At 70.5% G+C, this 56306-nt stretch carries 55 protein-coding genes (2 of these 55 only partly in view); 26 read left to right on the forward strand and 29 right to left on the reverse strand.

The window, feature by feature from the left end:
* Both H9Y04_RS24795 and H9Y04_RS24800 read left to right on the forward strand, forming a co-directional pair.
* Positions 1 to 307, forward strand: the end of a protein-coding gene (locus tag H9Y04_RS24795) for an acyl-CoA carboxylase subunit beta (protein ID WP_438818147.1). 1250 nt of this gene lie to the left of the window's left edge; the window shows 307 of its 1557 coding nt (coding positions 1251-1557); its start codon lies off the left edge, out of view; its stop codon occupies positions 305 to 307.
* A 56-nt stretch (positions 308 to 363) separates the two neighbouring features.
* Complete coding sequence (locus H9Y04_RS24800) at positions 364 to 573, forward strand: hypothetical protein (RefSeq protein ID WP_187816227.1); 210 nt, start codon at positions 364 to 366, stop codon at positions 571 to 573.
* Here the strand turns inward: H9Y04_RS24800 and H9Y04_RS24805 are convergent.
* Positions 525 to 983: a DUF11 domain-containing protein gene (locus H9Y04_RS24805; protein ID WP_187816228.1), complete on the reverse strand. Its 459-nt coding sequence runs from the start codon at positions 981 to 983 to the stop codon at positions 525 to 527. The two genes, H9Y04_RS24800 and H9Y04_RS24805, sit on opposite strands and share 49 nt — an antisense overlap.
* A gap of 280 nt (positions 984 to 1263) precedes the next feature.
* Here H9Y04_RS24805 and H9Y04_RS24810 point away from each other — a divergent pair, with 280 nt between their 5' ends.
* From H9Y04_RS24810 to H9Y04_RS24820, 3 genes are all read left to right on the forward strand, one after another.
* A complete protein-coding gene (locus tag H9Y04_RS24810) occupies positions 1264 to 3222 on the forward strand; it encodes an acyl-CoA dehydrogenase family protein (protein ID WP_187816229.1) in 1959 nt (652 codons plus the stop codon).
* A gap of 236 nt (positions 3223 to 3458) precedes the next feature.
* Positions 3459 to 3848, forward strand: coding sequence for a phage holin family protein (locus H9Y04_RS24815; protein ID WP_187816230.1), 390 nt, complete (start codon positions 3459 to 3461; stop codon positions 3846 to 3848).
* A 191-nt stretch (positions 3849 to 4039) separates the two neighbouring features.
* On the forward strand, positions 4040 to 4537 hold the full coding sequence (locus H9Y04_RS24820) for a cupin domain-containing protein (RefSeq protein ID WP_187816231.1): 498 nt from the start codon (positions 4040 to 4042) through the stop codon (positions 4535 to 4537).
* 38 nt (positions 4538 to 4575) lie between these two features.
* Here H9Y04_RS24820 and H9Y04_RS24825 read toward each other — a convergent pair whose 3' ends face one another.
* On the reverse strand, positions 4576 to 5037 hold the full coding sequence (locus H9Y04_RS24825) for a protease complex subunit PrcB family protein (protein ID WP_187816232.1): 462 nt from the start codon (positions 5035 to 5037) through the stop codon (positions 4576 to 4578).
* Positions 5038 to 5224: 187 nt separating this feature from the next.
* On the opposite strand from H9Y04_RS24825, the gene H9Y04_RS24830 reads away from it, so the two are divergent.
* A complete protein-coding gene (locus H9Y04_RS24830) occupies positions 5225 to 6487 on the forward strand; it encodes an amidohydrolase (RefSeq protein WP_214661598.1) in 1263 nt (420 codons plus the stop codon).
* A gap of 185 nt (positions 6488 to 6672) precedes the next feature.
* Here H9Y04_RS24830 and H9Y04_RS24835 read toward each other — a convergent pair whose 3' ends face one another.
* The 3 genes from H9Y04_RS24835 to H9Y04_RS24845 form a co-directional block, all read right to left on the reverse strand.
* Entirely contained in the window at positions 6673 to 6996 is a 324-nt protein-coding gene (locus tag H9Y04_RS24835) for a hypothetical protein (protein ID WP_187816234.1), read from the reverse strand.
* Positions 6997 to 7258: 262 nt separating this feature from the next.
* Entirely contained in the window at positions 7259 to 8047 is a 789-nt protein-coding gene (locus H9Y04_RS24840) for a M15 family metallopeptidase (protein WP_308801086.1), read from the reverse strand.
* Between the two features lie 35 nt (positions 8048 to 8082).
* A complete protein-coding gene (locus tag H9Y04_RS24845; RefSeq protein ID WP_236071357.1) occupies positions 8083 to 9579 on the reverse strand; it encodes an MBL fold metallo-hydrolase RNA specificity domain-containing protein in 1497 nt (498 codons plus the stop codon).
* 329 nt (positions 9580 to 9908) lie between these two features.
* On the opposite strand from H9Y04_RS24845, the gene H9Y04_RS24850 reads away from it, so the two are divergent.
* The gene (locus H9Y04_RS24850) at positions 9909 to 10358 is read left to right on the forward strand and encodes a Crp/Fnr family transcriptional regulator (RefSeq protein ID WP_187816235.1); all 450 of its coding nucleotides are present in this window, start codon (positions 9909 to 9911) and stop codon (positions 10356 to 10358) included.
* Here H9Y04_RS24850 and H9Y04_RS24855 read toward each other — a convergent pair.
* Together H9Y04_RS24855 and H9Y04_RS24860 are read right to left on the reverse strand one after the other, a co-directional pair.
* Complete coding sequence (locus H9Y04_RS24855) at positions 10331 to 12103, reverse strand: SulP family inorganic anion transporter (protein WP_187816236.1); 1773 nt, start codon at positions 12101 to 12103, stop codon at positions 10331 to 10333. The two genes, H9Y04_RS24850 and H9Y04_RS24855, sit on opposite strands and share 28 nt — an antisense overlap.
* 79 nt (positions 12104 to 12182) lie before the next feature.
* Positions 12183 to 12599 carry a hypothetical protein gene (locus H9Y04_RS24860; RefSeq protein WP_187816237.1) on the reverse strand — a complete coding sequence of 139 codons (417 nt, stop codon included), beginning with the start codon at positions 12597 to 12599 and terminating at the stop codon, positions 12183 to 12185.
* Between the two features lie 363 nt (positions 12600 to 12962).
* Here H9Y04_RS24860 and sqr point away from each other — a divergent pair, with 363 nt between their 5' ends.
* The 5 genes from sqr (at position 12963) to H9Y04_RS24885 (ending at position 18451) form a co-directional block, all read left to right on the forward strand.
* Positions 12963 to 14204 (forward strand): type III sulfide quinone reductase, selenoprotein subtype, encoded by a 1242-nt coding sequence (gene sqr, locus H9Y04_RS24865; RefSeq protein WP_187816238.1) that lies wholly within the window; start codon positions 12963 to 12965, stop codon positions 14202 to 14204.
* Positions 14205 to 14222: 18 nt separating this feature from the next.
* Entirely contained in the window at positions 14223 to 14540 is a 318-nt protein-coding gene (locus H9Y04_RS24870) for a TusE/DsrC/DsvC family sulfur relay protein (protein WP_187816239.1), read from the forward strand.
* 15 nt (positions 14541 to 14555) lie between these two features.
* Positions 14556 to 15104 (forward strand): DsrE/DsrF/DrsH-like family protein, encoded by a 549-nt coding sequence (locus H9Y04_RS24875; RefSeq protein ID WP_187816240.1) that lies wholly within the window; start codon positions 14556 to 14558, stop codon positions 15102 to 15104.
* A 61-nt stretch (positions 15105 to 15165) separates the two neighbouring features.
* Positions 15166 to 17859, forward strand: coding sequence for a pyruvate, phosphate dikinase (ppdK, locus tag H9Y04_RS24880; RefSeq protein WP_187816241.1), 2694 nt, complete (start codon positions 15166 to 15168; stop codon positions 17857 to 17859).
* 67 nt (positions 17860 to 17926) lie between these two features.
* Complete coding sequence (locus tag H9Y04_RS24885) at positions 17927 to 18451, forward strand: P-loop nucleotide/nucleoside kinase family protein (protein WP_187816242.1); 525 nt, start codon at positions 17927 to 17929, stop codon at positions 18449 to 18451.
* A gap of 70 nt (positions 18452 to 18521) precedes the next feature.
* On the opposite strand, the gene H9Y04_RS24890 is transcribed toward H9Y04_RS24885, so the two are convergent.
* Positions 18522 to 19361, reverse strand: coding sequence for an SDR family oxidoreductase (locus H9Y04_RS24890; protein WP_187816243.1), 840 nt, complete (start codon positions 19359 to 19361; stop codon positions 18522 to 18524).
* A 92-nt stretch (positions 19362 to 19453) separates the two neighbouring features.
* Between H9Y04_RS24890 and H9Y04_RS24895 the strand changes: the two genes are divergently transcribed.
* From H9Y04_RS24895 to H9Y04_RS24935, 9 genes are all read left to right on the forward strand, one after another.
* Positions 19454 to 20014: a uridine kinase family protein gene (locus H9Y04_RS24895; RefSeq protein ID WP_187816244.1), complete on the forward strand. Its 561-nt coding sequence runs from the start codon at positions 19454 to 19456 to the stop codon at positions 20012 to 20014.
* Between the two features lie 142 nt (positions 20015 to 20156).
* The gene (locus H9Y04_RS24900; RefSeq protein WP_187816245.1) at positions 20157 to 20354 is read left to right on the forward strand and encodes a DUF6011 domain-containing protein; all 198 of its coding nucleotides are present in this window, start codon (positions 20157 to 20159) and stop codon (positions 20352 to 20354) included.
* Between the two features lie 146 nt (positions 20355 to 20500).
* Complete coding sequence (locus H9Y04_RS24905) at positions 20501 to 21643, forward strand: MFS transporter (protein ID WP_187816478.1); 1143 nt, start codon at positions 20501 to 20503, stop codon at positions 21641 to 21643.
* A gap of 238 nt (positions 21644 to 21881) precedes the next feature.
* Positions 21882 to 22715, forward strand: coding sequence for a PIG-L family deacetylase (locus H9Y04_RS24910; RefSeq protein WP_187816246.1), 834 nt, complete (start codon positions 21882 to 21884; stop codon positions 22713 to 22715).
* 115 nt (positions 22716 to 22830) lie between these two features.
* The gene (locus H9Y04_RS24915; protein ID WP_236071360.1) at positions 22831 to 23496 is read left to right on the forward strand and encodes a helix-turn-helix transcriptional regulator; all 666 of its coding nucleotides are present in this window, start codon (positions 22831 to 22833) and stop codon (positions 23494 to 23496) included.
* A 47-nt stretch (positions 23497 to 23543) separates the two neighbouring features.
* On the forward strand, positions 23544 to 24083 hold the full coding sequence (locus H9Y04_RS24920; protein WP_187816247.1) for a DUF3291 domain-containing protein: 540 nt from the start codon (positions 23544 to 23546) through the stop codon (positions 24081 to 24083).
* A gap of 257 nt (positions 24084 to 24340) precedes the next feature.
* Positions 24341 to 26353 carry an ATP-binding protein gene (locus H9Y04_RS24925; RefSeq protein ID WP_368858441.1) on the forward strand — a complete coding sequence of 671 codons (2013 nt, stop codon included), beginning with the start codon at positions 24341 to 24343 and terminating at the stop codon, positions 26351 to 26353.
* Positions 26354 to 26689: 336 nt separating this feature from the next.
* Positions 26690 to 27871, forward strand: coding sequence for a ThiF family adenylyltransferase (locus tag H9Y04_RS24930; RefSeq protein ID WP_308801087.1), 1182 nt, complete (start codon positions 26690 to 26692; stop codon positions 27869 to 27871).
* On the forward strand, positions 27868 to 28518 hold the full coding sequence (locus H9Y04_RS24935; protein ID WP_187816249.1) for a GNAT family N-acetyltransferase: 651 nt from the start codon (positions 27868 to 27870) through the stop codon (positions 28516 to 28518). The genes H9Y04_RS24930 and H9Y04_RS24935 overlap by 4 nt, the downstream gene beginning before the upstream one ends.
* A gap of 118 nt (positions 28519 to 28636) precedes the next feature.
* Here H9Y04_RS24935 and H9Y04_RS24940 read toward each other — a convergent pair whose 3' ends face one another.
* The 6 genes from H9Y04_RS24940 to H9Y04_RS24965 form a co-directional block, all read right to left on the reverse strand.
* A complete protein-coding gene (locus H9Y04_RS24940) occupies positions 28637 to 30076 on the reverse strand; it encodes an alpha-L-fucosidase (RefSeq protein ID WP_187816250.1) in 1440 nt (479 codons plus the stop codon).
* Positions 30077 to 30330: 254 nt separating this feature from the next.
* On the reverse strand, positions 30331 to 31143 hold the full coding sequence (locus H9Y04_RS24945) for a DUF11 domain-containing protein (protein WP_187816251.1): 813 nt from the start codon (positions 31141 to 31143) through the stop codon (positions 30331 to 30333).
* Positions 31144 to 31446: 303 nt separating this feature from the next.
* Entirely contained in the window at positions 31447 to 31908 is a 462-nt protein-coding gene (locus H9Y04_RS24950) for a barstar family protein (RefSeq protein WP_236071362.1), read from the reverse strand.
* Between the two features lie 209 nt (positions 31909 to 32117).
* Positions 32118 to 32582 (reverse strand): peroxiredoxin, encoded by a 465-nt coding sequence (locus H9Y04_RS24955; protein ID WP_214661585.1) that lies wholly within the window; start codon positions 32580 to 32582, stop codon positions 32118 to 32120.
* A 43-nt stretch (positions 32583 to 32625) separates the two neighbouring features.
* The gene (locus tag H9Y04_RS24960; protein ID WP_187816252.1) at positions 32626 to 33003 is read right to left on the reverse strand and encodes a hypothetical protein; all 378 of its coding nucleotides are present in this window, start codon (positions 33001 to 33003) and stop codon (positions 32626 to 32628) included.
* Positions 33004 to 33142: 139 nt separating this feature from the next.
* Entirely contained in the window at positions 33143 to 33520 is a 378-nt protein-coding gene (locus tag H9Y04_RS24965; RefSeq protein WP_187816253.1) for a hypothetical protein, read from the reverse strand.
* An 83-nt stretch (positions 33521 to 33603) separates the two neighbouring features.
* Here H9Y04_RS24965 and H9Y04_RS24970 point away from each other — a divergent pair, with 83 nt between their 5' ends.
* The gene (locus tag H9Y04_RS24970) at positions 33604 to 34437 is read left to right on the forward strand and encodes a hypothetical protein (protein ID WP_236071364.1); all 834 of its coding nucleotides are present in this window, start codon (positions 33604 to 33606) and stop codon (positions 34435 to 34437) included.
* Positions 34438 to 34648: 211 nt separating this feature from the next.
* The gene (locus H9Y04_RS24975; RefSeq protein WP_187816254.1) at positions 34649 to 35890 is read left to right on the forward strand and encodes an acyl-CoA dehydrogenase family protein; all 1242 of its coding nucleotides are present in this window, start codon (positions 34649 to 34651) and stop codon (positions 35888 to 35890) included.
* 9 nt (positions 35891 to 35899) lie between these two features.
* On the opposite strand, the gene H9Y04_RS24980 is transcribed toward H9Y04_RS24975, so the two are convergent.
* From H9Y04_RS24980 to H9Y04_RS25000, 5 genes are all read right to left on the reverse strand, one after another.
* Positions 35900 to 37681, reverse strand: a complete 1782-nt coding sequence (locus tag H9Y04_RS24980) for a SpoIIE family protein phosphatase (protein WP_308801088.1) — start codon at positions 37679 to 37681, stop codon at positions 35900 to 35902.
* Between the two features lie 206 nt (positions 37682 to 37887).
* Complete coding sequence (locus H9Y04_RS24985; protein WP_187816255.1) at positions 37888 to 38781, reverse strand: MOSC domain-containing protein; 894 nt, start codon at positions 38779 to 38781, stop codon at positions 37888 to 37890.
* Positions 38782 to 38851: 70 nt separating this feature from the next.
* A complete protein-coding gene (locus H9Y04_RS24990) occupies positions 38852 to 39601 on the reverse strand; it encodes a GAF and ANTAR domain-containing protein (RefSeq protein WP_187816256.1) in 750 nt (249 codons plus the stop codon).
* A 570-nt stretch (positions 39602 to 40171) separates the two neighbouring features.
* Positions 40172 to 41941: a 3-oxosteroid 1-dehydrogenase gene (gene kstD, locus H9Y04_RS24995; RefSeq protein ID WP_187816257.1), complete on the reverse strand. Its 1770-nt coding sequence runs from the start codon at positions 41939 to 41941 to the stop codon at positions 40172 to 40174.
* A gap of 195 nt (positions 41942 to 42136) precedes the next feature.
* Positions 42137 to 43018, reverse strand: coding sequence for a helix-turn-helix domain-containing protein (locus H9Y04_RS25000; protein ID WP_187816258.1), 882 nt, complete (start codon positions 43016 to 43018; stop codon positions 42137 to 42139).
* A 102-nt stretch (positions 43019 to 43120) separates the two neighbouring features.
* Here H9Y04_RS25000 and H9Y04_RS25005 point away from each other — a divergent pair, with 102 nt between their 5' ends.
* Entirely contained in the window at positions 43121 to 44644 is a 1524-nt protein-coding gene (locus tag H9Y04_RS25005; RefSeq protein ID WP_187816259.1) for an MFS transporter, read from the forward strand.
* Between the two features lie 177 nt (positions 44645 to 44821).
* Here H9Y04_RS25005 and H9Y04_RS25010 read toward each other — a convergent pair whose 3' ends face one another.
* From H9Y04_RS25010 to H9Y04_RS25050, 9 genes are all read right to left on the reverse strand, one after another.
* Positions 44822 to 45163, reverse strand: a complete 342-nt coding sequence (locus H9Y04_RS25010) for a MerR family transcriptional regulator (RefSeq protein WP_187816260.1) — start codon at positions 45161 to 45163, stop codon at positions 44822 to 44824.
* A gap of 720 nt (positions 45164 to 45883) precedes the next feature.
* Positions 45884 to 47140, reverse strand: coding sequence for a 3-phosphoshikimate 1-carboxyvinyltransferase (gene aroA, locus H9Y04_RS25015; RefSeq protein WP_187816484.1), 1257 nt, complete (start codon positions 47138 to 47140; stop codon positions 45884 to 45886).
* 123 nt (positions 47141 to 47263) lie between these two features.
* Complete coding sequence (locus tag H9Y04_RS25020) at positions 47264 to 48466, reverse strand: cytochrome P450 family protein (RefSeq protein ID WP_187816485.1); 1203 nt, start codon at positions 48464 to 48466, stop codon at positions 47264 to 47266.
* 47 nt (positions 48467 to 48513) lie between these two features.
* Positions 48514 to 49857: a cytochrome P450 gene (locus H9Y04_RS25025; RefSeq protein WP_236071366.1), complete on the reverse strand. Its 1344-nt coding sequence runs from the start codon at positions 49855 to 49857 to the stop codon at positions 48514 to 48516.
* Positions 49854 to 50384, reverse strand: coding sequence for a GTP-binding protein (locus H9Y04_RS25030; RefSeq protein WP_308801103.1), 531 nt, complete (start codon positions 50382 to 50384; stop codon positions 49854 to 49856). The genes H9Y04_RS25025 and H9Y04_RS25030 overlap by 4 nt, the downstream gene beginning before the upstream one ends.
* 121 nt (positions 50385 to 50505) lie before the next feature.
* Positions 50506 to 50862 (reverse strand): DUF742 domain-containing protein, encoded by a 357-nt coding sequence (locus H9Y04_RS25035; protein WP_187816262.1) that lies wholly within the window; start codon positions 50860 to 50862, stop codon positions 50506 to 50508.
* Positions 50859 to 51305: a roadblock/LC7 domain-containing protein gene (locus H9Y04_RS25040; RefSeq protein WP_187816263.1), complete on the reverse strand. Its 447-nt coding sequence runs from the start codon at positions 51303 to 51305 to the stop codon at positions 50859 to 50861. The genes H9Y04_RS25035 and H9Y04_RS25040 overlap by 4 nt, the downstream gene beginning before the upstream one ends.
* On the reverse strand, positions 51302 to 53050 hold the full coding sequence (locus H9Y04_RS25045; protein ID WP_438818148.1) for an ATP-binding protein: 1749 nt from the start codon (positions 53048 to 53050) through the stop codon (positions 51302 to 51304). The genes H9Y04_RS25040 and H9Y04_RS25045 overlap by 4 nt, the downstream gene beginning before the upstream one ends.
* 288 nt (positions 53051 to 53338) lie before the next feature.
* Entirely contained in the window at positions 53339 to 54109 is a 771-nt protein-coding gene (locus H9Y04_RS25050) for a phosphotransferase family protein (protein ID WP_187816264.1), read from the reverse strand.
* A gap of 219 nt (positions 54110 to 54328) precedes the next feature.
* Here H9Y04_RS25050 and H9Y04_RS25055 point away from each other — a divergent pair, with 219 nt between their 5' ends.
* Positions 54329 to 55168, forward strand: coding sequence for a tat (twin-arginine translocation) pathway signal sequence (locus H9Y04_RS25055; RefSeq protein WP_187816265.1), 840 nt, complete (start codon positions 54329 to 54331; stop codon positions 55166 to 55168).
* 49 nt (positions 55169 to 55217) lie between these two features.
* Complete coding sequence (locus tag H9Y04_RS25060; RefSeq protein WP_236071368.1) at positions 55218 to 55685, forward strand: DUF4190 domain-containing protein; 468 nt, start codon at positions 55218 to 55220, stop codon at positions 55683 to 55685.
* Positions 55686 to 55802: 117 nt separating this feature from the next.
* Here the strand turns inward: H9Y04_RS25060 and H9Y04_RS25065 are convergent, their stop codons facing one another.
* Positions 55803 to 56306, reverse strand: partial view of a putative immunity protein gene (locus H9Y04_RS25065; protein ID WP_187816266.1) — the 3' portion only. It continues 42 nt past the right edge of the window; 504 of the gene's 546 nt are visible here — the last part of the coding sequence; the start codon falls outside the window, past its right edge; its stop codon occupies positions 55803 to 55805.

Below are 56306 nucleotides of genomic sequence, written 5' to 3' on the forward strand. Positions count from 1 at the left end.
TATCGGGAGCGACCTCTCCCTGGCCTGGCCCACCAACGAAGTGGCCGTGATGGGCCCGGAAGCCGCGGCGGAGATCGTCTTCCGGAGCGCGATCGAAGCGGCCGACGACACCGCGGCGGCCCACGCCCACTACGCACAGGAGTACCGCGACCGCCTGATGCACCCGCTGCACACGGCAGAACTCGGCTACGTCGACGACGTCATCGACCCCCGCGACACGCGCCGGATCCTGGCCGAATCCCTGACCACCCTGCGCAGCAAGCGCGCCCAGGTCAGCAACCGCAAGCACAGCATCAGTCCGCTGTGACCATCGCGACGAATCCCTGCGCCCCCACGGACGCAGGTGACTCCGAAGGACCCCCGATGACCAGCATCAACATCCTCAGCGCCCGTCTGCGTGCCGAGCTGACGATCCTCACCCCGAACTCCACCCCCGAGGACCGCGAGGCCATCATCAACGCCCTGTGCCGGCACCTGCTCAACTCCCGTCCCGCGCCCCCGCCACGTCTCCTCCCGACCGTGGGCTACCAGCCGCCCACCGCCTGGACCGGTCCGTCAGCACAGGCGGGTTGAGGGGATCGCCAAGCCGGCGTGGTCGGCTGCCCGACCCCCGTCACCGTTCCGCTGATCGCGGCCTTGCGCGCCTCCGGCGGCAGCTTGACCACCAGTGTTCCGTCGTGATGTCCGCCTGCGGCCAGGGTGCCCAGGTTGCAGGTGACTCCCCTGTTCGTAGGCGGTGAGCACATGTCCCCCACCGACAGGATCTCGGCGCCGACGGGCTCAAGGGTGTGCCGGACCACGACGTTGCCGGCCGCTGCCTTACCCGTGTTGGTGACCGTCCAGGCCCAGGTCACCTCGGAGATGTCCTCCGAGAGCTCAGGCGCCGAGTAGACCAACGTGAACGACGGAGAGTCCGCGGCCGCGGGCACAGGGACAGCGAGAATCGCCCCGGACAGCAGGAAAGCGAATGTGGTTCTGCGCACGATGTCTCCAGGTCACGACAGCCTCGTCGCCCCTATGAGCGACGCTTTGCCAACGTTCCGGCCGCACCCGGGATGCGCTTGCTCACCCGATCGGCCGCCCGTCCTCAACGAGGGGATCCCCGGCCGCCCCCAGGCCGCCGGGGCCGGAACGGTGCGGGAGCTCGCCGACCCCGGTGACAGCGCGGCCACCTGCCGCGCCCGGGATGAAACGGCTCACCCGGGCGGACCGATCATCGGCCCGGTGTGCTTCGAGCGTCGTGGGGTCGGGTAGCCGGGCCTCATGGTCAACGACAGTGAAGCGCCGGCGAACGGGTATGTGCAGCCCTCCATCGACGTCAAGGCGCTTGCCGCGCTCCTCGACGGCGCATACGGCGAGATCCGTGATCTGGTCCGCGCGAATCTGACGCAACACGCGGAGGTGCTCGAGGACGCCGAGCGGCTCGGCTTGGACGCGTTCCGTGACCGGGTGCGCGATGTCGTCGTGGAGATGGCGGCAACCGGGCAGACCGGGATGGGTTTTCCTCAGGCCTACGGGGGTGGCGGGGATGTCGGGGCCTCGATCGCCGCATTCGAGACGCTGGCCTTCGGGGATCTGTCGGTGCTGGTGAAGACGGGTGTGCAGTTCGGGCTGTTCGGCGGGGCGATCCTGCATCTGGGCACCGAGCGGCATCACGAGGCCTATCTGCCGCGCCTGATCACCGGCGAGCTGATGGGGTGCTTCGCGATGACGGAGACCGGGCACGGCTCCGACGTACAGGCGCTGCGCACCCAGGCCCGCTACGACCCGGACAGCGCGGAGTTCGTGATCACCACGGACGGGGAAGCGGCGCGCAAGGACTACATCGGCAACGCCGCCCGGCATGCCGAGCTCGCTGTGGTGTTCGCGCAGCTCGAGGTCGGCGGCCGGCAGGAGGGCGTGCACGCGTTCGTGGTGCCGATCCGTATCGACGGGGCGCCGGCGCCGGGCGTACGGATCGAGGACGACGGGCGCAAGATGGGCCTCAACGGCGTGGACAACGGACGGATCTGGTTCGACCAGGTGCGCGTGCCGCGCGAAGCGCTGCTCAACCGGTTCGCCGACGTCACCGCCGACGGCACGTACCGCAGCGAGATCGAGAATCCGGGCCGGCGCTTCTTCACGATGCTCGGCACGCTGGTGCAGGGCCGGGTGAGCGTCGCCGGCGCGGCCGTCAACGCGAGCAAGGTCGCGCTGACGATCGCCGTCAAATATGCCTCCCGGCGGCGGCAGTTCACGGCCGCAGCGGACGGCGAGGAACAGCTGCTGCTCGACTACGGCACGCACCAGCGCCGACTGCTGCCGCTGCTCGCGCGGACGTACGCGCTGCACTTCGCCCAGGACGTCGTACGCACCCAGTTGCACGAGGTCTTCTCCCGCCCGCAGGCGGACGACCTCGCCCGCCGCGAACTGGAGTCGCGGGCGGCCGGCCTCAAAGCGCTCGGGACCTGGCATGCCACCCGGACCATTCAGGAATGCCGCGAAGCGTGCGGCGGCGCCGGGTATCTGGCGATCAACAGGTTCGCCGCGCTGAAGGCCGACAGCGACGTCTTCACGACCTTCGAGGGCGACAACCATGTGCTGCTGCAGCTGGTGACGAAGGGCCTGCTCACCCATCACGCCAGCGAGTTCGAGAACCTGGACCAGCGCGGCATGGTCCGCTACGTCACCGCTCTCGCCCTCGACACGATCATCGAGAAGGCCTCGGTGCACAAACTCCTGGAACGGGTGCGGGACCTGCTGCCCGGCGGCGATCAGTGGGACCAGGAGGCCGGGCTGCTGGATTCGGAGTACCAGCTCGCCATGCTCCGCTTCCGCGAGGAGCACATGCTCGCCGGTCTCGCGCGTCGTCTCAAGCGAGGCATGGACCAGGGCGGGCAGCCCGGCGCCGTCTTCTCCCAGGTCCAGGATCACGTGATCGCGGTGGCGTCCGCGCACGTCGAACGGCTGGTCCTCGAAGCGTTCGTCGAGCGGATGCGTCAGCTCCCGGACGGGGACGAGAAGGTGGCCCTGGGACTGCTGTGCGACCTGTTCGCCCTGTCCACCATCGAGAACGACCGCGCCTGGTTCATGGAACACGGCCGCCTCACCGCCCAACGCTCCAAAGCCATCCACCGCGAAGTGAACGACCTGTGCCGCAAAGTCCGGGCCATCGCAGTGGACCTCGTGGACGCCTGGACCATCCCGGCACCCATGCTGCGCTCACCCGACCTGCTGGGGTGAGGGGCGATCGGCAGTTCCCGGTGCAGGCGCGTACGGCGGATCCGGTGCGGGCTTGCAGGCTTGCAGGCTTGCAGGCGCCGATGCTTCCCGTCGGCAGCCGCACGCTGCGGTAACGCCCCCGCTCAGCACCAACGCAGCACAACAAGACCCCCGAACCCGGGAATTGGCACCTCCTGTTCACTTCGATCCCGTCAGCCCTTCCACACCCTCGCCCCACTCGTGGCAGAGTCCCGCTTATGGCTGACATAAGCGGACGACGCAAGCTGGGCGCTCTCATAGGTGTATGTATCGCCGGGGCCGTGCTGCCCGGCATCACCCTCGGTGAGGAGTCCGTCGATGTGGCAATGTCCCTACTGGTCGCCACCGCCGTGATCGTGGTCCTCACCCAGCTCATCTACGTCGGACCCACCGCCCGTGTTCCGGCCCCCATGCTGCTTGCCTTCGGCCTCGCCGGGTTCGTGCAGGACGCGCTGATCTGGTGGCTGCTCTCGTGGATGGGCGAGAAGGTGGCAGAGATGCAGGTCGAAGGCTTCGGCACGATTCTGCTCGCGGGGCTGATCACGCGTGCGACGATCCTCGCGGTCTCTCTGATCCCGGCCCAGTCGGCTGCGGACGTGACTACCTGAAGTCCCGACGCTCTCCCGCGACGGCGGCGAGGCGGTGTGCCGTGCCAGGCGGCCTGACAGACGACGTCCTCGACTTCCCCGTCTCGTCGATCGCATCCCGTACAGCAAAGGCCCGGGCACGAGACAGACTCTCCACTACTGTCGATCAAGCTGTCAGGTGCCCGACACACGCCATCCGCGAGGAGAAGCAGATGTCCTATCCCGAGCCCCGCTACCTCGGCGAAAAAGGCGAGGTCAACGCCGTCTTCCGCGGCGCCGACCACGAGCCGGAACTGGTCGGCAAGGGCGGGAACCGCACGCACTACCTCGCCACCCACGCCACCACCGGTGGCGAATTCGGCCTGTACAAGGTCGACTTGGGCCCCAAGGCCCCCGGCCCCAAGACGCACTTCCACCGCTCCATCTCGGAGTCGTTCTTCGTGCTCTCCGGCGAAGTGGGTCTGTTCAACGGTGAGAAGTGGGTGACCGCGCGGCAGGGCGATTTCCTGTACGTCCCCGTCGGCGGGCTGCATGCGTTCCGCAACGACTCCGACGAGCTGTCCTCGATGCTGCTGCTGTTCTCACCAGGTGCGCCTCGCGAGGCCTACTTCGAGCAGGTGGCGGAGGTGGCCCAGCGCGGCGGCGAGGAGTTCGCACAGTTCCTCGTCGATCACGACAGTTTCTTCGTGCCCGAGGCCGACCGCGACTGACCGGCCGGCACGGCTCGGAGCGGGGGCGGGCGCCGCGGTCACTCGGCCGGGCCGTCAGTCTCCGCCCCGTACCCGGACGCTTCGCGCTCCATGTGGAACCGGAAACCCACCCCGTCCGGAGCCCACGGAACCGCCACCGCATGCAGGGGGTTCGTGATCGCACAGCCGGTCACAGCCCCCGGCGGTGGCACCGACTCCACCACGTATACGTGCATCACCCGGCCACGCCGGACCACGCGGCGAATCTCCACCCGGTAGCCGGTCGAGGGGCGCTCCCCCGTAGCGACAAACAGCACGAAGTCCCTGGACCAGTCGACCCCGGGCGCCGGCGCGGACGCCGACTGGTTGCCGGTCGCACGGCGCCACAGGTCCGCCCAGGCAGATTCGGTCCGTACGTCGAGGGCAACGGCCTCCTGCACTCTCGACCACACCACGCAGACCAAAGTCCGGAAGGCAATCTCGTGTTCGGGCTCATCCCCGGCCAGTGAACGATCGTCCATACCCCGTTTCCCTCCCCGCCCGTCTCTGCCGCTTCCGCTCGTCGGCCTTGTGCCACGTGCCCGCGCGGCCCGGCCCTGTGCCATCGTGCTCCCGCCCATACGGACAGGCCAGGTCGCGGGCGGCCGGGCCGGAGTGCACCGGTCGCTTCCCGACGTTACGGTGTGCGAAATCGGTGGAAAACGGAGGCTGGGCGTGGCTGCAGAAGCGGTGATTGCGGGCCTGAGCGGAATCCGGGAGCGGCTGGCCGGGCTCTACCGGGACCTTCACCAGCATCCGGAACTGTCGCTGCAGGAGACGAGAACGGCGGCTGTGCTCGCGCGGATGCTGCGGGAGTACGGGTTCGACGAGGTCGCCGAGCAGGTCGGGACGACCGGCGTGGTCGGCGTGCTGCGCAACGGCGACGGGCCGGTGGTGATGCTGCGGGCCGACTTCGACGCTCTGCCGGTGGAGGAGAAGACCGGTCTGCCGTATGCGAGCACGGCCCGCGGTGTGGACCAGGACGGCCGCGACGTACCGGTGATGCACGCCTGCGGACACGACATGCACGCCGCCTGCCTGGTGGGCGCCGCCATGCTCCTGGCGTCCGCACGCCAGGAGTGGAGCGGAACCCTGCTCGTGGTGTTCCAGCCCGCGGAGGAACTCGGGTGCGGCGCGCGGGGCATGGTGGAGGACGGGCTCTTCGAGCGTTTCCCCAAGCCGGACATCGTGCTCGGCCAGCACGTGGCGCCGCTGCCCGCCGGGTTCATCGGATACGGCACCGGCCCGGTGATGTCGGCTGCGGACTCGTTGGACGTCACCCTGTACGGTCGCGGCGGTCACGGGTCCCGTCCCGAAGCGGCCATCGACCCCGTGGTGACGGCCGCGCACATCGTCACGCGGCTTCAGGGCATCGTCGCCCGCGAAGTCCCGCCGGCCGAGACCGCCGTGGTCACCGTAGGTCGGCTGCAGGCCGGCACCAAGGACAACATCATTCCGGACCACGCCGAGCTGGGCGTGAACATCCGCACGCACACCCCGAAGGTCCGAGCCCTGGTGCAGGCGGCGATCGAGCGGATCGTACGGGCGGAATGCCAGGCCGGCGCCGCGGTGAAGGAGCCCGAGCTGACGTGGCTCGACAGTTTCCCGGCACTGGTGAGCGATCCCGACAGCACCGAGAAGACGGTGGCGGCGTTCACCGCCTACTTCGGTCAGGACCGGGTGCACGAGATGCCGCCGGCCAACGCCAGCGAGGACGTCGGGGTGTTCGGTGACGTGCTCGGCGTGCCGACCGTGTTCTGGTTCTGGGGCGGCCTCGCGCAGGAAACCGCCGTCAAGGCATTCTTGGAGGGGAACATCGACGAGCTGCCCGCCAACCACTCGCCGCACTTCGCTCCGGTGATCGAGCCGACCCTCAGCACCGGCGTAGAAGCCCTGGTGATCGCCTCGATGACCTGGCTGCAGCGGCCCTGAACCACGACTCGGACCTCGCCGGACCCCCACACCGACAGCCATCACTGCAGCCAAACCCAAGCTCTGCCGCGCTCACGTTGAGGACTGCTCCGCCGCCAGTACTGGCCAGATCCCTGGTGACATCGGCTATGCGGTCCGTGTAGCGGCCGCCTCGGCCCGTTCCTCGACGCAGGCACGAACTGCGTTCAGATGCCGGCAGCGCGCAACTGCTCGACGGAACCGACCTGAGCCACCCATGCCCGCTGGTCCACATCGTGCCGCCACCCGACAACAGCCCCGGCAACCGCGGGCAGGACGGTGTCGGGCCAGATCATGTAGCCGAGGCGAATAAGCTCTCGGCCCGCCGCATGCGCGGCATCGAACGGGAAGGCGGGATAGTCGGGCCAGTGCGACAGGTCCTTCTCCGCGAGCACCCCTTCCTCATCCGCGCGTCGCACCTGCAGGACGTAACCGGTCGCAGCGGCTGAGCAGACAGCAATCAGGTCGCGGCGGTCCTGATCGTCGGTCATGCGCAGCACGGTACGGGAACGGTCGTCGGCTCGGCGCCGAGGGGTGCGAGGTGCGATCGCCCGCGGCCGTGTTGCGAACGGTCGGGCACGTCGGCTCTCGGGCCGGAGAGCCGACAACGCTCGGGGCACGGTCGGATCGAGCCGCGTGCGTGTCGTGGCCGTCGTGCCTTGCCGCGGGCGCCGGAACCACGGCCTCCCCCGGCTGGCTCGGTCACGTCTTCGGCCGGCAGGACACGCCCGGCTGACGGCCGGAGGGCGACCGCTAGCGCAGCGGGCGGGAGGGGTAGCCGGTGTCGAAGTGCTGGTAGTCCGCTGTGGAGATGTCCTGCCAGATCCAGCCCTCGGTGGTGAACGCCCGCCAGACCGGGCCGTTTTCGAGGATCTTGCCGCGGCCCGGGGTGCGGCTGCTGTGTGCGGCGCTCGGCTGCCAGCAGTCGCAGCGTCCGTCCCTCCATGGGTTCTCCATCGGGTTGATGTCGACCGCGCGGCCGTTGGCGTGCGGGGACTTCGTGGAGGGGGCGTTCGCCTGGCCCTGTCGGCGGCAGTTGAAGGCGGAGGTGTTGTCGGCGCGCATCGAGGCGTCGTCGTCTCCGCCGTATGCCTCGATGGGCTCCATACGGCGGATGGGGAATCGGTGCTCGAACAGGTCGGTGAAGACACGGACCAGGCTGTCCGCCACATCGTCCCGGACGACGAGGGCGCCGCGGTGAATCTTTCCGTCGAAGCCCCAGTGGTTCATCTCCAGCCGGCGCAGCTCGGTTCGCCCCACCGGACACTCCGGGCGCCAGGCTCCGGCGGTGACCATGCCCTCCCACTGACGGTCGTCGAGCTTCGAGACCGTGGCGTCCAGGGCGGGGGCCGCGCTCTCGTGCGCCGGTGGGGCAGAGGCGGATGGTGAGGAGGGTGAGGGCGATACGGCAGATGTCGGCGTAGGGGCGGGGTCCGTCTCGGCCGGGCCGAAGCTGCAGCCGGTGGCGAACAACAGGACAAGAACCCAGACACCCGCGCACCAGTCGCTGAACTTCACCAACAGCCCCCTCTGTGTGATCACGTCACAGTACTGACCGGCGCCGGGTTCGCCATGTGTCAGCGGACGAGGACGTGTTCGCCGGAGCGCGGCACGACGGCCGTCCAGCCCAGGGTTTCGTCGATGCGGTCGCGCAAGGCCTCGGCGGCCAGGGGCTCTCCGTGTACGAGGTAGGTGGTGTGCGGGGCGGGAGCAGCACGCAGCCAGTCGACGGTCTGTGCGGCGTCGGCGTGGGCGGAGAAATGCGGCACGTTGGCGACGGTGGCCCGCACCGGGACGTACTCGCCGAACATCTTCAGTACGGTGGCGCCGTCGACGAGGTCCCTGGCCCGTGTCCCCTGCGCCGCGAAGCCCACCACGACCACCGCGTTGCGCGGGTCGGGCAGCAGGCGCCGCAGGTGGTGCAGTACGCGTCCGCCGGTGGCCATGCCGGAGGCCGCCACGATGACGGCCGGTCCGGCTGCCTTGGCGATGTCCATGGACTCCTGGATCGACCGGACGGCAAGGAAGGGTTCCGGGCTGAGCGCCGCCGTGCCCGCGGCCGTGATCTCGGGGCGTAGCTCCGGGGCCTTGGCGAGGATGGCGTCCCGGTAGACGTCCAGCGCGGCCAGTGCCATCGGGCTGTCGACGTAGACCGGGACCTCGGCCGGCAGGCGGCCGTTGCGGCGCAGCCGGGTGAGTTCGTGCAGCACGATCTCGGTGCGGTCCAGGGCGAAGGCCGGGATGACGACGGTGCCGCCTCGGGCGAGGACTTGGCCGAGGACGTCCGCGAAGTTGTCCCTGGCCGTCTCCTCTTCGTGGCGCCTGTTGCCGTACGTCGACTCCACGAGCAGGACGTCCGCGCCGGAGAACGGCACGGGCGGGCGCAGCAGAGGGTGGCCGGGGCGGCCGAGGTCTCCGCTGACGGCCAGGGTGTGCCCGTCCTCCAGGGTCAGGTGTGCCCAGGCCGAGCCGAGGATGTGTCCTGCGGAGTGCAGGGTGAGCCGGGTTGCGGTGGCGATGTCGGCGGGCGTGTCCGTGGGCACGGGGTCGAGCAGTTTCAGTGTGCGGTCCACGTCCGAGTCGTCGTACAGCGGACGTGCGGGGCGGTGCTTGGACCAGCCGTGCTCGTTGGCGTGCTGGGCGGTTTCCATCTGCAGCCGGGCGCTGTCGCGCAGCACGATCTCCATCAGGCGTGCGGTGTACGGCGTTGTCACGATCGGTCCGCGAAAGCCGTGCCGGACCAGCCTCGGCAGGTATCCGCAGTGGTCCAGGTGGGCGTGGGTGACGACGACGCTGTGAATGTCGCCGGCGTCGCACGGCAGCGTGCGCCAATTGCGCCTGCGCAGGTCGGCGAGGCCCTGGAAGAGCCCGCAGTCGACCAGAACGCGGGCGTGGTCGCTCTCGACGAGGAATTTGCTGCCGGTGACCGTGCCGACGCCGCCCAGGAAGGTCAGCAGGGCGGGACGGGGCACGGTGCCCGGTGCCCCGGTGGTCATGGAGTCGGTGACGGCTTCGCTCATGGCGTCGGTCTCCTCGAAGTCGGGGCCCACCGGCCCCTGCGCTGCGCTGGGCATCCAGCCTGCGGAGAGGAACGGCCGCCGCGCCACGGGCCGAACGGCCCCCGACGCGGCCGAAGCGTCCACGCCTCGGCCGTACGAGTCCGCCGCGTTGCCGAACAGGGCCGGTCGGCCCTCGGGCGAGGACGTCAAGGACCTGCCGCCGCACGGCGAACCGGTCCACCGTCTGACGGAAGAGTCCGAACACTTCAAGTGTCCCGCGTCGGGTCCTGCGACGCACCGCCGACGGCCCGCTACCGGACAGCGCCGGACGGACCGCCGAAGAGGCGTCACCAAGCGGCGTGACAGGACCACGGGGAGCGACAGGAGCGAGGGGAGAGACAGCGATGACGCACGTCACCATCTTGGCCACGGTCCTGCCGGCCGAGCACCGCAACCGGCTGATGGGGTGCGCCCGGGAGGTCGCGTTCACACCGGGCACCCGGCTGTTCGAGGAGGGACAGCCGGCCGACAGGTTCTGGGTCGTACGGACCGGTGTGGTCGATCTCGACCTGCGTCGGCCCGGTCATGGAGCGACCGTCATCGAGTCCCTCGGTCACGGTGAACTGGTCGGCTGCTCCTGGTACTTCGCTCCGCATGTGTGGAAGCTGGGCGCCACGATCACTCACCCCGTGCAGGCCTGGGAGTTCGACGCGGACGCGGTACGGGCCCTGTGCGTCGCGGATCCCGCTTTCGACCGCGCGGTCGCGCGCTGGGTCGGACGGGTGGTCGCCCACCGGCTGCACGCGTCTCGGGCGCGGTTGTCCGCTCAGGCCGACGGCGCCGAGCGGCGGTAGGCGGCGACGGCCGTCGGCAGCGTCGGGAAGATCAGGTCGCTGCCGATGGAGTCCGTCAAGCCGTATGCGTCCAGTGCCACGCGCAGATCCTGTTTGACCCGGGCGATCGCGAACACGATGCCGCGGCGGGCCATTTCGGCTCGCAGCGCGTCGACCGCGTCGAGCGCTGTGATGTCGACCTCCACGTTGGCCTCGGCGTTGAGGACGAACCAGCGCACCGGGCCGGCCTGTTCGTCCACGGCGGCCAAGGCCCGGCGCCGGAAGTCCTCAGCGTTGGCGAAGAACAGCGGGGAGTCGTAGCGGTAGACGAGCAGGCCCTCGATCATGCGGGCGTCGGGGTAGTCGTCCACGTCGTGCATACCGGCAACGCCCGGGACGAGCCCCTGCACCGCGTCATGCGGGCGCGCCACCCTCAGGAGCATCTCGGCCACCGACAGACCGACCGCGACCAGCACTCCGTACAGGATGTCCAGGACCAGCACCGCGCCCAGGCATCCCAGCGCGAGAAGCAACTCCCTGCGGCGGAACGACGCGAGCCGCCTGAAGCCGGCCAGGTCGACCATGCGGACGGCGGCGTACACCACCAGCGCGCCCAGGACCGCTGCCGGGGTGCGGGTCAGCAGCGGGCTGAGGAAGAGCAGCGCACACAGGACGAGGGCGCCGGCGACCAGCGAGTGCACCTGGCTGCGGGCGCCCGTCGAGGAGGCGAGCGCGGTACGGCTTGCGCTGCTGCTCACGGGAAATCCGTGCAGCGCCCCCGCGCCGAGGTTGGCGGCGCCCAGCGCCAACAGCTCCTGATTGGCGTCGAGTTCGTCGGCCTTGGCGCGGGGGGCGTCGAGGCCGCCACCCTTGTTGCGGTCGGCGTCGAGCTCGTCTCCCCCGTTGCGGTCGGTGAACGCTCGCGCGGTGAGGATGCAGTCCGTGTAGCCGACGACGAGGATGCCCAGCGCCGGCACCAGCAGCTCCGGCAGATCGCTCAGGCCCGGCAGGGCGAACCCCGGCAGTCCTGAGGGAACGGCGCCGATCACCTTCAGGCCGTACCGGTCGTCGAGGTCGAAGGTCACGTTCACGACGGTGCCGAGCACGACGAGGAGCAACGGCGCAGGCAGGGCGCGGAAGAAGCGCGGCAGGACGAGGACGAAGGCGATGGCGCCGGCCGCGAAGAGCACCGTGGCCGGCCGTGCTTGCGGCAGATCGCTGACGAAGGACCAGAGTTGGGGGAAGAACCCGCTGCCGGACCCGGCGCCGGCCCCGGTCAGCTTGGGCAGCTGGTCCACGATCATGATGCAGGCCACGCCGGCCAGATAGCCCACCAGGACCGGCCGGGACAGGAGATCGGCGACGAAGCCGAGCCGTGCCGCCCAGGCCAGCACGGCCAGCAGGCCGACGGCGATCGCCAGCGTGGCGGCCAGCGCGGCGTACCGGCCCGGATCGCCCGCTGCCAGCGGGCCGATCACGGCGGCCGTCATGAGGGCGGTCGTCGATTCCGGCCCGACCGAGAGGAGCCTGGACGAGCCCAGCAGCGCATACACACCGAGCGCGGGCAGGATGGCCCACAGTCCGGCGACCGGCGGCAGGCCGGCCACCACTGCGTACGCCATGACCTGCGGCATGAGGTACGCCGCCACCGTCACTCCGGCGTACGCGTCACCCCGCAGCCATGAGCGGCGGTAGCCGGTGAGTGGGGCGAGCCCCGGCACCAGGCGGCGCCAATCGAGGGCGTGCCCGCCCGGCTTGGGACTCATGGGACTGCTTCCCCCTCCGGACGGGCATCGGCCGATGTGCGGATGTTCGGCTGTGTGCGGCAGTTCGGCAATACGCGGCTCAGGCCTGCGGCTCGTCCGGGGCCGCCGAGGCAGCAACCGACGCGCTGCCACCGCGCCACGGCGGGGCCGTCGCCCTGCGGCCTTGCGTCGCGGCGTGCACGGCCTTGTCGATCTGCCGCCGCAGCCGGTCCTGGAGCAGGTCCACGACCTCGCGGCCGGTGGCGGCCTCGGCCGTCGCAAGGACCGTCCTGCTGCCGAACCGCAGATCGGCGGTGGCCTTCCACGGCCGGCCTTCGTGGTGGGCGGCGGCCTGTGCGATCCGAGCTTCGCCGGTGGCCCGGGGCAGGCCCGGCCGGTCCACAGCGGCGTCGATCTTCTGGCGCGCGTAGGCGAGCGTCTCGGCGTCCACGTGACCGTCGGTGCGCAGGCCTACCGGCGTGGCGGTCTCGGACTGGTTCCCGCTGTCGGTCGTCATACCGTTCTCCTTCGGGTCGGCCTCGTGCCCGGTCCTCGTTGCCCGCACGGTGGCTGTGATCCCTGTCTAGCAACCGTGAGTCGGCGCTGTGCGGCCGATTCGGCGCCGTGGGCGAAGCAGGGTCCACCGGCCCGGCAGGTCGGGCGCTTCGGCCCCGCGGGCCGGTGCGCGGCGGGGACCGGTCGGCGCCGCTGCGGGCCGTTCGGCACCTGGAGAACCCAACACCCCCTCATCTGCACCTGCTTGTGCGCCCCCTGCGTCTCGCTCCCCCGCGCCAACGGCGAAAGGTCTACCCCTGGTGGCCACCCGAGCCGGGACCAGCGGTCCCTGCCTCTCGCCCAACTGCCCGCGGACAGTGGAGACATGGGACACCACATCGTGATTCTCGGGGCCGGTACCGCCGGCACGCTGACCGCCAACCGGTTGCGGCGCATGCCCGGCGCGGACGAGTACCGGATCACGGTCGTCGACCAGGATGACGACCACGTCTACCAGCCGGGCCTGCTGTTCGTACCGTTCGGGCTCGCCCAGCCGCACCATCTGGTGCGGTCCCGGCCACGTCAGCTGCACTCCGGGATCGACTACCTGCAGGCCCGCATCGAGCAGGTGGACCCGGCCGCGCGGACGGTGCGCCTCGCCGGCGGCCGCCGACTGTCGTACGACGTCCTCGTGGTCGCCAGCGGCGCCCGGCTCCTTCCGGAGGAGACCGAGGGCCTGACCGGAAGCGGCTGGGGCGAGAACGTCTTCACCTTCTACGACCTGCCGGGCGCGGTCGGCCTGCAGCACGCCCTCGAACGCTTCGACGGCGGACGCATCGTGATCGACGTGGCCGATCTGCCCGTCAAGTGCCCGGTCGCACCACTGGAGTTCGCCTTCCTGGCCGACTGGTACTTCCGGCGCTGCGGCAGCCGTGACCGGGTGCAGCTGACCTACGCCACCCCGCTGGACGGCGCGTTCACCAAGCCGGTCGCCGCGAAGGTGCTCGGCGGACTCCTCGAGCGCAAGGGCATCGAGCTGGTCACGGAGTTCAACCTCGGCGAGGTCGACGGCCGAGGCGGGCGGCTGGTGGCGTACGACGGGCGCGAACTGCCCTACGACCTGGCGGTGGTGGTTCCGCTGCACGGCGGCGCGGAGTACGTGGGCCGCTCCCCCGGGCTCGGCGACGAACTCGACTTCGTGCCCGTGGATCGCCGCACCCTCCAACACCGCGACCATCCCGAAGTGTTCGCGATCGGCGACGCGGCGGGGCTGCCCGCGTCGAAGGCCGGCTCGGTCGCCCACTTCGAGGGCGAGACCCTCACGCACAACATCGGCAGGTTCCTGCGCGGACAGCCGCTGGACGGATTCTTCGACGGTCACACGAACTGCTTCGTCGAAACCGGCTTCCACAAAGCCCTGCTCATCGACTTCAACTACGACACCGAACCGCTGCCGGGGCACTTCCCTGCCACGGTCGGGCTGCCGCTGCTCAAGGAGTCCTACGCCAACCACCTCGGGAAGCTCGCCTTCGAGTGGTTCTACTGGCACAGCCTGCTGCCCGGGCGCGAACTGCCCGGTATCGGCGGGCAGATGCCCGAGCACGGCAAGCAACGCGTCCGCACCTGACATGTGAGGAGCAGACCCATGCCCACCGCCACCTACGACGACACCACGGTCCCCGTGGACGACCAGGGCTTCTTCACCGACCCCGGACGGTGGACCGAGCCGATGGCCGAGCAGATCGCCCGCGAGGACGGGATCGCCACGCTCACCGACCGGCACTGGATCGTGATCCGCTTCATGCGCGCCCAGTACGAGGTCAAGGGCACCGGGCCCACCGTCCGCATCCTCGGCAAGACCTCCGGCGTCGGCGTCAAGGAGCTGTACCGGCTCTTCCCCAAGGGCCCCGCCAAGACCGCGGCGAGGATCGCCGGCATTCCCAAACCCCGCGGCTGCCTGTGAAGGAGCGTGCCCGCCATGTCCGACACCCGTACGAAGGTCGCGACCGCCACGACGACTGCGCCGGAAAGCACCCCGGCAGCACCGTCCGTGCCCGCCCCGGCGGCGACCATCGAGAAGGTTTCGATCATCGTCTCCAAGGGGTCCCTCGAAGGCATCTATCCCGCCCTGATCATGGCCAACGGCGCCCGGGCCGAGGGCATCGAGGCCGATCTGTTCTTCACCTTCTTCGGTCTGGACGCGATCACGAAGAAGCGCTGGGAGCACATCAAACTCGCCACCGTCGGCAACCCGGGCCTGCATCTGCCGACGCTGCTCGGCGGTATGCCGGGCGTGCCCGACCTCGTCACGCGCGTCATGGAGCGCAAGATGGACCGGCTCGACATCCCGCCGATCCCCGAGTTCATCGAGATGATCGCCGACACCGGCGCCGGCATCTACGCCTGCCAGGCCTCGGTCGATCTCTTCGGACTCGAGCGGAACGATCTCGTCGAACAGGTCCAGGGCGTCATCACGGTCGGCGAGTTCTACGAGCGCGCGGCCGGCAGCCAGATCATCTACACCTGAATCCGGGCGCCGGTCCCGAGTACGGCCGGCGCCGCAGTGCCCAGCTGAGGAGTCCAGCGTCATGGTCCGTTACGTGTACGACTTCCACGAGGGCGGCCGTGAACTGGCCGGCCTGCTCGGTGGCAAGGGGGCGAACCTGGCCGAGATGACCCGGCTGGGTCTGCCGGTGCCGCCGGGATTCATCGTCTCCACCGAGGCCTGCCGGGCCTTCCTCACCACCGGCGCCGCACCGGACGGCATGTCCGGTGAGGTCGCCCGGTACCTCGCCGCGCTGGAGGAATCCGCGGGGCGGCGCCTGGGACAGCCCGACGATCCGCTGCTGCTTTCCGTACGGTCCGGGGCCCGCTTCTCCATGCCCGGCATGATGGAGACGGTGCTCGACGTCGGCCTCGACGACGACTCCGTGCAGGGCCTTGCCAAGACCTCCGGCAACGAGCGTTTCGCCTGGGACTCCTACCGCCGTCTTGTGCAGATGTTCGGCAGCACGGTCATGCACGTCGACTCGGCCCTGTTCGAGCAGGCCATGGCCTCGCTCAAAGCCGGCCGGGGCGTCCCCGACGACGTCCACCTCGACGCCGGCGACCTGGCCCAACTCGTGGACACGTACAAGAAACTGATCCACGAGCAGACCGGCGAACACTTCCCGCAGTCCCCCGCGGAACAGCTGCGCCGGGCGATTGTGGCCGTCTTCGAGTCCTGGAACGGGGAGCGGGCCCGCCTGTACCGGCGGCGCGAGCACATCCCGGAGGACCTCGGCACCGCGGTCACCGTGCAGCGCATGGTGTACGGCAATCTCGGGCCGGACTCCGGCAGCGGGGTCGCCTTCACCCGTGACCCGGCCACCGGCCGAGCCGGCCTGTACGGCGACTATCTGTCCAACGCCCAGGGCGAGGACGTGGTCGCGGGCATCCGCAACACGGTGCCGCTCGCCGAGCTCGAGCGCCTGGACGCACGCTCGTACCGGCTGCTGCGCACCCATCTGCGGACCTTGGAGCAGCACTACCGGGACCTGTGCGACGTCGAGTTCACCATCGAACGCGGGACGCTGTGGATGCTGCAGACCCGGGTCGGCAAGCGCACCGCCGAGGCGGCGTTCGCGATCGCCGCCCAGCTGGTCACTGAAGGGCTCATCACCGCCGAGGAGGGCCTGGCCCGGGTGAGCGGCGACGGTCTGGCGCGGCTGATGTTCCCCCGCTTCGACCCCCGTGCCACGGGAGAGGTCCTCGCGCGCGGGCTTCCCGCCTCGCCGGGCGCCGCGGTGGGCGCGGTGGTCTTCGACTCCGCCGAGGCCGTACGGCGCGCAGCGGCCGGCGAGCAGGTCGTGCTGGTACGGCAGGAGACCACCCCCGACGACCTTCCGGGCATGGTCGCGGCTCAGGCCGTGCTGACCAGCCGGGGCGGCAAGACCAGCCACGCGGCGGTCGTCGCCCGCGGCATGGGCAAGGTCTGCGTGTGCGGCGCCGAGGAGCTGACCGTCGACACCAGTGCGCGCCGGTTCACCACGCGCGACGGCACCGTCGTCCAAGAGGGCGAGCTCATCTCGGTGGACGGCTCGGCGGGCGCCGTGTACCCGGGAGCGGCCGCGCTCATCCCGTCCGAGGTCATGCACTACTTGGAGAGCGGCGACCAGAGCGAGGCGGCTGCGGTGGTACGCGCTGTCGCCGGCGCCCTGCAACAGGCCGACGGCGTACGGCGGATGGAGGTGCGCGCCAACGCCGACACCCCCGAGGACGCCGCCCGTGCCCGCCGGTTCGGCGCCCAGGGCATCGGTCTGTGCCGTACGGAGCACATGTTCCTGGGCGAGCGCCGCAAGCTGGTCGAGGAAATGATCCTCGCCGGGTCGGACGCGCGGCGCGCCCGCGCGCTGGATGCTCTGCTGCCTCTGCAACGGCAGGACTTCATCGGCATTCTGGCGGCGATGGACGGTCTGCCGGTCACCATCCGGCTGCTCGACCCGCCCCTGCACGAGTTCCTGCCGGACCGCACCGAACTCGCCGTGCGGGTCGCATCCGCCGAGGCCCGCGGCGAGTCGGCGGACCCGCACGACGTCGAACTCCTCGACGCCGTCAGCCATATGCACGAGGAGAACCCGATGCTCGGGCTGCGCGGGGTCCGCCTCGGTCTGGTGGTCCCCGGTCTCGTGGCCATGCAGGTACGGGCGATCGCGGAGGCGGTCGTCGAACGCACCCGGGCCGGCGGCTTCCCACGCGCCGAGATCATGGTGCCGCTGGTGGGCGCCGTCGAGGAACTGCGCATCGAGCGCGCGGAGGTGGAGCGCGTACTCGCCCAGGTCAGCGAGGAATCCGGGATCCCCGTCTCCTGTCCGGTCGGCACCATGATCGAACTGCCGCGGGCGGCCCTGACGGCGGGACGGATCGCCGAGCAGGCGGAGTTCTTCTCCTTCGGCACCAACGACCTCACCCAGACCACGTGGGGGTTCTCCCGCGACGACGTCGAGGCGGCGTTCTTCTCCGCCTATCTCGACAAGGGTGTCTTCGCCGCCTCACCCTTCGAGACGCTCGACAGGGAGGGGGTCGGCCGGCTGGTCGAGCTCGCCGTCGCCGAGGGCCGCGCCGCCCGGCCCGGTCTGAAGATCGGTGTCTGCGGCGAGCACGGTGGGGATCCGCAGTCCGTGCACTTCTTCCACGCCGCCGGGCTCGACTACGTGTCCTGCTCGCCGTTCCGTGTCCCGGTCGCGCGTCTGGAGGCGGGGCGTGCCGCGCTGGCGCCGACGGCGGACAGCGACAGCAGGTGAACCGACGTCGTCACGCTGCTGGTCAAACTCGGTGTACTGCACAGGCCGGGGCTGTCAAGATCGGCACGTGACGACCTTGTTCCTGATGGTCGGCCTGCCCGGGGCCGGCAAGACCACACGGGCCCGGCAGCTCGCCGAAGAGCACGGCGCGCTGCGCATGACGCCCGACGACTGGATGATCCCGCTGTTCGGCACAGCGGAGGCGGACGGGAAGCGCGACGTGCTGGAAGGGCGGATGCTCTGGCTCGCGCTGGAGGCGGTGCGGCTCGGCACGGATGTCGTGGTGGACTACGGCTGCTGGTCCCGCGCCGAGCGGTCCGCCATCCACTGGCTGGCGAAGGCCGAGAACGCCGCCTTCCGCATGGTCTACCTGCCGGTGGACCCCGAAACCCAACGCGCCCGGATCGCCCGGCGCTTGGCGACCACCCCGACGGAGACGCTGCCGATCTCCGACGCCGACATCCTGCACGGGCGGGCGCACTTCGAGGAGCCCGATACGACGGAGCTCGACGGGCAGACGACCGACAACCCGCCTCGCGGATGGACGACTTGGCGGGAGTGGGCGGCCGACCGGTGGCCTTCGTTCGCGTGACGGGGCGGCCGCCAGGTGGCCTTCGTTCCCGTGACGGGGCGGCCCGGTCGGTCTCGTTCGCGTGGCTGCTTCAGCCGCCGGGCCGGTCGTCCGGGCGCAGGAACTGGCGGGCGCCGCGCAATGCGGTGGGCAGGTGTTGCTCGGTCGCGTGGCACTGCAGGCGTACGTCGAGTGCGCCCGGGTGCGCGCTGTCGGCTCGTCGGCCGGCGCGGAGCCGGGATGGGTCGAGGCCGTCGCGCCGGGCGATCAGGGTGCCGAGTTCGTGGCGGCTCAGGGCGTCGGTCCCGCCGAGATGGCACGTACCGGTCAGGTCGCCCGTTGCCAATGCGAGGAGGGCGGCGGCCAGATCGTCGACGTGTACGGGGCAGCGGATGTCGTCGGTGAACAGGGCGCCTTCGACGGCGCCGGAGGCGAGTTGATGCACGAGGCGCTCATGGACGGAGCGACCGTGGCCGATGATCAGTGAGGTGCGGGCGACGAGGGCGCGGGGATGGACGGCCATGATCCCGGTCTCCGCGGCTGCCTTGGCCGCACCGTACGGGGTGATCGGATCGGGCAGGGCGGACTCGGCGTAGTGCACGTCGACGCCGGAGAACACGGCGTCGCTGGAGACCTGGACCATCCGAGCCCCGTGCGCGACCGCGGCCATCGCGAGGCGGACGGGGCCCGTCGCTGTGACCTCCCAGTCGGCACCGCCGCTCGATGCGTTCACGACGAGGTCGGGGCGTACCTCGGCCATGACAGCTTCCACGCGCCGCTGATCGCGCAGATCCAGGGGGTACCAGCCTGCGTGGGACGCGTCGCCGGGTTTCGTCGCGTACGTTGCGGCCGTGAGGTGACCGGCCGAGGTCGCCTGCCGGACGAGCTCAGTGCCCAGAAAGCCGCTGCCGCCGACGATCAGGACGGTCATGGGCGGCCACGACCAACCGGCTTGCTGTGCGGGCCCGGCTCGCCCGTCATCGTGTGCACGCCCTTGATACGGGCTCGTTCAGAATGCATCGCATGCTGGTGACACTGACCGGAGGAGCCGGCGCGGGCAAGACCACCCTCGCGGCCGCGCTGGCGGCGTCCGCTCCTCGGACGTCCGTCCACGTACTCCACGGCGACGACTACTACTTCCCGACGCCCGAGCATGGCATCTGGGCACCCGACGACTCCGGCATCCCGCGGCTCGACGTCGGCGATCCGCGGTCCCTGGACTTCGCGCGTCTGTCCCGGGACGCCGATGCCGCGCTGGTCCGCTCAGCCGTCGTCATCGTCGACGGATTGTTCGCCCGCCTCCTCGACCTCGGGACGCCGTGCGCGCGGTTCGACGTGTTCGTGGACCTGCCTGCCGATCTCCGTCTGGTCCGCAAGATCCAGCGCAAATGCCTGCAGGGGAACTTCCCGCTCGACGTCCTTCTGGCCAATTACCTGAACCACCGCCGCAGCGCCCACGAGCAGCACATCGAGCCTCTGCGCGACACCTGCGACCTGACCGTCGACGCCCACCGTTCCGCCGACAGCCTCGCGCGGCAGATCTGGACGGCTGTCACGGCCGCGCATCCCTCGCCCCGCTCCTGACGGCTGCTGCCGAGCGGGCACGAACCTGTCCGGAGATACGCGGAGGAGGTTTTGCGGGCGTGGGTGAGCTCGGCCGAGAATGCTCGTACGTCAGGCATCGGCAGGAGATGCCGTACTCGCGGAACCGATACGGATGGTGCCGATGGACCGTCAGGAAGTACTTCCCGCCGAGCTCGACGGGACCGGGCGCCGGCCCGTGTACTGCCGCGGCCCGCTCTGCCGCCGCGAACTCACCGATCCCCAGTCCAGAGCCCGCGGCTACGGTCCCGAATGCGACCCCGACACCCGCAACGGCCACGCGCGCCGCGACATCGACCAGGACCCGCTCCCCGGTCTGTAGCGGCGAACCCTCCGGCCGCGGCGTGCGGCACCGCCATACGGAGCAGCACCGAGCGCGAGTCTCCCGCCGCTGCCTAGCGTGGAGACGTGGACCGACCCAGCGATGACGCCCCGCGCACACCTGCCGCCGCGTACCGGAATCTCATCATGGCGACGCTCGGGTTCACCCTGACGTTCTGGGCCTGGGACCTGATCGCGCCCTTGGCCGGCGGCTACAACGACCGGCTGGGACTCAGCTCCTTCCAGCAGTCGTTGCTGGTCGCCGTGCCCGTCCTCGTCGGCTCGCTGGGCCGGATCCCTGTCGGTGCGCTCACCGACCGGTACGGGGCGCGGGTGATGTTCCCGATCGTGTCCGCGCTCACCGTCGTACCGGTGCTGCTGCTGATCCCCGCCCGGGACTCCTATGTCGCTCTCCTCGGCGCGGGGTTCCTTCTCGGTCTGGGCGGTACGACCTTCGCGATCGGTGTTCCGCTGGTCAACTCCTGGTTCCCGCCCGCCCGCCGCGGGTTCGCCATCGGCCTGTTCGGCATGGGGACGGGCGGTGTGGCGCTGTCCGGCTACTTCACGCCGCGGATCGCCAAGCACGGCGAGAACCTGCCGTTCCTCGTCGTGGCGGCGGCGCTCGCCGTCTTCGCGGTGCTCGCCGCGCTGCTCATCACCGACAACCCCGACCGCACGATCCCCTCCGCCTCGCTCCCCCAACGCCTCGCGGGGGCCGGGCGCTTGCGGGTCACCTGGGAGCTGTCCGCGCTGTATGCGATCGGCTTCGGCGGAGTGGTCGCGTTCGGTGTGTATCTGCCGACGTATCTCAAAACCTGGTACGACCTGGCGCCCACGGACGCAGGGACGAAGGCCGCGGGCTTCGCTGTGGTCACCGTCCTTGCGCGGCCGCTCGGCGGCTGGCTGGCCGACCGGATCCATCCCGCGACCGTCACCGCCTGGGCTCTGGCCGTCGTGGCGGTGTTCGCCGTGATCCAGGCCTTCGACCCGCCGCTCGCCCCGCTCGGCACCGTGTGCTTCCTGTCCATGGCCGCCGGTCTCGGTGCGGCCGGCGGCAGCGTCTTCGCCCTGGTCGCCCAGGTCGCGCCGCCGGCGCAGGTCGGCAGCGTGACCGGCATCGTCGGCGCCGTCGGCGGCCTCGGCGGGTTCGTCCCGCCCCTGGTGATGGGCGCCGTCTACAACGCCAAGGACTCGTACTCGATCGGCTTCATGCTCCTGTCCGACCTGGCGCTCGCCGGCTGCGTCTACGCGTACGGGAGGATGCGCGGTCTGACGCGCACCGGGTCCTGAAGGACGGGCCTTCGCAGTCGACTCCTTTGGCTGCACCCTGATGCCCGGCACCGGGTGGCGGCCGACCGGGAACATCCGGTCCAGGTGCCGTGGTTGCATCAGGCACGAGGCTCCGGGCCCGTGCGGGAGCCCCGCACGGGCCACCAGGTGGTTGGCCTCGCCGCGATCCAGGGATCAGGGGCGCGGGTGCACGCGCCGGGCGCGTGGACGCACAGGTTGTTCTACAGGAGGACTTTTCGTGACCGACCGGCCGTTGACGCTGATGGCAGTACACGCCCACCCCGACGACGAGGCCACAGGAACGGGAGGAGTTCTCGCCAGGTACGCAGCTGAAGGCATTCGCACGGTCCTGGTGACCTGTACCGACGGCGGCTGCGGTGATGGACCAGGGGGCGTCAAGCCAGGTGAGCCCGGACACGATCCGGCGGCCGTCGCCGCGATGCGCCGCGAGGAACTCCAGGCGAGTTGCGACGTCCTGAAGATCAGCGATCTGGAGCTCCTGGACTACGCCGACTCCGGAATGATGGGCTGGCCGGGCAATGACGCTCCCGGCGCCTTCTGGCAGACCCCGGTCGACGAAGCCGCCACCCGGCTCGCGGACCTCATGCGCCACTACCGGCCGGACGTGGTCGTCACGTACGACGAGAACGGCTTCTACGGCCACCCCGACCACATCCAGGCGCACCGCATCACGATGGCCGCGGTGGAGCTGGCCCAGCTGACACCGAAGGTCTACTGGACGACGATGCCCCGCTCGGGCATGCAGCGCTTCGGGGAGATCATGCGGGAGTTCCACCCGGACATGCCGGAGCCGGATCCCGCCGAGGCGGCCGCGATGGCCGAGATCGGCCTGCCCGACGACGAGATCACCACGTGGGTGGACACCACCGCGTTCAGCGACCAGAAGTTCGACGCGCTGGCCGCGCACGCCAGTCAGGGCGAGAACATCTTCTTCCTCAAGATGGGCAAGGAGCGGTTCCGCGAGCTGATGGGCATGGAGACCTTCGTACGCGTCCAGGACGCCACCGGCGCTGCCGTACCCGAGAACGATCTTTTCGCCGGTCTCCGCTGAACCGACGGGCATCGCGCAACCGGCCGACCGGGGGCGCGGTCGCAAGAGGACGGGCCTACGGTGCGGTGCCGTCCGGGCCTCCATTGCGTACGGGCGTTGGTTCTAGAATCATCGAATGAGTCCGATGACTGATGGCGGGGCCGGATACGGCGATCTGGACGTGCTCGGCGTACTGAACGATCCGGTGCGGCGGCAGTTGTACCGGCATGTGGCGGCGGCGCCCGGCGACGTCGGCCGGGACGCCGCCGCCGAGGCGGTCGGGGTGTCCCGTTCACTGGCCGCTCATCATCTGGACAAGCTGGTGGAGGCCGGTCTTCTCGCCGTGGACTACCGGCGGCTGAGCGGCAAGTCCGGGCCCGGGGCGGGGCGGCCCGCGAAGGTGTACCGGCGTGCGGCCGGGGAGTATGCCGTGTCGGTGCCGCCGCGCTCGTACGACGAAGTGAGCCGGGTGCTCGCGGATGTGGTGGAACGGGCCGGACTCGACCGGGAGCTGCAGACGGCGGCGCGGGGGGCGGGGGAAGCGGCGCAGGGGGATCCGGAGGCGGCTCTGGCGGCGCGCGGATACCAGCCGTTCTGGGACGGCGCTGTGCTGCGACTGCGCAACTGCCCCTTCAGGGCGCTGTCCGAGGAGTTTCCCGCGCTGATCTGCGGCATGAATCTGGCCCTGGTGGAGGGGCTTGCGGCTGGCGCCGAGTGGTCCGTGGAGGTGGATCCGTGCGGGGGCGGATGCTGTGTGGCGCTTCAGCGGACCGGTGAGGCAGGCGACGGCGACAAGGTCTAAAAACAATACTCATTGACGTTAGAAGTCGGTCCGGGCATGCTGAGCCCATGACCGATTCCTCGACGCACGCCCCTTCCTCTGTGCCTCCGTCAACGCCCGCGCATGGGTTCCAGCTCGCGCAGGTCAACATCGGACGGTTTGTCGCGCCGGCCGACAGTCCTCAAATAGCCGGGTTCGTCAGCAAGTTGGAGGAGATCAACGCGCTCGCCGACCGCTCCCCCGGCTTCGTCTGGCGGCTGGTCGACGGAAGCGGGATGGACGCAATGGGGCTCCGGCCCGACAGCGACGACGACCTGCTCCAGATCAACTGCTCGGTCTGGGAATCGATCGAGGCCCTCAAGGACTACGTGTATCGCTCGGCGCATCTGGGCCTGCTCACCCGCCGACGGGAGTGGTTCGAGCGCCTGGGCGAGCGGCACCAGGCGATGTGGTGGGTGCCCGCCGGACACCGGCCGACGGTGGCGGAGGCGATGGCGAAGGTGGCATGGATCCGCGAACACGGGCCGAGCCCGCAGGCGTTCGACTTCCGCGACCCGTACCCGATGCCGACGGGCCGGGGGAACGCGACGGCCGTCTCCTCGGCCTGAGTCCGCGGGCGGCTAGCGCCTCGGTCAGGCGGCGCGCAGACGGATCGGACGCTACCGCTTCGGTGTACCGACGTCCGCGAAGGTGTTTCGTAGGCCGCGTGCAAGTGCCAGGATGCCTTGCCGGAGAGTGTTCTCGGCGTGACCCCGCGGGGTGGGGTGGCAAGTGCCGTGGCGTGCGGGCCCGCAGGGCCGGTGCCCCGGACGGAAGCAGCGTCACGGCAAGACCGAGGGCCTGGTAACGGTGGGGAGCGTGGGCCGTGTTCGTCGGGCGGGATCGGGAACTTGCCGAATTACAGAGTGCGTTGAAGGTGCAGCGGCTGATCACGCTGACCGGCACCGCCGGGGTCGGCAAGAGCCGCCTTGCCCGGCAGGTGGTCGAGCTCGAGCAGGCCGCCGGTGGCAGCGACAGTTGCTGGGCCGATCTGTGGCAGCTGTCCGACGAGCGGATGCTCGCAGCCCTGGTCGCGGACGCGTGCGGTTTATCCGATCACACTCCTCGTATGCCGGTGGACGTCATCTGCCAGTGGATCGGCGAGCGCGATCTGCTGATCGTCCTCGACTCCTGCGAGCATGTGCTGCCCGCCTCGCGGCGGTTGGTGGCGACGCTGCTCGACAACTGCCCGCATCTGACGATCCTGGCCACCAGCCGGGAGGTGTTCCATCTCGAAGGCGAGTACGTGGTGGTGGTGGAGCCGCTGCCGTGTGCGACGGACGCCGCGGAGCTCTTCTTGCAACGTGCGGGCCAGATGGGCGTGGTGCCGCAGCCCGGTGAGCTGAACCAGGTGACCGAGCTGTGCACGTATCTCGACGGGCTTCCGCTGGCCCTGGAGCTCGCGGCCGGGGCGCTGCGGCACAGCAGCATCGAGGAGCTGCTGCACCGTCCGCGGCACAATCTGCACCGCGAGGAATCCGATCCGGTGCATCTGCCGGCGCCGCGCCGACACGAGGTGCTGCGTACCGCGCTGGGCTGGAGTCACGAGCTGTGCACGCCCAAGGAGCGGCTGCTGTGGGCCCGGCTGTCGATCGTGCTCGGGCACTTCGACGTGCCGATGGCGGCGGCGCTGTGCGCCGGGGGCCCGCTGACCGCGCGGGACGTCGAGGACGCGCTGGCAGGGCTTGTGGACAAGTCGGTGGTCACCAGCCGCGGCGAGCGCTTTCTGCTGCTCGACACGGTGCGCGAGTACGGGCGGCTGTGGCTCACGCAGCTCGGGGAACTGGACTCGATGGCCACCGCACACGCCACGTACTTCCTCACGCTGGCGCGGCAGGCCGACTCCACGTGGACGAGCGCCGAGCAGACCGGCTGGTACCGCACGATCAAGGACGCCCATCCCGATCTGTGCGCGGCGCTCGACTACCTGCTGCTGCACCGGGTCGACGATGCCCTCGAGCTGGCCACGTTGACCGGCTTCTACTGGACCTGCTGCGGCCATGCCCACACCGCCCAGCAGTATCTGGCCCGCGCCCTGCAGGCCGGCGACAGCGGGCAGCAGATGCACACGAGGCAACGGGCCATCTGGGCGCTGGGGTTGACGCATCTGCTGCAGGGCAATCACGCCACTGGCAACCATCTGGCCCGCCAGTGTCTGGCCCTGGCCCGCAGCGACGAGGACTCGGCCGGACTGTTGCGCGCCGCCTATCTGCAGGCCATGAGCGACCTGTTGCAGGGCAACGCACGTCAGGCACTGGACTTCCTTGACCAGGCCCTGCGGAGCGCGCAGGAGGCGGACGATGCGGAGCCGGCCGGGCACGCGGAGATGATGTGCCGGATGCTGCGGCTGTTCGCGCTCACCGGTGTCGGCCGTCTCGACGAGAGCGAGGCGGCGGCCCGCGCGCTGCGCGTCCAGTGCGTGGTCATGGGCGAGCACTGGATCCGGTCGTACACCGACTACCAGCTGTGCGTGATCGCGCTGCGCGAGCAGCACGGGGAGGCGGCCCTGGAGCACGCCCGCTCGATGCTCGCCTCCAAGCAGCAGATCGGTGACACCTTCGGGATCGCGCTCGGCCTGGACATGTTGGCCGCGGCGTACTCGGCCAGTGGTGACGGGCGCTCCGCGGCACTCGCCTCGGGGGCGGGCCAGCGGCTGTGGGAGGCGGTGGGCCACCCCCAGCGCGGCGCGCCGGACGTCCAGCCTCTGCGCGAGTTCGGTGAGAACACCGCACGCCAGCTGGTCGGCGCCGGCGCGTACGACACCTACCATCGCGCGGCCGCCCACGCGGATCCCGCCGCGATGCTGAAGTGGGCGGCGGGCGGTGAAGCTCCGCTGTAGGCGGACTCGGGGGTGCCGCCCGACGGTTGGGCATCCGGCGATGCGTACTGCCGCGCGATGCGGGTGGGCGGCGTTCCCACCACCGCGTCCCGCATCGACTTCCCGTTGATAAAACGCCAATTGGGCCCGGGGGTAATGCGGCGTACCTCAAAAGGACTCACCCCGAAAACCGATAAGCAGATGACTTGTCGTGCGCCCCTCCCTCTCCCCAAAGGCCCCTTGGGGCGCGGGGCTTGAGGGGGGCGCACGGTAGTGAAAGTCCGCGCATGAATTCGACCGGGCGCGTCTTCCGACGTAAGGGCTTTCCAAGATCGGCCACTGGTAACTTCCGGCATCGTGATCAATTCGTTCAGCGATGCTCCGGGGCACGGACCCTCCACGGCCCCCGGCCCCGGGCACCATGCCGCCGTCCGCCCCGTCCTGTTGCGTCCCAGCGAACCCGACGACCGGGCCGCGCTGAAGGCGCTGCTCGCCTCCGGTTCCGTACGGGAGGTGCATGACCACATCGACGATCAACTCGCGGAGCTGGCGCGCTGTCTGCGCCCGGCCGACGACCTCTCGGGAGCGCGACTCGAAGCTGCCGTGCAAGAACTGACCGACGGCGTCGATCCCGGCCGCTACGGCACGTGGGCCTGGTATCCGTGGTCCGGCCGTCTGGTGCACCTGCTGCCGTGCGAGCAGTTCCGCCGGGTGCGCACCGACCGCAACCGCGACAAGATCACTGCCGCTCAGCAGCAGAGCCTGCTGAAGCGGCGGATCGCGGTGGTCGGACTGTCCGTCGGCAACAGCGCCGCACTCACCTGCGCCATGGAGGGCATCGGAGGATCGTTCCGCCTGGCCGACTTCGACAGCCTCTCCCTGAGCAACCTGAATCGGCTCCGCGCCGGAGTACAGGATCTGGGCCTGCCCAAGACCGTGCTGTGCGCCCGCCAGATGTACGAGATCGACCCCTACCTCGACATCGAGCTGTGGCACGACGGGCTCACCGACGACACCATCGAGTCCTTCTTCGGCGACCCGGAGCACCCGCTCGACCTGCTCGTCGAGGAGTGCGACACCCCCTGGGTCAAGACCGCCGCCCGCGAACACGCGCGCCGGCACCGCGTACCGGTCCTCATGGACGCCAACGACCGCGGCCTGCTCGACGTCGAACGCTTCGACCTCGAGCCGGACCGGCCGCTCTTCCACGGCCGTGCGGGAGACCTGAGCGCCCACGAGGTGCGCGGCCTCGCCCCCGCGGACGCGCTCGCCTACCTGCTGCGCATCTGTGACGAGAGCCGGCTCAGCCCCGCCATGACCGACGCCCTCTCCCGTATCGGCAGCACCCTGTCCAGCTGGCCCCAACTCGCCAGCGGGGTCATGCTCGGCGGCGCCCTGGTCACGGACACCGCACGCCGGATCCTGCTCGGAGACCCCGTCGCATCCGGCCGGTACTACGTGGACCTCGAGTCCCTCATCGCGCCCGCCGGCACTCGCGCCGCGGCTGTCGTACGCCCGATGGCAGGAGCCGCCCAGTGAACCGGCTGCCCGAACTGCACGGCGAGCACCTGTGGTTGCGCGAGCTGCGCGCCACCGACCTGGCGCCCTTCGAGCGCATCCACACCCACCGGCTGCTCACCCGCTACCTCGGTGTCGACCGCATGGACGCCCGACAGGCCCAGGACGCCTTCGCCCAGCATCTCGCCCAGCCCTACACCCATCCGCGGCGCCGGCACACCCTGGCCGTGTGCCCGCCCGGGCAGGACATCATGGTCGGCACGATGGGTCTGCTCATCGAGGAGTACGGCCGCAACGCCATGCTCACCAGTCTGGTGCTGCTGCCCGACGCCCCGGTCCGCGGGCACGGCCACGAAGCGGGACGCCTCCTGATGGCCTACGGGTTCGGACCCCTGGGGCTGCACCGCATCTGGGCCGGCCACCGTTCCGACCACACCCGCATGGAACACGTCATGCGCGCCGCCGGCCTCCACCCCGAGGCCACCCTGCGCCAGTTGTTCCAGACCCAGGGCAACTGGCACGACGTCACCACGTACGCCGCCCTGGCCCCCGAGTGGATCGCGCAGGCCACCCCTGCCGAACGCGACATCCTCGACAGCGCCCGGCCCGGCTACGGTCCCGCCGCCATGCCCGCCCCCACCCTCGGCGAGCGCGCGACCACCGCGTAAGGCCCCTTCGGGGCTCCGGCCCGGTGACGACGGGACACCCCTGTACGGATCCGGGCCGCCGACACCGCCCTCTCGTCTCCTGCATCACCTGCGCCCATCGACGAACCGGACGTGGGCATCAGTCGCGATGCAGCGTCAGCGCGCTGACATGCGGCGTCCCACGAGACGCTGTCACGGTGACGCGTACGTGGTGCGTCGTCACCGGTCGCTGCAGGTGCTGGTAGCGCTGGAAGCCGATACGGGCGTCCAGGTCCGGGATCGGCTCGCCCTTCTCGTTCCATGTGGTGGTGCCGACCCGACGCCAACCTCCTTGCCGGGCGTCCCAGATCTCGATTCTGTAGGACTCCACCCGCTGCCCGTACCGGGCGACGTCCTCGCGCAGGCCGATCCAGTTCAGGGTGACCGGACGGGGCAACCGCCGCTCCACGACCCGGTGGTCGGCGGAGACCGCGGTGCGGGCCGTGCCTGCCAGATCACGACCGAAGACCCGGTCGATCCGCCGCCTCAGTCCGACGGCCCGTTCCACTTGGTCCTCGGGGATTCTCCCCGAGCGGTCGGGCCCGAAGTTCAGCAGCAGGTTGGCGTTGCGGCCCACCGAAGCCGTGTAGATGCGCCACAGCTGTTCCGGGGACTTCTGTCGCTCGCCCGGATTCCAGGACCAGTTGCCGCCCGCGGACATCGGCACGTCCACCTCGGTGGGCAGCCAGAGCAGATGCCGCGCGCCGGCCCATGTCGCACGGTCACCGGGTGCGCCGCCGGGGCTGAGCTGGGGCACTCCGGTGCCGGGACGGTTGCGTACCGCGAGGGTGGACCACTCGCCGCCGACTCGGGCGAAGCCCTGCTCGTTGCCGACCCATCGGATGCCCCATCCGTTGAACATCAGGATCCCGGGCTGGAGCGCCTCCGCCAGGCGGTGCCAGGCCGCGTTGTCGTAGCGCTGGGTCGGGTCGCCGCTCACCCCCGGCGGCGGGACGAATGCGTCCCTGGAGTTGTTGCGCGGGGTGTGCGACGTCCCGTTCTCGTCGAGCCACCACTCCGTGACCGGCCCGTATCCGGTGAGGAGCTCGTACATCTGGCGCAGGTAGACGCAGTTGTACTCGTCGGTCCTGAAGGTGAACGAGGGCTTGCCCGCGACGCGTCGCTCGGGCACGGGGCACGCACGGTTGCCCTTGGCGGCGCTGTATCCGTAGCGGGGATAGCGCGGGTTCCAGCTGCTGCGTTCCACGTTCAGGTCGTGGCGGTTGGGCGGCGAGAAGTAGAAGCCGACCGAGAGGCCCGCGCGGCGCATCGAGTCGGTGAACTCACGCAGCACATCGCCTTTTCCGCTCCGGTACGGGCTGCTCGCGACCGAGTAGGTGCTGTGTGCGCTCGGGTAGAGCAGGAAGCCGTCCCCGTGTTTGACGGTGAGCACCACATGCCGATAGCCGCCGGCGCGGAACGTACGAGCCCACTGGTCGATGTCCAGGCGCGACGGGTTGAAGACGGCTGCGGGAAGCCGTCCGTCGGGGCGGGGCGTGTCCACGAACGTACGCGTGGTGAAGTGTACGAAGGCTGTCAACTGATGCTGCTGCCAGCGGAGTTGGGCGGGGGTGGGCACCACTTGCGATGCCTTGATCTCGCGTACTCGGGGGCTGTCTCCGGGAGACACCGAGATGACCGGGGCGGTCCGGACATCCGCATCCCTGTCTGCCACGGCCGGCCCGGAGAGCAGCAGCGCACAGGCAGCGGCAAGGGCCGACTGCACGGTCCGCACCCGCAGAGTTCGACGCCCGGGAACCCGCCCCGTCATTCCGAGGGCCGTATGGCGGTCCATCAGCGGTCGGCAGTCCGCCCTCGGCGTTTGCGCACGATCCGTGCGGTCAGCAGGCAGGCGACTGCCGCCACCACCGCGGACCCGATCAACATCCCTTTGTACGTGGCCGGTTCACTCGACGCGGCGGTTGCTTCCGATGCCGTGGCGGTGTCCGCGGCCGGCTTGCTGTCGTGGTCCGAGGTGCCGCCGCCTGCCGCGGGCTTTCCGGGTGCGCCGGGCGCGGCGTGAGCTCCTGCGGGGTGCTTCTTCGCCGGGCGGGCGTCCGCCCCGCAGCCGCTGAAGCCGGCCGCTGTTTCCACCCGTACGCATACAGCGCTGCGCGAGCGCGGGGCATCGGCGTCGTCGGAGGGCGGGACGAGGACCGTCGAGCGCAGGGTCGCGGTCTCCTTCGCGTCGAGTCCCATCTGCCAGACCTGCCACTCCTGGTCGACGAAGCCCTCCGGTTCGGAGGACACCACCTTCGCGCCGCCCGGCAGCATCTGCACGATCTCGGTTCCGGGGAAGTCCTGGCCGGTGCGGTTGCGGACGACGACTTCGTACGTGACGCGCTCGGAGCCGTCCGCGGCCGGGGTGCGCCGCTCGGTGCCGAGTGCGCGGACCTTCACGGAGTAGACGTCGGACCCCTGCTTGCCGTGCGGACGCACCTTCACCGTGGGGCCCGCCCCATGGTGGGCATGGGGGTCGCCCACGGGTTCGTTGTGATCGTGATCGGAACCGGTGGCGACCGCGGGAACGGCCGTCACCACACCGGCCGCCAGCGACAGCAGACCGCACACCAGCAGGCGTCGTACGCGCCGGGAATCCATACCCATGTGCCTGACCTCACGGAAGTCGCCAGGCCCCGGCCTTCGGCGACACGCTCGTCAACACGCTCGAACCGGCCCTGGAATCGAACAGATCGAGGTGCATCTTCACCACCGCCCGCCCGGCGGACGCCGCACATGCGGCGCGCCCCGGCCACCACCACCGGTATGGCACCCAGAGCCCACACCAATGGCCGATCGAGGCGGGTGGTGCCGGAGTCCAGTCGGGTCCGTGGCGGTCACGGTGCGTTGCGGGGCCCGCGGCCGACTCCACCGTTCTGTCCGACTCGGAAACCGGGCGCAGCGGCACTTTCAGCACATGAGGACGTCGACGTCGTGCTCGGAGAAGATCTGGAGCAGCACCTCCAGGTCGGCGGCTCCTTCACGGTCCGCTGTGTCATGGCTGATCAGCGCAGAGGTCGCAGCCTCCGAGTTCAGCCACCTCAGGGTGAAGGGAGTCGTGGCGCCGAATCGTCCCCGAAGGCAGTCGTTCACCGCGTCCAGGTTCCACCCGAAGTAGCCTCCGGGTCCGTTGACTGCTTCTCCCAATGCGCAGTAGAGGCCGTCGATGTCGGTGATGTGACGGCCGTCGAGGGTGAACACCTGGCCCGGTGGCGCATCCGCAGGTCGTTTTCTGCGCTGGTACGTCATGGCACACAGCGCAACGGACAGCCACGCCCGCCGGCCTTGCGCGTCAAGGCCGCCCCACATGCCGTTGCGGTTGAGCCGGCCCGTGCGGTGCAACTCCCAGAACGCGGCAGCCAAGGTGATCAAGAGAGGTCAGGAAACCTCCCCGCGGAGAGCAGCCCACGAGTTCGACATGTCGAAGCCCTTCGTGGGACACGAACAGGCCGTTGGCGTCCTGCGAGAACGCCCAGCAATCGCTGTCGTCGTCCTCGTCGCTCAGGGCGTACTTCCATCCCTGGCCGGCACCGTCCACTGCGGATGTCCGCCCTTCCTGAAGATCACTGGGCGTCAAGTCGTCACCGGTGCGCGCGAAGCGCGGCCAAGGCGCGGTCTGCGTGGACTCCCATGCGGATTTCGCTGCGGATCACTTCGAGGACCTTGTGGTCCTGGGCGATGACGAATGTGACGCGCTTCGTCGGTACGAGGGAGAAGCCGCGGGCCACGCCGAACTGCTCCCGTACGGTGCCGTCCGGGTCGGACAGCAGGGGCATGCCGAGGGCGTGGCGCTCGGTGAACTCCTGCTGGCGTGCGACGGGGTCGGAGCTGATGCCCACGGGCTGTGCGCCGACGGCGGCGAACTCCGCTGCGAGATCGCGGAAGTGGCATGCCTCCGCGGTGCAGCCAGGGGTGAGGGCCGCAGGGTAGAAGAAGAGCACGACCGGCCCGTCGGCGAGCAGCTCGGAGAGCGCGCGAGGTGTGCCGGTCGCATCGGGGAGCGTGAAGTCCTCCACCTTGTCGCCGACTTCGATCCGGGTCTTCATGGGCTCTCCTTCGATGATCCCGTCACCCTACTCGCGCCGGTGACTACAGCTCCAGGAGGGGCTCCAGCGCTCGGATCCTGCTGCGGAGATCGTCCAGTGGCAGGGCCCGCTCGCGGTCCACGACGAAGTAGACGAAGATGCCGCCCTCGCGCAGGCGCAGCAGCGGCCGGATGAGGTGCACCTCGCGTTCCAGGGTGATGAGCATGTCCTCGACACTCTCCGGCCGGTAGCCGAGGAGCTCCAGCGTGTAGAGCTTGGCCCGCATCACATCGCTGTCGCCGAAGGCGACCTTGTCCATGTCCGGTCCCCGGCCGAGGTCACGTGCTCCCAGAACTCTGCGTTGCTGGAAGTCGACGACCGCGGCACCGGTGACTCCTGCGATCTCCAATGCCGAATCCAAGAACGTCTCGACAGAGGTCATCCATACGCACCTTTCCCGCAAAAACCTGTCCAACGAGTGAGGGGAAGGGACTCGACGGAGACCCGGAGCGCACATTAGCGGAAACGCCCGGTCATTCCGTACGCGATGGCGGACACCGATCCGAAAATCGAGACGACGGTCATGTGATCCAACGGACGGCAGCCTCATAGGTGTTGGACGGGGTGCTGCTGAAGGCGATGGCCGCGTCGGGCGCGTGCCGGCGGATCAGGTTGATCAGCTGCTCGAAGAGGCCGAGCAGGTCGTCCGCGTGCCGAAGGCCGCCACCGACGACGACGCACTCCCACGGGTGAGCGCGCAGCGCCTGTTCGGCGACCGCCGGCACGTCCTCGCTGCCGTCCACCCCAACCAGACAGGTCTCGACGCCCACGCCATGCTCGGCGAACTTCGCGAGCCCCGCCTCGATTCCCTTGGCGATCGGCTCGGGGTCCCAGAGTCCGGGCGTCCGGTGGGGGTCGAGGCCGATGACGAGGACACGGGGTATGGGGGCGCTCTGCATGCCTGGACGATACGTGTCGCACCGCTGGGCGTCATCAAATCCCGGAGAGGACCGCCGCGGGCTGTTCGCTAGCATCCCGGCGCATGACGAAGCGGGCGTGGCGGCTGAGTGCGGTGGCAGTGCTTGCGGCGCTGTGCGTCTCCGGTGCGGGAGGGCCGGCCGTCATCCGTACGGCGTCGGATCTCGGCCCTCTGCCGGCCGACCGCTATGACTACACGGCGCAGGACTTCCAGCGAGAGCTGCAGGTGAGAGCGCTGCTCGTGCGGCAGTGCATGGCGGAGCGCGGGCATCCGGACTTCCCGCTCGACCCCCGCGACCCCACCGATCCGCTCCAGCTCGTTGCGGTCGGCACCGATTACGGGGTGCTGGATCTCCGGGCCGTTCGCCGCTGGGGCTACGGCTGGGATCCGGCGGAGTCCGGGACCCTGGAGCCGAAGGGGCGCAGAATGACGGACGCCGAGTACGCGGACCACCCGGCCTACAGCGCCGAGGCGGAGCGGCGGCTGATGCGCGGCATCGACGTCAAGCGGGACTGGCTCTACGCGAACACCCGGGCTGTCGAGATCGACAAGGCCGTCAAGCGCGACCCGCGCCTGCGGGCGGCGTGGGAGAAGTGGTCCGGCTGTGTGGCGGAGAAGGGGTTCAAGCGGTACCCCGACCCCGTTGCCGCGTACACCGACTCCGCGTGGCAGCGGGGCGATGACGGCAACACCCGGCACACACCGCGGGAGCGGGCCACCGCCACCGCGGACGTGCTGTGCAAGCTCCGCCACCGCACGGCCGAGATCTGGCACGCGGTCCGGGCGCAGAAACAGGACGCGGACATCGCCCAGCACCGTGACCGCTATGCCGATGGGCTCGAGGCGCTGCGCACGTATCGTGCCGCCGTCGCCGAGGTGTTGGACGACCTCGGCTAGCCACACGCCGACAACCCATCGCTCCATCGTCGGCCGTCACGCGTCCACGCCTGCGTATTGCGGGGCAACGTCCCCATCGGCCCCTTGAGTCCACACGCACCAGACCGGTGCACTTGCATCTGTAAGTGCACATGTTCTTGCAGGCGTGCTTGCAGATGTACGCACACGGGCCCACCATGACAGCGGCAGCACACCAAATCCCCTCGGAGGCATGGGAGTTGTGTTGATATCGACGCAGGCTCGGTTACCGGTGACCCCCACGGTCAGCGGATGCTTCACCAGTGCTCGTCACGAGCGGCTTCGCGAGCACGTCAGAGGGTTCGCCGAAAGCGAGATACGCCCCCGGATCGCCGCGATGGAGACCGCCCGCACCGTCCAGCACGAGCTGTCACGCGAGATCGCCCGGCAGGGCTGGATCGGAGTGACCGTCCCCGCCGCGTACGGCGGTATGGAAGCCGGGCATCTCGCCAAGACCGTCATCATCGAGGAACTCTCGCGGGTCAGCGCCGCGATGGGGGCGATGGCGCAGGCCTCCCAGCTGGGCGTGGCGAAGATCCTCCACTACGGCAACGAGGTGCAGCAGAAGACCTGGCTGCCGGCCATCGCCGCCGGCGAGTGTCTGCCGACGATCGCGGTGACGGAGCACGGGTCGGGCGGGCACGTGCTCGGGATGTCCGCCACCGCGGTGCGCGACGGCGACGACTACGTGCTCGACGGCCGCAAGGTGTACGTCGGCAACAGCCATGTCGGGGACCTGCACGGCGTGGTCGTGCGCACCGGTCCGGGGTCGGGCGGGCTCACGGCCTTTCTGGTGGAGGGCGACCGGCCCGGCTGCACTGTGGCCGCGGAGCAGCCCACGCTGGGGCTGCACGGCTTCAGCTTCGGCGAGCTCGTCTTCGACAACTGCCGGGTCCCCGCGGCGAATCGGCTCGGTGAGGAAGGTGACGGCCTGGCTGTCGCGTATGCGTCGAGTGTGCTCTACGGACGCGCGAATCTCACTGCTGTCTCGCTGGGCATCCACCAGGCGCTGGTCGAGGAGACGAGCCGGTTCTGCACCGAGAGGGAACGTTACGGCAAGCCGCTGTACGCGCTTCCCAACATCAAGATCAAGCTGGGGCAGATGCAGTCCCGTCTGATGACCGCGCGGCTGACCGCGTATCACGCCGTACATCTGCTGGACCAAGGGCTGCCGTGTGACGTGGAGTTGATGAACGCCAAGGTGGTGAATGTGGAGACCGCGCTGGACTCGGCGCGTGACGCGATGGAGATCCATGCGGCCGCGGGTCTGTTCACCGACCGGCCGATCGAGCGGTTCCTGCGCGACGCCCACCATATGTACGCCCCGGCGGGCACGTCCGATGTCCAGCACCTGCGTCTGGCCGAGCATGCCCTCGGGGTGGCGAAGGGCAGTTGGTCCTCCGTGCATGCCGTGGAGCCTCGGTGCGCCGGGTGAGCGTCGGGCTCAGGCGGTGCGGGCCCGGGCCGCCAGGAGCGCGATGTCGTCGGTGCCTTCCGGCGCGAGGGCGGAGAGGGTCTGGTCGAGGAAGGTGTTGAGCGGCCCGGTGGTGTCCGGGCCGAGGTCGGTCAGGCGTTTCAGGGAGGCGTCGATGTCCTCGTCGCGGCGCTCGATGAGGCCGTCCGTGTACAGGAGCAGGATGCCGTCGTCCAGGCACTCGGTCGTGGTGTGCGGATAGCGGCCGAGGCCGGTGCCGAGCGGCGGCCCCACCGGTACGGGGACGAGGGAGGCCCGGCCCTGCGGGCTGAACCAGACGGGTGGCAGGTGGCCGGCGCTGGCGTACGAGGCGGTGCGGTTGCGCAGGTCGGCGAGGACCAGGAGGCAGGTGGCCACGCGGTCGAATCCGGAGTCGGCGACCATGCGGTCGGCGTGGCGCAGGATCTCGTGCGGGGGCAGTCCCGTCTGGGCCAGGGCGCGGAGCATGGAGCGGTAGTGGCTCATGGCGACCGCGGCCTCGACACCGTGGCCCATCACGTCGCCGATGGCCAGGAGGCCGCGGCCGTCGTCGAGGGCGACGGTGTCGTACCAGTCGCCGCCGACCAGGAGCTGGTTGTCGGCGGGCAGATAGCGGGCCTCGGTGTCCAGGGCGGGCAAGGCGCGGCCCGGCTCTGCGAGCAGGGCGCGCTGCAGTTCCAGGGCCATGGCGTGTTCGCGGTTGAAGCGCAGGGTGCGTTCGAGGGCGCGGCCCGTGCGGGCGGCCAGTTGCCGGGCCACGACGGCGTCGTCGCTGGAGAACGGCGGGGAGGTGCCGGCGCGGGCGAGGGAGAGCGTGCCTAGGACGTGCCCGTCGGCGGCGAGCGGGACGACCAGGGCGGAGTGGATGCCTGCCGCGAGGTAGGCGTCGGCGAGTTCGGGCTGGGCCGCCAGGGCGCGCCATTCGGGTGGGGACAGGCGGTTGCGCAGCCAGGACCGCCCCGACTCCAGACACTGGCGGATCGCGGCGCCCGGCTGGTAGTCGATGTAGCTGCCCGCCGGTCCCGAGAGCCCTGGCACATGCCCGAGCTCGGGGCGTACCGCGAGGGCCGTGCGCCGCAGCCTCAGCACGCCTTTCGGCGCGGGTTCGTGGGCTGCTGATGCCTCGTCGGGGCGCAGCTCCACGCCGGCGGCGTCGGCGAGTCCGGGAACGGCGGCGTCGGCCAGTTCCTGGCAGGTCGTGGCCACGTCCGTCGTCGTGCCGATCTTCGCGACCGCCGCGTCGAGCAGGGCCAGGCGCTGATGGGCGCGCTCCAGCTCGTGGAGGTACTGGCGCGGTCCGCTGACTTCGAGACCGATCCCGACCAGGGCGACCGCCCGGCCCTCGCGGTCGTTGATGCGGTGGTACGTGGCGCGCCACTCGCGGCGCCGGTACGGGGAGTCGGCCCGGGTCCGCCCGGCGAGGATCATCTGGCGTGGTCGGCCGTCGGTGAGCACCGCGCGCAGCAGCTCGTCGGAGCGCTTTACCTGCGGAATCACGTCGGCGGGGGTGCGTCCCAGGTGCGCCTCGGCCGGCAGGCCGGTCATGTGGGCCAGGTGCGGATTGACGTACCGGTAGCGCAGCTCCGTGTCGAAGACGGCGATCCCGGCCTCCGTGCCCTCCAGGACGCCGCGCAGCAGGGCGATCGCGTCGCCGACCGCGGGGTCGGCCGGTCCGACGGCGGCGAGAATGGCCTCCCAGTCGAACGCCGGGGAATGGCACAGCCCCGGAGCGTCGACCGCCCCGCGTCCGCTGCCCGCCTCCTGGTCACGCACTTGTCCATGATCGAACGGGCGCGCGGGGCGTGCATGCCGAGCGGTGCTGTTCGCTGCGCGGGGCGTGACCTGGGGCTTGTCCTGTGGAGCGGGCGTCAGGCGTGTGCTGCACCATCCCGCCGTGCCCACCGTCAAGCTATCCCGCCGTGCCCACCGTCAAGCTATCCCGGCGTGCCCACCGTCAAGCTATCCCGGCGTGCCCACCGTCAAGCTATCCCGCCGTGCCCGCCGTCACCGGATCGCCCATCCGGAAGCTGTCCCGTCGTGCCCACGGTCACCGGATCGCCCGTCCGGACCGCACCGGGCTCCAGTACGTCCAGGTAGACGCCGAGACAGGAGAGCCGGCCGAGGTCGAGGACCGGTATCCGGTGCTCACGGGCCACCGCGCGCATGATGCCCGGGGCGGCGGGCAATTCGCCGTGACTCAAGGTCGGGACCACACACCGGGGCGTGGGCAGCGTGACCCGGAAGAGGGCCTCACCGATCCGCAGAGTCGAGCCCGGCCAGGAGTCCTCGGGGAACCCGGGCCCGCCGGGGAGGTCGATCACCAGGTTGGGCCGGAAGCGACGCGGGTCGAAGTCCCCTGCGGGATGGACTTCACGGAGGCGCCGCAGGCTCGCCGTAGTGACGAGATGGACTCTGCCGTAGTCGAAGAAGGTGCCGGAGGCGACGTGCCCCGAGGTGATGGCGGCTCCGGTCTCGTCCACGGACGCTCCCTCGCGCGCACGGTCGGGGACGCCGCCGTCGTACTCGGGCACCTCGCGTTCGAGGGTGCCGTGGTCGGGCGGGCTGTCCGACACGGACACCCGGCGGCTCAGGAGGTCGGACAGGCGCGCGTCGAGTTCCGCGGTCCCGGCGGGCAGGACGGTGCCGTCCGGCAGCTCCACCTGTGCAGTCTCGTGACCGGCCAGCCGGCTCCGGCAGCGCAGCAGGGGCTCCCACTTGCGGGGATGCTTGGCGCTGCCGACGGCACCCGCGTCGTCGAGCACGGCGAGCATGCGGTCTCCGGTCAGCCCCTGCTCCGTCACCTGCACGGTCGTCAGGGCCTCGCCGAGCATGGACTTCACCGGGTACCGGCGCAACGCCGCCACTGTTCCCATCGGCCGAGTATGCGATCTTGCCTGTTCGGCGATCAACCGTATGCCCGGGCGGTGTTGGTGAACCGCGCTCCTAGACGCGCGGATTGAACGGCGGGGCGCTCGGCGGTTTGCCGGAGGCGGCCTCGATGATGCCGCGGGCCACCGCGTGGAGTTTGACGTTGCGGTTCCGGGAGGCGCGGCGCAGGATCTCGAACGCGCTCTCCGCGTCACAGCGTTGCTGCGCCATGATGATGCCGAGGGCCTGGTCGATGACCGGGCGGGTGGCGAGGGCGGCACGCAGGTCCTCGCCGAACTCGACGTGATGGGCGACCTTGAGCGCCACGCCGAGGGCTCCGGCTGCGTATCCGGAGAAGGAGGCGGCCTTGGCGCGGGCGATCTCGTCGAAGGCGTCGGTGTCCTGGGCGTACAGGTTGAAGACGCCTGTGGCCCGTTCGTGGCCGGGGATGATCAGCGGGGTGGACAGGGAGCTGCGGACGCCCTGGGCCAGCGCGAGGGAGCGGAAGGGCGCCCAGCGTTCCTCGGCGGCCATGTCGGGCACGTGATTGAACTGGCCTCGGCGCAAGGCGTCCAGGCAGGGGCCGTCGCCGAGGCTGTACTGCTCCTGGTCGAGCCGTTCGGCGAGTGCGTCGCTGGAGACGACCGTGGCGGGCCGGTGCTCCGTCTCCAGGGTCACTCCGCACGAGACGGGCATCCGCAAGGCGTCCACGGTGAGATGGACCAGGTCGCCGAGGAACTCCTCGAGTCGTTCCGCGCCCAGCAACAGCGCATGGAGCTGCTGCAGGGTCGCCGGGTCGAGTTCGTCGGAGTGCTTGTCGTTCATCGTGACGGTCCTCGGAGCCTTTGAGCAGGAACGGACCCACCGCATCGGACTGCGGGAACGGCCACTTGGCGGGTGCCACGGCGTGTGTCGCCTCAAACCGGTTCGAGCGGTCCCAGCACATCGATGGCCTGTGCGTACGCCGTTCTCACCGAAGTCGCTCACGTGAGGTACGGAGACGGCCAACTACCGTGCGGGGCAGCTGAATTGACTTCCGCCGACGAGTGCGACTCGGCTACAGTCGCTGCAGGGTCCGGTCAGGGAGCGGCTGCACCAAGGATTTCGGCCTGCTCGGGAGTCGATCGTGTCACTGCCGGTCCGCGTGACGCCACGGGACCTCCGTCCCCCACTCCCCCGCCCTAGTGCGGATCGCCCATCAGGGCACTTGCCGCATCCCCTGCACGAATACTTCACCGTCTCCTGCCGGTCCGCCGACCGGGGCGACTCCCGCGCGCCCCGTAGACCGAAGGAAACGGTGTCCCCGCGCGGAGCTCCGGAGGGGAGCCGGTGCACCGCGCGCCGGCGGGCGCCGCATGCCACCGACAGCAGCGGCGCCCGCCCCATCGACCGGTGTCAGTCGGCGAGATGGTTCGCTGCGATGTAGCCGAATGTCATCGCCGGGCCGATCGTCGAGCCGGCGCCGGCGTAGCTGTGGCCCATGACGGCGGAGCTCGCGTTGCCCGCCGCGTACAGGCCGGGGATCACCGAGCCGTCGGCGCGTACGACCCGGGCCTGGGCGTCGGTGAGCAGTCCGCCCTTGGTGCCGAGGTCGCCGGGCACGATCTTGAAGGCGTAGAAGGGGGCCAGCCAGAGCGGGGCCAGGCAGGAGTTCGGGGTGACGCCGGGGTCGGTGTAGTAGTGGTCGTAGGCGCTGTCGCCGCGGTGGAAGTCCGGGTCCTCGCCTGCTCTGGCAAGGGAGTTGAAGCGGTTCACGGTGGACTTCAGGGCGGCGCCCGGAACGCCGATGGCGGTCGCGAGCTGGTCCAGGGACCAGGCCTTGTGGACCGCCCCCGCCTTGTACCAGGCGTCGGGGAAGACGAAGGTCGGCGCGATGTCCTTGAACAGATACCGGTTGCGGTAGTTCTGGTCGACGATCAGCCAGGCCGGGATGTCGGGCGCGGTGGCGTTCTTCTCGTACATGACGTGCACGACATCGCTGTACGGTGCCGCCTCGTTCACGAACCGCGCGCCCTGCTGGTTGACCAACAGGCCGCCGGGCAGCGTGCGTTCGGCCAGGCAGAAGTACGGTTCGCCGGGCAGCGGGATCGCCGGGCCCCACCAGGCGTCGTCCATCAGACCGAGCGCGGCGCCCGCGCGGGCGCCGGCGCGGATGCCGTCGCCGGTGTTCTCCTTGGCGCCGACCGTCCATGCAGTGCCGATGGGCTGCTGCTGGTACTGGGTGCGCATCGCGGCGTTGTGCTCGAAGCCGCCGGAGCCGACGATCACGCCGCGCCGGGCCTTGACCAGGGCCGGGGCGCCGTTCTTGGTCACCACCACGCCCCGTACGGCGCCGTTTTCGATGTGCAGGTCGGTGAGCGGGCAGTTGTGCCACACCGGGACGTTCGCCCGCAGCAGTCCCGCCCGCAGGCCGCCGGCCAGGGCCTGGCCCATCGTCAGCGGCTTCACGCCGTGCAGGGCGGCGTTCGCTGCGCGTGCCAGGCACTCGTTGGCGACGGCGAAGCCCTTGGCGTTCACCAGGGAGAGGGTGAGCCATTTGTAGTCAGCGCTGAAGACGACCATGCCGTCGGGCACCGGCATGTACGGGTCGTTCAGACGGTCGAGTTCGGCGCCCAGGATGCGGCCGTCGAGCAGGTCGGGCTCAATGGACCGGCCGCCGGGAAGGCCGCCCGGCAGCTCCGGGTAGTAGTCGCTGTATCCGTCCATGTAGCGGAACTTGAGCGGGCTGCGGGCCATCACGAAGTCGAGCATCGCGGGTCCGTGGTCGAGGAACGCCTGCTGCCGGGCGCGCGGCACCTCGTCGCCGACGACCGCCGCGAGATAGGTGGCGGCCTTCTCCGGGCTGTCGGGGACGCCCGCCGCTCGGATCACGGAGTTGTTCGGTATCCAGATGCCGGCTCCGGAGCGGGCCGCGGATCCTCCGTAGGTGCTCGCCTTCTCCACGACCACACAGCTCAGGCCGCGCGCCGCCGCGGTCATCGCGGCGGTCATACCGGCCGCGCCCGCGCCGACCACGACGACATCGAACTCCCCCGCCACGGGCGGGTCCGCGGCGTGCGCGGCCGCGGGCAGGCCGGCGGCGACGGCCACGGCGGCGGCTGCCGAGGCGCCCAGGACGCTGCGGCGGGAGGGTCTGAGGGGTTCGGCTGAGGCGTTCTCGGGCATGGCGTATCGCTCCTGAGGATGAGGGAGTCGCGGGGACGAGCGGTGCGCGTGCAGGCCAACTGGCCGCTGATGCAGGGGACTTGAGCGAGTGCCCGGTGAGGTTTGCGCGAGGGTCTTGTGAAGTCAAGACACACTCACGGGGCGCCGTACGGGAGACGTCCTGGCGGGCGTCGTCGCGCCGGAGCGCCCGTGGATTCAGTGCTGTCCGAACCGTGCCGCGGGCTCCGGCTCGGCGGTCCGGCCGCTCTGCTGGTTCAGGACGCGCAACGCGTCCGCGGAGGCGGGGTCGTTGGGAGTGTAGATCTCCACGCGATGGTCGGGGCTGTCGGGCTGGAGCCAGACCTGGTAATCCACGTTCACGGCGCCGACGGTGGGGTGGCGCAGGTCCATGGCTCCGACGGTGCAGTCGGAGACATCACCGGTGGCCCACATCGTGGCGAAGTCGTCGCTGCGCATGGTCAGTTCGCCGATCAGTTCGGCGAGGCGGGCGTCGGTGGGATAGCGCCCCGCCGTGAGCCGCAGGTAGGCGACATGGATGCTGGCGAGTTCGGCCCAGTTGCGGTACAGGGCGCGGGTGTGCGGATCGAGGAAGAACATCCGGGGCACCGACGGGCGCCGCTGCGCGTGCCGTGGCGCCTCGTAGGGGATGTGCTCGGCGAGCAGTGCGTGGCCTGTGCGGTTCCAGGCGAGTACGTCGCCGCGCCGGCCCAGGACGACCGCCGGTGTGGCCTGGCCGAGTGAGTCCAGGAGGGCGAGGACGCGCCGGTGGGGCTCCTCGCGCGGCGGTTCGCTCAGGCCGGTACGTATCGGCTGCCGGGCCAGATTGTGCAGGTGGACCGTCTCCACCTGATCGAGCTCGAGCGCCCGGGCGAGCGCGTCGAGCACCTGCGCTGACGCGGTCTCGGCCAGCCCTTGCTCGAGACGCGTGTAGTACCCCGCACTCACTCCGGCGAGCTGGGCGAGCTCCTCCCGTCTGAGGCCGGGAACGCGGCGCGAGGTGCCGTAGGTACGCAGCCCGATCTCGGCCGGGGTGACCCGGTCACGGCGGCTCTTCAGGAACGTTCCCAGGCTCTCCATGGGGGTGAGCCTAGGACGCCGTCCGGACTCGTGGGTGTACCTGTCGGGTGTACCCACGGCACGGGGATGGTTGCCAGCCGCGCCGTGGCGGAGCGTCGAGGCATGACTGCACAGCATGCGCACCACGCACCCGGCCTGCGGGCATGGCTCGGGCTCGGCGTGGTCCTCGGCCCGGTTCTCCTCGTCTCCATGGACGGTTCGATCCTGTTCCTGGCGATGCCTCGGATCAGCCAGGCACTCTCGCCGACCGCCGACCAGGCGCTGTGGATGCTGGACATCTACGGCTTCGCCGTCGGCTCGCTCCTGATCGCCTTCGGCAGCATCGGTGACCGCTACGGTCGGCTGAAGCTCCTGATGATCGGGGCGGCCGTGTTCGGACTCGGTTCTGCCGGGGCGGCGTTCGCGTCGACCCCGGAACTCCTGATCGCCTGCCGGGCCCTCATGGGCGTGGCCGGTGCGACCTTCCTGCCCTCGGCCCTCGCCGTGCTGAGCGAACTGTTCCCCGACCCCCGGCGCCGAGCACAGGCCATCGGCATCTTCGCCGCCGCTTTCGCCGCCGGGTTCGCCGTCGGGCCGGTCGTCGGCGGCGCCCTGCTCGGACAGTTCTGGTGGGGTTCGGTGTTCCTCGTCAACCTTCCCGTCATCGTCCTCTTCCTGGTATTCGCTCCGGTCCTGCTGCGCGAGGTCCGACCAAGCGGCACCGGCCGGATCGACTCGCTCAGCGTGGTGACCTCCGCCGGAGGTCTGCTGTTCACGATCTACGGCGTCAAGCACCTGGCCGCGGACGGGCTGTCGGCCGCTCCGGTCGCCACGATCGCCCTCGGCGTCTCCGCACTGACGTTCTTCAGCCTGCGTCAGCGGCACCTCGCACACCCGCTGATCGACTTCTCCCTCTTCCGCGACCGCGTGTTCACGATCGCGATCATCACGGGCCTGCTGCCACTGGCCGCGTGGTCGGCGACGGCGTATCTGGCGGGTGTCTACCTCCAGTCGGTGCTCGGCCTGAGCGTCCTGCACGCGGCACTCCTGGCGCTTCCGGGCGCGGCGGTCCTCACGGTGGCCTGCATCGTCACGCCCTCCGTCGTGGACCGCATCGGCAAGCGGGCGGCGCTCATCGCCTGCCACTTCTCCATCGCGGGTGGTCTGTTGCTGATGCTGCCCACCGCGATCACGGGCGGAATCGGCTGGTACGTCGCCTCGACCGTGATCACCGGTCTGGGCTACGGCCTCTCTTTCAGCGTCGTCGCGGACACCGCGGTCGGAGCGGTCCCCGCAGAGCGGGCGGGTTCCGCCGGCGCGATCGCCGAGACCAGCAACGAGATCGGCAACGCACTCGGCATCGCGCTCCTCGGCTCACTCTCCGCGCTGCTCTTCCGCCTCCACGGCCCGGACCTCGCCCCCACGCTCGACGAGACGCTCCGACTCCCCTCGCTCGCACCGGCGGTGGTCCAGGACGCACGGGGCGCCTTCGTCACCGGGCTGCACGTCGTGGTGGTGGTCGCCTCGCTGCTGCACAGCGTGCTCGGAGCCGTCGCCCTGCGCCTGCTCCCCAGGCGGACTTCCGACCAGGCGGACTCCGCACTCCCCTGCGAGGCCGCGGACGCCCCGGTAATCGCCAAGGCGTGATGACTCCCGTCGTAGCTGGGCCGGCCCCCGAACTCCGTCCAGGCCCAGCGTGATCACGGCAGCGGGCCCCCGGGAAAGCGTCGGTGATTCCCAGGGGCCACTCCGCAGTCGGGCGAGTCCGCGAAAGGCGAGGCGAGCACGATCGCGAGACGCCCGGAAGGTGGGGGCTGAACCGCCTCAGGCCGCGGTCGTCGGCTTCGCGGATGCGGCGGCAGTGCGGCGGTATTCGGCGTTGATGCGCTGAGCTTCTTCGAGTTGGTCTTCGAGGGCGATGATGCGGCAGGCCGCTTCGATGGGCGTGCCCTGGTCGACGAGCTCTCGGGCGCGGGCGGCGACGCGCAGTTGGTACCGGGAGTAGCGCCGGTGTCCGCCCTCGGAACGGAGCGGGGTGATGAGGCGGGCTTCGCCGATCGCACGCAGGAAGCCCTGGGTCGTGCCGAGCATTTCGGCGGCCCGGCCCATGGTGTACGCGGGGTAGTCGTCGTCATCGAGTCGGCTGAACGAGTCGTCTGCTGTCATTGCACCTCTCACGGGAACGCGTCGAGGGGCCCGGGCGCACACTGGCGCCCGGGCCCCGAAGGAACTGCTACACCATCTGCCGACCGTAATCCTGCGTCGGCCTTCTGTTTCCGCATGCCCGACCTGGAAGGCGTCGGGGGCGCGGGGATCGCGGTTGCTTGACCGAAGACCACCTCACTTGCGATGTCCTGCGGTACCCGGGGTCAGCACTTCCTCCCGGGCGATCCTGATGGCGACGGCTCCTCCGTTCTTTCCTCTGGGATCACTTGCTCACTGCGGATACTGCTGTGTTGCGTACTGCGTACTGCACTGCGGCCTGTGCCAGCGCCGCCTGCCGGCTGAGAACTGATGACCGGCCTCTCGGTGCGCGCGCCCGCAGCCTGCGCCTTCACCGAGCTGTTGCCAACTACTGCGGGTACTGCTTTCCCTGAACTGCGGTACTGCTGATGGCGGCCCCTCATCACTGCGGGCCACCCGGTCCGGCGGTCAGTCCCGTCGCCGTCCTTCAACTACCTGGCTTCGCAACTCCACCGCCGCACCGTCCTGCGGACTGCAACTGCGGGTACTGCTGCCCGGCAGTTCATTTCTGCCGGGCTTCACTGACTCGGTTACGAGAGAAACCATAGCCACCACACAACCCAATGTCTACTTTGGCCAACATAGATTTTGGCGTGTGAGGCAGAAAGGTAATCGGATCCGGCAACCGTCCCTGAGGCTCCCTCAGGCTCCGGCCGACTCCCACTGGCGGTTCAGCGTGGCAAACGCATCGTGGAACCCGGGGAAGGTCTTGCGGACGCAGCCGGGGTCGTCGAAGGAGATCCCGGGGGTGCGCAGGGCGGTGACCGCGAAGGACATCACGATGCGGTGGTCCCCGTACGTCCGGATCTCGGCGCCGCGCGGTGTGCCGGGGTGGATCTCGAGCCAGTCGTCACCGGTGCGCGTCTCCACACCGAGCCGGCGCAAGTTCTGGGCGCAGGCCTCGAGGCGGTCGCACTCCTTGACCCTGGTGTTGTGGACGTCCTCGATACGGACCGGTCCGGACGCGAACGGCGCGAGGGCCGCCAGGGTGGGCATGGTGTCCGAGATATCGCGCATGTTGACGGTGAGACCGGTCAGTTGCCCGCGTCCTCGTACGGTCGTGGCGTCCTCGCCGACCTCCGCCTCGGCGCCCATGCGCGCAAGGACCTCGATGAAACGCAGGTCGCCCTGCAACGCGGCCTTGCCGAGGCCCGGGACGGTGACCTCGCGGCCGGTCAGGGCGGCCGCGGCGAAGAAGTAGCTCGCCGTGGAGGCGTCGGGTTCGACGGCGAAGGTCGTGGCCGTGTAGCCGCCGGGCGGCACGGTGAACACCGTGCCCTCGGCGGTCTGTTCACGGCGCACCTCGACGCCGAAGGACCGCATCATGGCCACGGTGATCTCCACGTACGGCGCCGACACCAGGCGGGTGACGGTGATGCGCAGCCCGTCCGCGGTGAGCGGGCCGAGCAGCAGGAGCGCCGTCAGGTACTGGGACGACTCGCCCGCGTCCAGGAGCAGTCGGCCGCCTTGGACACCGTTCGCGAGGACGCTCAGCGGGTGGTGGCCTTCCGCGCCCTCGTGGTGCAGGTCCACGCCCAGGGCGCGCAGCGCCTGGCTCAGCGGGCCGAGCGGGCGGCGGCGCATCTGGGCGGAGGCGTCGAAGTGATAGGTGCCGTGGCCGGCCGCCGCGAGCACGGGCAGGAACCGGGCGGTCGTGGCGCCGTCACGGCAGTACACCTGCGCCGTGGACGAAGGGGGTCCGCCCGGACTGCCGTCGATCCGCCAGCTGTCCGGCTCGCGCTCCACCCGGTAGCCGAGCGCGGCGAGTCCTGCGGCGAAACCCTCGGTGTCGTCGGAGACGAGCGGCCGGCGCAGCACGGTGGTGCCCTCGGCGGCAGCCGCGAGGAACAGCGCCCGCGCGGTGATGGACTTCGAGCCGGGGATCTCGGCGAGGGTCATGTCCTGCTCCAGGTGAAAGGGGGTCCGGTCGGCGGCAGCAGCCTGCCGCGTGAGGCGGCGCGGTGCAGGTGCGTCCACGACGTGGACGTATCCGCACCGCGCCGGCTTCGGAACCCCAAGTCCTCAGCTCAGGCGGACCGGCAGGCTGTGCACGCTGTTGCCGACGAAGGACGAGTGGCGGGGCAGGTCTGCTTCCGCCGTGGCGAGGTCCAGGTCGGGGAAGCGGGCGAAGAGCTGCTCGAGCGCGGTGGTGGCTTCCATCCGGGCCAGCGGCGCGCCCAGGCAGTAGTGCGCTCCGTGGCCGAGGGACAGGTGACGGGTGGTGCGGTCGCGGTCCACCTTGAATTGGTCCGCGTCCGGGCCGTAGGCGTCTGCGTCGCGGCCCGCGGCGGAGTATCCGGCGAGCACCGGCGTGCCCTGCGGGATGACGGTGCCGTCGAGCGTGAGGTCGCGCGTCGGATAGCGGAACGGGAAGAAGCTCACCGGGCTGTCCCAGCGCAGGGTCTCCTCGACGGCATCCGCCCAGGTGGCCTTGCCGGACGTGATCAGCTCCAGCTGGTCGCGGTGCGTGCACAGGGCCCGTACGGCGTTGGTGATCAGGTTCAGGGTGGTCTCGTGCCCGGCGATGATCATCAGCAGCAGGGTGCCGATCAGTTCGGGCGGGCTGAGCCGGTCGCCGTTCTCCTCGCGGGCGGCGATCAGGGCCGAGGTGAGGTCCTCGCCGGGGTCCTGGGTACGGGCGGCGACGACCTGGCCGAGGGCCTGGAGCATCTCCTGGTTCGCGGCCAGGGACCGCTCGGGGCTGATGTCCGTGGCGACGATCTGGTTCGACAGGCGGTGCAGCCGCGTGTGGTGTTCCTCGTCCACGCCCAGGAGTTCGCAGATCACGCCCATCGGCAGCGGCATGGCGAAGTGGGTGCGCAGATCCGCCACGCCGTCGCCGTCCTCGGCGGCGCGCGCGAGGTTGTCGAGCAGGTCCGCGGTCAGCTTCTCGATCCGGGGGCGCAGATCCTCGATACGGCGCGGGGTGAAGGCGCGGCTCATCAGGGACCGAAGACGCTTGTGGTCGGCGCCGTCGGCGGTGGTCATCCCGGGCACCGTGGCGAAGGTCCGCAGCGGCCAGCCCTCGGGTATCTCGCCCGCCTGCAGGGCCGCGAAGTGGGCGGCGTTCTTGGCGACATCGGGATGCGCGAGGAACTCCTTCAGCGCGTCATGGCCGAGGACCGCCATGCCCGCCACGTCGCCGGGCAGCACCACGGACGCGACCGCGCCCTCGGCGAGCAGACGGGCGTTGGCCGCGTGCGGGCAGCCGCCGGCCGGGTCCATACGGTGCGGGGTGCGGGCGGTGTTCTCCAACGAGGGGCTCCTGATGGCTAGGTGGTCGGGCGGGATGCGTGGGGAGTTGCCGCTCGTCGTGGTGGGGGGTCGGTCGGCTGGGTGACAGGCGTACGCGGCTGAGGGGTCGTGAACCGGACCGGGAGTGCGGCCAGGCCGCGGCTCCACGGGGACTTGACCCACTCGAGTTCGCTCTCCGGGACGGCCAGTTCGAGGTCGGACAGCCGGTGGAGGATGGTGTCGATGGCGGTACGGGTGATGAGCCGGGCCGGATCCTGGGCGGGGCAGGTGTGCGGGCCCGCGCTGAACGCGAGGTGCGAGCGGTTGCCCACCACGGGCTGACCGTCGGGCGGCAGGATCTTCGGGTCGGCGTTGGCCGCGGCCAGCCCGAGGATGAGCATGTCGCCGGCGCGGACGGGCTGTCCGCCGAAGGTCATGTCGCGGGTGGCGTACCGGGCGGGGAAGTTCTGCGTGGGCGGGAAGCGCCACAGGACCAGGTCGAGGGCGTCGTCCACGCTGAGGTGGCCGCCGGTGAGCGAGGAGCGGAAGGCCGGGTCGCACAGCAGGATGCGCAGCGAGGTGGCGATCCAGTTGACCGTGGTCTGGTTGCCGGCGACGAACATCACCACGAGGTTGTGCAGCACTTCCTCGTCGGTGAGCCGGGCCGGGTGGTGCAGCAGCGCCGAGGTGATGTCGTTGCCGGGGTCCCGGCGCTTCTCGTCGATCAGCCGGAGCAGGATCCCCGCCATGCGCTTGCTGGCCTCGGCGGCGTCCGCGGTGGCGGAGACCGTGCCGGCGATCGCCTCGACCAGGGCGCGCCCGGTCTGCGTGTCCACGCCCAGCAGTTGGGTGATGACCTGCATCGGGAGCAGCCGTGCGTAGTGGGCGACCAGGTCGGCCGTGCCGCGGGCGGCGAACGACGCGATCAGGTGCTCGGCGGTGTCGCGGACGCTGCGGCGCAGTTCATGGCCGTTGATGCCGGCCAGGGCGTCGGCCACCGCGGTACGCATCCGGCGGTGCTGCTGTCCGTCGGTGAACAGCAGGGCCGGGCGCCAGCCGACCATCGGAAGCAGCGGTGAGTCGGCGGGCACCCTGCCTTCGCGCAGCAGGGTCCAGCGGCGGGGGTCGTGCGAGAAGTCCTGTTCCTCGCGGGTGAGTTGCAGCAGTTCGCGGTGGCCGATGACCAGCCAGGCGTCGACGCCCGGGGCGATGGCCACCGGGGCCACGGGCCCATGGGCCGCCCGCAGCTGTTCGTACAGGGCGGGCATCATGTCGCCGTCGAGGCCCGGCCCGTACAGCGCGGCCGGTCCCCCGCCCGCGGCGGCGCCGGTGACCGGGCAGCCGGATCCGGCGGCTGCGGAGGTGTGCGGCGGCATGGTCATGGTGACTCCGTGGCGGCAAGGATGAGGTGGCGGACCAGGGCGATCAGGGCCTGGTTGGAGGAGGTGCCGTCGCGGGCGTCGCACCGGACCAAGGGCGTGCCCGGCAGCAGGTCGAGGGCCATGCGCAGCTCGTCCTCGGTGTGCTGGGGGCTGTCGGGGAAGACGTTCACGGCGACGGCGAACGGCAGGTCGAGGTCTTCGAGGTGGCCGAGCGCGTCGAAGGACGCGGCCACGTCGCGTGGGTCGATGAGGGCGAGCGCGCCCAGGGCGCCTTTGGCCAGGTCGCGCCAGGCGGGCAGGAAGCGGTGCTGCCCGGGGGTGCCGAACAGGTAGAGCACCAGGTCTTCGTCGATGGTGATCCGGCCGAAGTCCAGCGCGACGGTCGTCGTGGTCTTGGTGCTCTGCGCCGGGGTGTCGACCGCCGCGCCGGCCCGCGTCATCACCGCTTCGGTGAACAGCGGTTTGATCTCCGACACGGTGCCGATCAGCGTGGTCTTGCCCACGCCGAGTGGCCCGACGACGAGGATCTTCGCGGCGCCCCTGACACTCGACGCGACGTACTTGCCGCCGCCCGGAGCAGGGTCAGCGGCTGCCGCGGCCCGCCCCGCGGCCCCCTGGCCGGGGTGCGCGGGAGCCTCCGGCCACGGTTCAAAGTCGGCTTTCGAGTCCACTGAGGACCTTTCTGAGCATGGTCACATCGGCACGTTCGGCCGGCGGGATCGGCGGGCGCGTCACGATCAGCCCCCACTCCAGGAGATCCGCGAGCAGCACCTGGAGCACCGAGGGCGGCTGCCCGAGGTGGGCGGCCACCTCGGCGACCGAAAGGAGCCCCTGGCAATGCGTCAGGATCGCCAGGTGCTCCGGCTGCAGCGTGGCGGGGAACGCCGCGTCGGTGGCCATGATCAGGGACTCCCAGGACAGCGGTTCGCCCGCCGACTCGGCACGCCCGCCGGTGATCACGTAGGGGCGAACGGGGGAGGTTCGTTCCCAGGGACCATTCGTCATGACGTCGGGGCGGCCTGATCCCGGGGCCGGCTGCTCAGCTGGGCACCGATCTTCGCGACCAGGAGCTGCATCTGCTGGGCGACCAGGCCCACGTCCGCCGCGGTGTCGGTGGCGACGCCCAGCTGGGCGCCCACGCCGGCATGCGTGAACAGCACGAATCCCAGGTCGGATTCGACCATGATCTGCCGGATGCGGGCGCCCTCGCCGAACAAGAGCGCTGCCGTGGACCGGCCCGTCATCGTCATGGCCGCGCTCGCGGCCGACAGCGCCTCCGCCTCGCCGACGCTCAGCGCGGCGACCGGGCCCGCCAGGTCCTCCGCGGAGGCGTGACCGAGACGGAGCCCGTCCTCGGAGACCACGACCGCGTGCCGCACCCCGGGGATCGCGGTGAGCGGGTGCAACATCCAGCCCAGGTCGGGGAGTCGAGCGATGGTGCCGGTCACGGCTGGCCTCCGTCAGGTGTATCTGCAGTGCTGGACATGGGCAGTTCGTCCGCCGTCCCGGCTGCGCTGCCGTCCACGGGGTGCCGACCGGTGCCGCCGGTCGTGCTGGTGCCGCCGGTCGTGCCGGTGGCGGTCTCGTCGCCGTACGGGGTGGTCTCTCCGTACGGAGTGGGCCCGGCGTCCGAGGAGGCGCCGGTCTTCTCGTACGGGATGGGGTCGGTCTGCCCGTACGAGGCGGAGTCGGCCTCCCCGTACGAGGCGGCCGGGGCACGGCGGCCGCGCAGGGTGCCAGAGACGATGCTGGAGATCGAGGCGCGCGCGGCCTCGGGGGTCCAGGGCTCGGCGGGGGCGGCCGGTGCGGGTGGCGGTGCGGCGTGCCGGGCCGGGGAGTTGGTCAGCGTCCGGCGGCTGCGCCGCCGCGGCAGGCCGGGCTCCGAGGCGGCGGGGCCGGGTGCGGTCGACGGGTCACCAGTGGCCGGATCCGGTCGGTAGGCGTCGGGGTCCGGGCGCTGCGGGACGGGCTCGTAGTCGGCGCTGCGCTGATGTACGGGTGCTTCCTGGGCGAACTGCGCACTGGCAGCCTGCGCACGAACCGGGTCCTGGACGGCTTGCGGACGCGCCGGGCTCGCCAGGTTGGACAGCGGTTCGGTCAGCAGCCGGTACGGCACGAACGTGACCGCGCGGGTGCCGCCGTACGCGGACGTGCCGGAAAGCTGGACGTCGAAGCCGAGTTCGCGCATCCACCGGCCCACGCACGCCAGGCCCAGGCGGGGCACGGCGCCGAGGCGGGCGAGGTCCAGGTCGTCGCTCAGCTGTGCGGTGGCCTGCTCCAGGACGTCCGGCGGCATGCCGTGACCTGCGTCGTCGACCTCGATGACGGCCCCGGCCCCCACCTCCCGTACCGAGACGATGACCTTGGACGGCGACGGCGAGAACACCGTGGCGTTCTCCAGGAGTTCGGCGAGGGCGTGCATCAGGCCCTCGACCGCGGGCGGCGCCGCGTACAGCGTCTGGCCGCCGTGCACCTCGACCCGTCCGAACTCGACGATCCGCGACATGGCGCCGCGTACACAGTCGTAGAGGGAGACCGGCTGGGTCTCCCTGCGGGCCGGCCAGACCCCGCACATCACCAGGAGTGTCTGGGCCTTGCGGGTCATCTGCGCGGCCGCGTGGTCCGCCTTCATGACCCGGGCCATCAGGTTCGGGTCGACGATGTCGCGCTCGACCTGGTCGAGCACCTGCTGCTGCACCGTGGCCATGGCGTGCATGGTGCGGGCCACGGACTCGAAGGCCGCCTGCACGGAGTCGCGGAGCGCGCGCTCGCGCCGTACGGCTTCGTCGGAGCCGAGGGCGCCGGCGAGCTCGTCGAGCGCGCGGGCGAACTCCTCGCCGAGCTCGGCGGACGTGTGCAGCGGGCCCGGGACGCCGTCGAGGCGGTGGCCGGCGTTGACGCGCTCGATGATGGCCGGCATGCGTACGGCGGCGAGGTGGGCGAGCTCCTCGTCCCGCGCCGCCGTGGTGCGCGCGAGCCGCGCGCGCTCGGTCTGTGCACCGGCGAGCCGCCGTACGGCCGACAGGCTCCAGATCAGCAGCAGGAGCCCGAGCGCGGCGAGGCCGATGGTCAGGGCGCGTTCCCCGGCGACTCCCGTGAGCAGCGCCGCCGTACCGGCGGCCGCGGAGGCGAGGACGGCAAGGCACAACCACAGGACGGAGCGGCCGGTGAGGGAGATGCCGGGGCGCTTCACCACGGTGCACTCCGCTCGAGGGCCTTGGAGACAACTGCCACGAGGAGTGAACCCTTCCCTGAAGCCGAACTCCCATGCGACTGCGGGGAGTTTTTGCCGACCCTAGATCAACAGGGCGGTTTTCGGGGGGTGTTGTTCAAGCCAAGGACTCGAATTCGCCGGACGGTACGGGGTAATTCGTGCTCAACCGAGGCAAGTTCCGTTTCGGTTGGTGTGGTCGTGACCCGAGGCGGCGATCGGGCGGCCACTCGGCGCACCGCCCGGCCATCGCCTCCGGAGGCGATGCGGTCACATGCGGGCACGCAGCACATCGACCTCGCAGCCCGGCTCGAAGGGGTCGAAACCGTGCTCGCTCAGCCAGCGGATCCCGAGGAGGCTGCGCAGCGACCACCATGCGCGGATGACGTCGAGGTCGGCTTCGGCCCCGTATCCGGCGAGGACGTCATCGAGGTGTTCCTCGTGGCCGAGCACGAAAGTGGCCAGGTCGTACAGGGGGTCGCCCTGGCCCGCTTCGGTCCAGTCGATGATGCCGGTGACCTCGTCGCCGTCGAGGAACACATGGGCGATCTGCAGGTCGCCGTGGGTGAACTTCGGGGTCCACGGCCGCAGTGCGGCTTCGGCGACCCGGCGGTTGCGGGTGACGAGATCGGCGGGCAGGACGTCGTTTGCGACGAGCCATTCGCACTCCTCGTCGAGCGCCGCGCTCAGCACGTCGACGCTCCGGCCCGCCCGGCCCGTCCAGGGCGGCAGCGGACCGTCGTGCAGATTCCGGATGGCGGCGCCCGCCGCGGCCCAGGCGTCCGGCGAGGCGGTCGCGGGGCCACCGAGGCGGCCGAGGGTGGCTCCTCGGACCGCGCTGATCGCGAGCACGGGCGGCTTGCGCCACAGCACTTGCGGGGTCGGGACCGGGGCGAGTTCCAGCGCCGCGACCTCTCTGTCCGTACGAGACTGATCGGCGTCCACCTTGAGGAACACGTCACCGACCCGCAGGGTCGCGCAGTCGGCGTGGGCGACGACGACCTTGACGTCGTCGTTGCCCCCGTCAGTGTTCGTTCCCATGTCCACGCCCAACTCCATGTCCATGCCGACCAGGATCCCCGATGGGTGACGGAGACGAGGGAGGCGGCGATGTGTACGGGTGGGGCTGTCCCCACCCGTAAGCCGGAGGCTGGCCTCACAGCCCCGCACCCCGCCGCCGAGTTAGCGTCCATGTCCAGGCAGACCGCCGGCGCGGGCCGCTCACGGCATGGCGCGCCGCCTCCCCGATCGAGGATCCCCATGAACAGCCCTGTGCCATCGACGCGGCACCACCTCCGTCTCTCGCCGCAGCGGCAGATCACCCTGCTCCTGGTCGGCACGGGGGCACTCCTGGCCGCCTTCTTCCGAGTGCCCGACGCGCTGTCCCACCAGGGGATCGGCGTGGACAACCTCACGGACTCGTTCCGCAGCGGCGTCGTCGGCCTCTGGCGGTCCGGCGGCCGGGAGTTCCCCGGGGAGCTGGCATCCACAGTCGAGTTCTGGTTCCGGTTCCACCTCGTCAAAGCCTCGGTCGCCGCCCTGCTGCTCGGAGCTGTCGTGGCCCTCGGGGTCGCGCTGTGGCGGCAGTCGCGGCGACCGGCCGATGAGCGGCCCCGCCGTCTGCTGCTCGTCCCCTCCGCGGTACTCGTGGCGCTGCTCGCGCCGTTCGCCCTTGTCGCCCTCGTGGCCAATGTGCAGGGCACGATCGCTCCCTTCGCGTCCCTGCTTCCCCACCTCACCGGCGGCAGGGCCGACGGTGAACTCGCCGCCACCCTGACGGAGATCCGGCAGGAGCTGGCCGGCCACCCTGCCGGGCCCCACTCCCCCGCCCTCTCCGCGATGATCAGCGACCTCGCCGTCTACCACGCAGCGGTGGCCGTGATGGCGGCGCTCCTGGCGGTCGCCCTGATCGGGGTCGGGGTGGCGCTGTGGCGGCAGCACCGGGTCACGCCCGGTAACAGGTCGAAGCGTGGGCTGAAGGCCGGGATGACGGCCTCGGCGTTCATGGCCTGTGCCGTCCTTGTCGTCGCTCTCGCGAACACGAGCACGGCCACGCATTCGCCCGAGGCGCTCGCGGGGCTCTTCAACGGGAGCTGGTAGCGCGCGGGTTGTGGGGTCCGCGCGCCTGCACCGCGATGCATTCACTGCGATGTCCGGGGAACTCGGGATGCACGGCAAGTGTTCGGACACCGTCATCGATAAGGGGATTCAGGCGCCTTTCTCCGATCCTGCGCATTCCTCGCACGGCACCACGCACACGGCCACGCGCCCCCAGGGCAACGGCATGGCGATCGCCGCGCTCGTCCTGGGCGTAGCAGCCATCCTGCTCTTCTGGACCGTGATCGGCGGAGTCGTCCTGGGCATCCTGGCCCTGGTACTCGGCATCATCGGCGCACGGCGGGCACGCAGGGCCGGGGCTCCGCACCGGGCCATGGCGATCGTCGGCGCGGTGCTCGGGGTTCTCGCGGCGATCGCGTCCGCCGTGATCATCGCGATCGGTGCGTCGATCCTGAACTCGGACGAGTTCAAGAACTTCGACGACTGCGTCCGCCAGGCCGACTCCCAGAGCGAACGCGACGCGTGCGAGCGGGACTTCGAGCGCGACATGAACAACTGACGGAGCACGTAGGGGCCAGGGCCGCCTCGGCGTCCGGTCCGGCAGCAGCGTGGTGGAAGTCCCGTCGTCGCCCGAAAGGGCGTCAGGCGGGACTTTCGCATCAGGCCTGGGGGCGCATCAAACGTCGCGCGATGCACGCAGGGAAGTGTCCAAGTTGCTCATGAGGTGTGCCACGCGGCTCTTGCCTGTTGGCGCGAGCGGATACCGGTGAAGAACATCGATGAGGACCGGCGAGGCACGCTGCCTGGCCTGCTCAAGGACCTTGTCTCCGACGTCGGGGTCGTCGCCTGCACACAGCTCGGCAACGCGCGCTGCGCATGCGGCCCCGCGCAGGATGTGACCTACCTGGGTAGCTTTCGCGATGGGGTGCAGATAGGCGGCAGCGGCGGCGTCTCCAGCGGCGCGCGCAGCAAGACGTGCGGTTTCGGTGGGTGCTTCCTTCGCTGCGCGATGTGCATCCAACGCGGCAGTACGCTGCAGCTTGGTCCTTCTCGCCCCGTTCACGAACTCCCAGGCAGCAGCAACCGCTGCGCGAGGCCGGGGGTCACCGGGAACCCCCTCCTCGAACACTGGAAGGATTTCCTGAGCACTCTCCACCACGTAGCGTGCCACGACGCGCAG

This window comes from Streptomyces polyasparticus (assembly GCF_014493765.1).
Taxonomy (GTDB): domain Bacteria; phylum Actinomycetota; class Actinomycetes; order Streptomycetales; family Streptomycetaceae; genus Streptomyces; species Streptomyces polyasparticus.

Coding starts and splice junctions, on each gene's coding strand:
- H9Y04_RS24800 (WP_187816227.1), top strand. CDS start 364: ATGACCAGCATCAACATCCTCAGCGCCCGTCTGCGTGCCGAGCTGACG.
- H9Y04_RS24810 (WP_187816229.1), top strand. CDS start 1,264: ATGGTCAACGACAGTGAAGCGCCGGCGAACGGGTATGTGCAGCCCTCC.
- H9Y04_RS24815 (WP_187816230.1), top strand. CDS start 3,459: ATGGCTGACATAAGCGGACGACGCAAGCTGGGCGCTCTCATAGGTGTA.
- H9Y04_RS24820 (WP_187816231.1), top strand. CDS start 4,040: ATGTCCTATCCCGAGCCCCGCTACCTCGGCGAAAAAGGCGAGGTCAAC.
- H9Y04_RS24825 (WP_187816232.1), bottom strand. CDS start 5,037: ATGGACGATCGTTCACTGGCCGGGGATGAGCCCGAACACGAGATTGCC.
- H9Y04_RS24835 (WP_187816234.1), bottom strand. CDS start 6,996: ATGACCGACGATCAGGACCGCCGCGACCTGATTGCTGTCTGCTCAGCC.
- H9Y04_RS24845 (WP_236071357.1), bottom strand. CDS start 9,579: ATGCCCAGCGCAGCGCAGGGGCCGGTGGGCCCCGACTTCGAGGAGACC.
- H9Y04_RS24850 (WP_187816235.1), top strand. CDS start 9,909: ATGACGCACGTCACCATCTTGGCCACGGTCCTGCCGGCCGAGCACCGC.
- H9Y04_RS24855 (WP_187816236.1), bottom strand. CDS start 12,103: ATGAGTCCCAAGCCGGGCGGGCACGCCCTCGATTGGCGCCGCCTGGTG.
- H9Y04_RS24860 (WP_187816237.1), bottom strand. CDS start 12,599: ATGACGACCGACAGCGGGAACCAGTCCGAGACCGCCACGCCGGTAGGC.
- sqr (WP_187816238.1), top strand. CDS start 12,963: ATGGGACACCACATCGTGATTCTCGGGGCCGGTACCGCCGGCACGCTG.
- H9Y04_RS24870 (WP_187816239.1), top strand. CDS start 14,223: ATGCCCACCGCCACCTACGACGACACCACGGTCCCCGTGGACGACCAG.
- H9Y04_RS24875 (WP_187816240.1), top strand. CDS start 14,556: ATGTCCGACACCCGTACGAAGGTCGCGACCGCCACGACGACTGCGCCG.
- ppdK (WP_187816241.1), top strand. CDS start 15,166: ATGGTCCGTTACGTGTACGACTTCCACGAGGGCGGCCGTGAACTGGCC.
- H9Y04_RS24890 (WP_187816243.1), bottom strand. CDS start 19,361: ATGACCGTCCTGATCGTCGGCGGCAGCGGCTTTCTGGGCACTGAGCTC.
- H9Y04_RS24895 (WP_187816244.1), top strand. CDS start 19,454: ATGCTGGTGACACTGACCGGAGGAGCCGGCGCGGGCAAGACCACCCTC.
- H9Y04_RS24900 (WP_187816245.1), top strand. CDS start 20,157: ATGGACCGTCAGGAAGTACTTCCCGCCGAGCTCGACGGGACCGGGCGC.
- H9Y04_RS24905 (WP_187816478.1), top strand. CDS start 20,501: ATGGCGACGCTCGGGTTCACCCTGACGTTCTGGGCCTGGGACCTGATC.
- H9Y04_RS24915 (WP_236071360.1), top strand. CDS start 22,831: ATGAGTCCGATGACTGATGGCGGGGCCGGATACGGCGATCTGGACGTG.
- H9Y04_RS24920 (WP_187816247.1), top strand. CDS start 23,544: ATGACCGATTCCTCGACGCACGCCCCTTCCTCTGTGCCTCCGTCAACG.
- H9Y04_RS24945 (WP_187816251.1), bottom strand. CDS start 31,143: ATGGGTATGGATTCCCGGCGCGTACGACGCCTGCTGGTGTGCGGTCTG.
- H9Y04_RS24955 (WP_214661585.1), bottom strand. CDS start 32,582: ATGAAGACCCGGATCGAAGTCGGCGACAAGGTGGAGGACTTCACGCTC.
- H9Y04_RS24960 (WP_187816252.1), bottom strand. CDS start 33,003: ATGACCTCTGTCGAGACGTTCTTGGATTCGGCATTGGAGATCGCAGGA.
- H9Y04_RS24965 (WP_187816253.1), bottom strand. CDS start 33,520: ATGCAGAGCGCCCCCATACCCCGTGTCCTCGTCATCGGCCTCGACCCC.
- H9Y04_RS24970 (WP_236071364.1), top strand. CDS start 33,604: ATGACGAAGCGGGCGTGGCGGCTGAGTGCGGTGGCAGTGCTTGCGGCG.
- H9Y04_RS24975 (WP_187816254.1), top strand. CDS start 34,649: ATGGGAGTTGTGTTGATATCGACGCAGGCTCGGTTACCGGTGACCCCC.
- H9Y04_RS24985 (WP_187816255.1), bottom strand. CDS start 38,781: ATGGGAACAGTGGCGGCGTTGCGCCGGTACCCGGTGAAGTCCATGCTC.
- H9Y04_RS24990 (WP_187816256.1), bottom strand. CDS start 39,601: ATGAACGACAAGCACTCCGACGAACTCGACCCGGCGACCCTGCAGCAG.
- kstD (WP_187816257.1), bottom strand. CDS start 41,941: ATGCCCGAGAACGCCTCAGCCGAACCCCTCAGACCCTCCCGCCGCAGC.
- H9Y04_RS25000 (WP_187816258.1), bottom strand. CDS start 43,018: ATGGAGAGCCTGGGAACGTTCCTGAAGAGCCGCCGTGACCGGGTCACC.
- H9Y04_RS25005 (WP_187816259.1), top strand. CDS start 43,121: ATGACTGCACAGCATGCGCACCACGCACCCGGCCTGCGGGCATGGCTC.
- H9Y04_RS25010 (WP_187816260.1), bottom strand. CDS start 45,163: ATGACAGCAGACGACTCGTTCAGCCGACTCGATGACGACGACTACCCC.
- aroA (WP_187816484.1), bottom strand. CDS start 47,140: ATGACCCTCGCCGAGATCCCCGGCTCGAAGTCCATCACCGCGCGGGCG.
- H9Y04_RS25020 (WP_187816485.1), bottom strand. CDS start 48,466: ATGGACCCGGCCGGCGGCTGCCCGCACGCGGCCAACGCCCGTCTGCTC.
- H9Y04_RS25025 (WP_236071366.1), bottom strand. CDS start 49,857: ATGACCATGCCGCCGCACACCTCCGCAGCCGCCGGATCCGGCTGCCCG.
- H9Y04_RS25035 (WP_187816262.1), bottom strand. CDS start 50,862: ATGACGAATGGTCCCTGGGAACGAACCTCCCCCGTTCGCCCCTACGTG.
- H9Y04_RS25050 (WP_187816264.1), bottom strand. CDS start 54,109: ATGGGAACGAACACTGACGGGGGCAACGACGACGTCAAGGTCGTCGTC.
- H9Y04_RS25055 (WP_187816265.1), top strand. CDS start 54,329: ATGAACAGCCCTGTGCCATCGACGCGGCACCACCTCCGTCTCTCGCCG.
- H9Y04_RS25060 (WP_236071368.1), top strand. CDS start 55,218: ATGTCCGGGGAACTCGGGATGCACGGCAAGTGTTCGGACACCGTCATC.